Annotated in this window: 55 protein-coding genes (2 of these 55 only partly in view); 29 read left to right on the top strand and 26 right to left on the bottom strand. The window is 68.0% G+C overall.

Annotated features, from left to right (window positions below):
* Both AB4Z32_RS01035 and AB4Z32_RS01040 read right to left on the bottom strand, forming a co-directional pair.
* Positions 1-255 carry the start of an NAD(P)/FAD-dependent oxidoreductase gene (locus tag AB4Z32_RS01035; protein WP_441933507.1) on the bottom strand. Its footprint begins 1,218 nt before the window's first position, so the window shows 255 of its 1,473 coding nt (coding positions 1-255); it begins with the start codon at positions 253-255; its stop codon lies off the left edge, out of view.
* A 100-nt stretch (positions 256-355) separates the two neighbouring features.
* Entirely contained in the window at positions 356-889 is a 534-nt protein-coding gene (locus AB4Z32_RS01040) for a hypothetical protein (RefSeq protein ID WP_441933509.1), read from the bottom strand.
* Positions 890-1,022: 133 nt separating this feature from the next.
* Here AB4Z32_RS01040 and AB4Z32_RS01045 point away from each other — a divergent pair, with 133 nt between their 5' ends.
* The 3 genes from AB4Z32_RS01045 to AB4Z32_RS01055 all read left to right on the top strand — a co-directional run bounded on the left by AB4Z32_RS01045 (position 1,023) and on the right by AB4Z32_RS01055 (position 3,243).
* Entirely contained in the window at positions 1,023-1,697 is a 675-nt protein-coding gene (locus AB4Z32_RS01045; protein ID WP_441933511.1) for a hypothetical protein, read from the top strand.
* 69 nt (positions 1,698-1,766) lie between these two features.
* Positions 1,767-1,895 (top strand): hypothetical protein, encoded by a 129-nt coding sequence (locus AB4Z32_RS01050; RefSeq protein ID WP_441933513.1) that lies wholly within the window; start codon positions 1,767-1,769, stop codon positions 1,893-1,895.
* 82 nt (positions 1,896-1,977) lie between these two features.
* Positions 1,978-3,243, top strand: a complete 1,266-nt coding sequence (locus AB4Z32_RS01055; RefSeq protein ID WP_441933515.1) for a DEAD/DEAH box helicase — start codon at positions 1,978-1,980, stop codon at positions 3,241-3,243.
* An 18-nt stretch (positions 3,244-3,261) separates the two neighbouring features.
* Here AB4Z32_RS01055 and AB4Z32_RS01060 read toward each other — a convergent pair whose 3' ends face one another.
* Entirely contained in the window at positions 3,262-4,602 is a 1,341-nt protein-coding gene (locus AB4Z32_RS01060; protein WP_441933516.1) for an MFS transporter, read from the bottom strand.
* Positions 4,603-4,735: 133 nt separating this feature from the next.
* Here AB4Z32_RS01060 and AB4Z32_RS01065 point away from each other — a divergent pair, with 133 nt between their 5' ends.
* Positions 4,736-6,871, top strand: a complete 2,136-nt coding sequence (locus AB4Z32_RS01065) for a sensor histidine kinase (RefSeq protein WP_441933518.1) — start codon at positions 4,736-4,738, stop codon at positions 6,869-6,871.
* Positions 6,868-7,467, top strand: coding sequence for a response regulator transcription factor (locus tag AB4Z32_RS01070; RefSeq protein ID WP_441933520.1), 600 nt, complete (start codon positions 6,868-6,870; stop codon positions 7,465-7,467). The genes AB4Z32_RS01065 and AB4Z32_RS01070 overlap by 4 nt, the downstream gene beginning before the upstream one ends.
* A gap of 34 nt (positions 7,468-7,501) precedes the next feature.
* Here AB4Z32_RS01070 and AB4Z32_RS01075 read toward each other — a convergent pair whose 3' ends face one another.
* Positions 7,502-8,359 carry an alpha/beta fold hydrolase gene (locus AB4Z32_RS01075; protein ID WP_441933522.1) on the bottom strand — a complete coding sequence of 286 codons (858 nt, stop codon included), beginning with the start codon at positions 8,357-8,359 and terminating at the stop codon, positions 7,502-7,504.
* Positions 8,360-8,448: 89 nt separating this feature from the next.
* Between AB4Z32_RS01075 and AB4Z32_RS01080 the strand changes: the two genes are divergently transcribed.
* Complete coding sequence (locus AB4Z32_RS01080; protein ID WP_441933524.1) at positions 8,449-9,300, top strand: LysR substrate-binding domain-containing protein; 852 nt, start codon at positions 8,449-8,451, stop codon at positions 9,298-9,300.
* Positions 9,301-9,355: 55 nt separating this feature from the next.
* Positions 9,356-10,105: a PLDc N-terminal domain-containing protein gene (locus tag AB4Z32_RS01085; RefSeq protein ID WP_441933525.1), complete on the top strand. Its 750-nt coding sequence runs from the start codon at positions 9,356-9,358 to the stop codon at positions 10,103-10,105.
* Here AB4Z32_RS01085 and AB4Z32_RS01090 read toward each other — a convergent pair whose 3' ends face one another.
* Both AB4Z32_RS01090 and AB4Z32_RS01095 read right to left on the bottom strand, forming a co-directional pair.
* Entirely contained in the window at positions 10,106-10,543 is a 438-nt protein-coding gene (locus AB4Z32_RS01090; RefSeq protein WP_441933527.1) for a hypothetical protein, read from the bottom strand.
* Positions 10,544-10,557: 14 nt separating this feature from the next.
* Positions 10,558-13,236 (bottom strand): bifunctional acetate--CoA ligase family protein/GNAT family N-acetyltransferase, encoded by a 2,679-nt coding sequence (locus AB4Z32_RS01095; protein WP_441933529.1) that lies wholly within the window; start codon positions 13,234-13,236, stop codon positions 10,558-10,560.
* A 95-nt stretch (positions 13,237-13,331) separates the two neighbouring features.
* Between AB4Z32_RS01095 and AB4Z32_RS01100 the strand changes: the two genes are divergently transcribed.
* The 6 genes from AB4Z32_RS01100 to AB4Z32_RS01125 all read left to right on the top strand — a co-directional run bounded on the left by AB4Z32_RS01100 (position 13,332) and on the right by AB4Z32_RS01125 (position 18,921).
* Entirely contained in the window at positions 13,332-14,279 is a 948-nt protein-coding gene (locus AB4Z32_RS01100) for a cation diffusion facilitator family transporter (RefSeq protein WP_441933531.1), read from the top strand.
* A 139-nt stretch (positions 14,280-14,418) separates the two neighbouring features.
* A complete protein-coding gene (locus tag AB4Z32_RS01105) occupies positions 14,419-14,781 on the top strand; it encodes a hypothetical protein (RefSeq protein WP_441933533.1) in 363 nt (120 codons plus the stop codon).
* 60 nt (positions 14,782-14,841) lie between these two features.
* Positions 14,842-15,330: a hypothetical protein gene (locus AB4Z32_RS01110; RefSeq protein WP_441933535.1), complete on the top strand. Its 489-nt coding sequence runs from the start codon at positions 14,842-14,844 to the stop codon at positions 15,328-15,330.
* Positions 15,327-16,709: a TolC family protein gene (locus AB4Z32_RS01115; protein WP_441933536.1), complete on the top strand. Its 1,383-nt coding sequence runs from the start codon at positions 15,327-15,329 to the stop codon at positions 16,707-16,709. Before AB4Z32_RS01110 ends, AB4Z32_RS01115 begins: the two co-directional genes overlap by 4 nt.
* Complete coding sequence (locus AB4Z32_RS01120) at positions 16,706-18,079, top strand: multicopper oxidase family protein (RefSeq protein WP_441933538.1); 1,374 nt, start codon at positions 16,706-16,708, stop codon at positions 18,077-18,079. The genes AB4Z32_RS01115 and AB4Z32_RS01120 overlap by 4 nt, the downstream gene beginning before the upstream one ends.
* A 74-nt stretch (positions 18,080-18,153) precedes the next feature.
* On the top strand, positions 18,154-18,921 hold the full coding sequence (locus tag AB4Z32_RS01125; protein ID WP_441933540.1) for a sulfite exporter TauE/SafE family protein: 768 nt from the start codon (positions 18,154-18,156) through the stop codon (positions 18,919-18,921).
* 138 nt (positions 18,922-19,059) lie between these two features.
* Here AB4Z32_RS01125 and AB4Z32_RS01130 read toward each other — a convergent pair whose 3' ends face one another.
* From AB4Z32_RS01130 to tssF, 5 genes are all read right to left on the bottom strand, one after another.
* Positions 19,060-19,740 (bottom strand): DNA-binding protein, encoded by a 681-nt coding sequence (locus AB4Z32_RS01130; protein WP_441933543.1) that lies wholly within the window; start codon positions 19,738-19,740, stop codon positions 19,060-19,062.
* Between the two features lie 52 nt (positions 19,741-19,792).
* A complete protein-coding gene (locus AB4Z32_RS01135; protein ID WP_441933545.1) occupies positions 19,793-20,122 on the bottom strand; it encodes an H-NS histone family protein in 330 nt (109 codons plus the stop codon).
* A gap of 121 nt (positions 20,123-20,243) precedes the next feature.
* Complete coding sequence (locus AB4Z32_RS01140) at positions 20,244-22,745, bottom strand: heavy metal translocating P-type ATPase (protein WP_441933547.1); 2,502 nt, start codon at positions 22,743-22,745, stop codon at positions 20,244-20,246.
* Between the two features lie 50 nt (positions 22,746-22,795).
* On the bottom strand, positions 22,796-23,908 hold the full coding sequence (tssG, locus tag AB4Z32_RS01145; RefSeq protein ID WP_441933549.1) for a type VI secretion system baseplate subunit TssG: 1,113 nt from the start codon (positions 23,906-23,908) through the stop codon (positions 22,796-22,798).
* Positions 23,872-25,728, bottom strand: coding sequence for a type VI secretion system baseplate subunit TssF (gene tssF, locus AB4Z32_RS01150; RefSeq protein ID WP_441933551.1), 1,857 nt, complete (start codon positions 25,726-25,728; stop codon positions 23,872-23,874). Before tssF ends, tssG begins: the two co-directional genes overlap by 37 nt.
* Positions 25,729-25,806: 78 nt before the next feature.
* Here tssF and AB4Z32_RS01155 point away from each other — a divergent pair, with 78 nt between their 5' ends.
* On the top strand, positions 25,807-26,517 hold the full coding sequence (locus AB4Z32_RS01155; RefSeq protein ID WP_441933552.1) for a glutathione S-transferase N-terminal domain-containing protein: 711 nt from the start codon (positions 25,807-25,809) through the stop codon (positions 26,515-26,517).
* Here AB4Z32_RS01155 and AB4Z32_RS01160 read toward each other — a convergent pair.
* A complete protein-coding gene (locus AB4Z32_RS01160) occupies positions 26,514-27,251 on the bottom strand; it encodes an SDR family oxidoreductase (RefSeq protein WP_441933553.1) in 738 nt (245 codons plus the stop codon). The genes AB4Z32_RS01155 and AB4Z32_RS01160 overlap by 4 nt on opposite strands.
* 162 nt (positions 27,252-27,413) lie before the next feature.
* On the opposite strand from AB4Z32_RS01160, the gene AB4Z32_RS01165 reads away from it, so the two are divergent.
* Positions 27,414-29,291, top strand: coding sequence for a putative bifunctional diguanylate cyclase/phosphodiesterase (locus AB4Z32_RS01165; RefSeq protein ID WP_441933555.1), 1,878 nt, complete (start codon positions 27,414-27,416; stop codon positions 29,289-29,291).
* A 77-nt stretch (positions 29,292-29,368) separates the two neighbouring features.
* Positions 29,369-29,923, top strand: coding sequence for a TetR/AcrR family transcriptional regulator (locus AB4Z32_RS01170; RefSeq protein ID WP_441933556.1), 555 nt, complete (start codon positions 29,369-29,371; stop codon positions 29,921-29,923).
* 36 nt (positions 29,924-29,959) lie between these two features.
* Here the strand turns inward: AB4Z32_RS01170 and AB4Z32_RS01175 are convergent, their stop codons facing one another.
* From AB4Z32_RS01175 to AB4Z32_RS01200, 6 genes are all read right to left on the bottom strand, one after another.
* On the bottom strand, positions 29,960-30,889 hold the full coding sequence (locus tag AB4Z32_RS01175) for a pirin family protein (RefSeq protein ID WP_441933558.1): 930 nt from the start codon (positions 30,887-30,889) through the stop codon (positions 29,960-29,962).
* Positions 30,890-31,273, bottom strand: coding sequence for an OsmC family protein (locus AB4Z32_RS01180; protein ID WP_441933559.1), 384 nt, complete (start codon positions 31,271-31,273; stop codon positions 30,890-30,892).
* A 50-nt stretch (positions 31,274-31,323) separates the two neighbouring features.
* Positions 31,324-31,743 (bottom strand): DoxX family protein, encoded by a 420-nt coding sequence (locus AB4Z32_RS01185; RefSeq protein WP_441933561.1) that lies wholly within the window; start codon positions 31,741-31,743, stop codon positions 31,324-31,326.
* 103 nt (positions 31,744-31,846) lie between these two features.
* A complete protein-coding gene (locus tag AB4Z32_RS01190) occupies positions 31,847-32,356 on the bottom strand; it encodes a DUF6644 family protein (protein ID WP_441933562.1) in 510 nt (169 codons plus the stop codon).
* The gene (locus AB4Z32_RS01195; protein WP_441933563.1) at positions 32,356-32,697 is read right to left on the bottom strand and encodes a DUF6152 family protein; all 342 of its coding nucleotides are present in this window, start codon (positions 32,695-32,697) and stop codon (positions 32,356-32,358) included. The genes AB4Z32_RS01190 and AB4Z32_RS01195 overlap by 1 nt, the downstream gene beginning before the upstream one ends.
* 54 nt (positions 32,698-32,751) lie before the next feature.
* Positions 32,752-33,828 carry an NADH:flavin oxidoreductase gene (locus AB4Z32_RS01200; protein WP_441933565.1) on the bottom strand — a complete coding sequence of 359 codons (1,077 nt, stop codon included), beginning with the start codon at positions 33,826-33,828 and terminating at the stop codon, positions 32,752-32,754.
* A gap of 158 nt (positions 33,829-33,986) precedes the next feature.
* Between AB4Z32_RS01200 and AB4Z32_RS01205 the strand changes: the two genes are divergently transcribed.
* The 3 genes from AB4Z32_RS01205 to AB4Z32_RS01215 are packed head-to-tail and all read left to right on the top strand — an operon-like array spanning position 33,987 to position 36,713.
* Positions 33,987-34,877, top strand: coding sequence for a LysR family transcriptional regulator (locus tag AB4Z32_RS01205; RefSeq protein ID WP_441933567.1), 891 nt, complete (start codon positions 33,987-33,989; stop codon positions 34,875-34,877).
* Positions 34,874-36,025, top strand: coding sequence for an acyltransferase family protein (locus AB4Z32_RS01210; protein WP_441933569.1), 1,152 nt, complete (start codon positions 34,874-34,876; stop codon positions 36,023-36,025). The genes AB4Z32_RS01205 and AB4Z32_RS01210 overlap by 4 nt, the downstream gene beginning before the upstream one ends.
* 19 nt (positions 36,026-36,044) lie before the next feature.
* Positions 36,045-36,713: a TMEM175 family protein gene (locus tag AB4Z32_RS01215; RefSeq protein WP_441933571.1), complete on the top strand. Its 669-nt coding sequence runs from the start codon at positions 36,045-36,047 to the stop codon at positions 36,711-36,713.
* Here the strand turns inward: AB4Z32_RS01215 and AB4Z32_RS01220 are convergent, their stop codons facing one another.
* Complete coding sequence (locus AB4Z32_RS01220; protein ID WP_441933573.1) at positions 36,714-38,537, bottom strand: DUF885 domain-containing protein; 1,824 nt, start codon at positions 38,535-38,537, stop codon at positions 36,714-36,716.
* Positions 38,538-38,651: 114 nt separating this feature from the next.
* On the opposite strand from AB4Z32_RS01220, the gene AB4Z32_RS01225 reads away from it, so the two are divergent.
* Positions 38,652-39,737, top strand: coding sequence for an acyltransferase family protein (locus AB4Z32_RS01225; protein WP_441933575.1), 1,086 nt, complete (start codon positions 38,652-38,654; stop codon positions 39,735-39,737).
* Here the strand turns inward: AB4Z32_RS01225 and AB4Z32_RS01230 are convergent.
* The gene (locus AB4Z32_RS01230; protein WP_441933577.1) at positions 39,727-40,407 is read right to left on the bottom strand and encodes a DUF4336 domain-containing protein; all 681 of its coding nucleotides are present in this window, start codon (positions 40,405-40,407) and stop codon (positions 39,727-39,729) included. The genes AB4Z32_RS01225 and AB4Z32_RS01230 overlap by 11 nt on opposite strands.
* Before the next feature lie 22 nt (positions 40,408-40,429).
* Between AB4Z32_RS01230 and AB4Z32_RS01235 the strand changes: the two genes are divergently transcribed.
* The 3 genes from AB4Z32_RS01235 to AB4Z32_RS01245 all read left to right on the top strand — a co-directional run bounded on the left by AB4Z32_RS01235 (position 40,430) and on the right by AB4Z32_RS01245 (position 44,073).
* Positions 40,430-41,368 (top strand): LysR substrate-binding domain-containing protein, encoded by a 939-nt coding sequence (locus AB4Z32_RS01235; protein WP_441933578.1) that lies wholly within the window; start codon positions 40,430-40,432, stop codon positions 41,366-41,368.
* Between the two features lie 91 nt (positions 41,369-41,459).
* Positions 41,460-43,634: a polyphosphate kinase 1 gene (gene ppk1 / locus AB4Z32_RS01240; RefSeq protein ID WP_441933580.1), complete on the top strand. Its 2,175-nt coding sequence runs from the start codon at positions 41,460-41,462 to the stop codon at positions 43,632-43,634.
* Positions 43,600-44,073: a SixA phosphatase family protein gene (locus tag AB4Z32_RS01245; RefSeq protein ID WP_441933581.1), complete on the top strand. Its 474-nt coding sequence runs from the start codon at positions 43,600-43,602 to the stop codon at positions 44,071-44,073. Before ppk1 ends, AB4Z32_RS01245 begins: the two co-directional genes overlap by 35 nt.
* A 93-nt stretch (positions 44,074-44,166) precedes the next feature.
* On the opposite strand, the gene AB4Z32_RS01250 is transcribed toward AB4Z32_RS01245, so the two are convergent.
* Both AB4Z32_RS01250 and AB4Z32_RS01255 read right to left on the bottom strand, forming a co-directional pair.
* A complete protein-coding gene (locus AB4Z32_RS01250; RefSeq protein WP_441933583.1) occupies positions 44,167-45,144 on the bottom strand; it encodes a TIGR01777 family oxidoreductase in 978 nt (325 codons plus the stop codon).
* Positions 45,141-45,683, bottom strand: a complete 543-nt coding sequence (locus tag AB4Z32_RS01255) for a GbsR/MarR family transcriptional regulator (protein ID WP_441933585.1) — start codon at positions 45,681-45,683, stop codon at positions 45,141-45,143. Before AB4Z32_RS01255 ends, AB4Z32_RS01250 begins: the two co-directional genes overlap by 4 nt.
* A 131-nt stretch (positions 45,684-45,814) precedes the next feature.
* Between AB4Z32_RS01255 and AB4Z32_RS01260 the strand changes: the two genes are divergently transcribed.
* Together AB4Z32_RS01260 and AB4Z32_RS01265 are read left to right on the top strand one after the other, a co-directional pair.
* Positions 45,815-46,771, top strand: coding sequence for a diguanylate cyclase domain-containing protein (locus tag AB4Z32_RS01260; protein WP_441933587.1), 957 nt, complete (start codon positions 45,815-45,817; stop codon positions 46,769-46,771).
* A gap of 118 nt (positions 46,772-46,889) precedes the next feature.
* Positions 46,890-47,162, top strand: coding sequence for a hypothetical protein (locus AB4Z32_RS01265; RefSeq protein WP_441933589.1), 273 nt, complete (start codon positions 46,890-46,892; stop codon positions 47,160-47,162).
* Here AB4Z32_RS01265 and AB4Z32_RS01270 read toward each other — a convergent pair.
* Both AB4Z32_RS01270 and AB4Z32_RS01275 read right to left on the bottom strand, forming a co-directional pair.
* Positions 47,159-48,613 (bottom strand): Ppx/GppA phosphatase family protein, encoded by a 1,455-nt coding sequence (locus tag AB4Z32_RS01270; protein ID WP_441933591.1) that lies wholly within the window; start codon positions 48,611-48,613, stop codon positions 47,159-47,161. The two genes, AB4Z32_RS01265 and AB4Z32_RS01270, sit on opposite strands and share 4 nt — an antisense overlap.
* Positions 48,614-48,683: 70 nt before the next feature.
* Positions 48,684-50,345: an alkaline phosphatase family protein gene (locus AB4Z32_RS01275; protein WP_441933593.1), complete on the bottom strand. Its 1,662-nt coding sequence runs from the start codon at positions 50,343-50,345 to the stop codon at positions 48,684-48,686.
* 180 nt (positions 50,346-50,525) lie between these two features.
* On the opposite strand from AB4Z32_RS01275, the gene AB4Z32_RS01280 reads away from it, so the two are divergent.
* Together AB4Z32_RS01280 and AB4Z32_RS01285 are read left to right on the top strand one after the other, a co-directional pair.
* Complete coding sequence (locus AB4Z32_RS01280; RefSeq protein ID WP_441933595.1) at positions 50,526-50,834, top strand: hypothetical protein; 309 nt, start codon at positions 50,526-50,528, stop codon at positions 50,832-50,834.
* A 44-nt stretch (positions 50,835-50,878) separates the two neighbouring features.
* Positions 50,879-51,502 (top strand): hypothetical protein, encoded by a 624-nt coding sequence (locus AB4Z32_RS01285; protein ID WP_441933597.1) that lies wholly within the window; start codon positions 50,879-50,881, stop codon positions 51,500-51,502.
* A 293-nt stretch (positions 51,503-51,795) separates the two neighbouring features.
* Here the strand turns inward: AB4Z32_RS01285 and AB4Z32_RS01290 are convergent, their stop codons facing one another.
* On the bottom strand, positions 51,796-52,398 hold the full coding sequence (locus tag AB4Z32_RS01290; protein ID WP_441933599.1) for a hypothetical protein: 603 nt from the start codon (positions 52,396-52,398) through the stop codon (positions 51,796-51,798).
* A gap of 101 nt (positions 52,399-52,499) precedes the next feature.
* On the opposite strand from AB4Z32_RS01290, the gene AB4Z32_RS01295 reads away from it, so the two are divergent.
* Positions 52,500-53,057, top strand: coding sequence for a DUF488 domain-containing protein (locus tag AB4Z32_RS01295; RefSeq protein ID WP_441933601.1), 558 nt, complete (start codon positions 52,500-52,502; stop codon positions 53,055-53,057).
* A gap of 160 nt (positions 53,058-53,217) precedes the next feature.
* Positions 53,218-54,048 (top strand): hypothetical protein, encoded by an 831-nt coding sequence (locus AB4Z32_RS01300; protein WP_441933603.1) that lies wholly within the window; start codon positions 53,218-53,220, stop codon positions 54,046-54,048.
* Positions 54,049-54,106: 58 nt separating this feature from the next.
* On the opposite strand, the gene AB4Z32_RS01305 is transcribed toward AB4Z32_RS01300, so the two are convergent.
* Positions 54,107-54,152: the final stretch of a MarR family winged helix-turn-helix transcriptional regulator gene (locus AB4Z32_RS01305; protein ID WP_441933605.1), read on the bottom strand. It continues 428 nt past the right edge of the window; 46 of the gene's 474 nt are visible here — the last part of the coding sequence; its start codon lies off the right edge, out of view; its stop codon occupies positions 54,107-54,109.

Raw genomic sequence — 54,152 nt, forward strand, 5'->3', positions numbered from 1 at the left:
GCGGGCGGAATCGAGCGCCGCCATGGCGCCGTAGACGAAGGTGAAGCCGCGGTCGTGGGCCAGCATCTGGTAGGACAGGCCCTCCTGGTGGATGTCCAGGGTGCCGGCCGCCACCTCGTGCAGCGAGGGCTTCCAGACATGGTAGAGCCGGCTGTCCACCAGCATCACCTTCGTCGGACCCAGCTTGCGCCCCAGTTTGCAGGCCAGCTCCAGCCCGCCCGCGCCACCTCCCACGATCACGATCTCGCTGTGCAAAACTGCCTCCCTCGTAGCACCCGAGCTTGTCGGGCTGACAAGCTCAGTTTACTACGGGGGCGGAAATGGCGCTGGCGAGCGCGTACCGACGATGAGTTCGTCAGTCGTGACCGCGGCCGTGGCCGTGGCCTTCGCCGTGGCCGCGGCCTTCACCGCGACCTTCGCCGTGACCGCGTCCGTGGCCCTCGCCGTGGCCGCGGCCGTGCTCTTCCCAGCGGCCGCCGCCGTGGCCGCGATCGACATCACGGTACTCGACGCGCTCGACCACGCGCACCGGCTGGCGATAGCCACCGCCGCGGTAGTGCTCGCGGTAGCGCGGCACATAGGTGTTGGTGTACCACTCGTCACGCACGAACAGGACCGGACGGCCGCAGGCGTCGTAGCGGCCGCAGAACTTGGCCCAGTGCTTGCGGTGGCCCGGCGGCACGCGCAGGTAGACCGGCTCGGCGACGTAGTGCGGCACCTGGCGGATGATCACCGGCTGCGGCGCGTACAGCACCGGCTGGGGCGCGAAGTCGCCGAGGTCGACGCGGCCGTAGAAGCCGGGCTGGCCGACGCTGATGCTGACATTGGTCTGGGCCAGAGCCGGGAAAGCGGCGGCGCACAGCGCCACGCCGAAGATGATGGATTTCATGTTCACCTCTCTCTGTTTTAGGAATGTGTCCAGTTTATCAAACGAAATGTTGCGTTTCAGTCGGTTGCAACACCTGCTTACATCCGTTACCGATACAATGCCGCTTTCCAATTTCGATTCCTGAGAGTAAGCAATGTTCCTGAAATACGCTCCCCTGGCAGGCGCCCTCCTGTTCGCCGGCGCCGCCCAGGCGCAGGTCGGCATCACCGCCGACCTCGGCACCACCGGCGCCGGTTTCCACCTGGTCGTCCCGATGGAGTCCAACCTGAACGGCCGCTTCGGCGCCAATTACTTCCAGCACGACTTCGACCGGACCACCAACCAGGTCGACTACGCGATCAAGGGCAAGCTGCAGACCTTCGACATCCTGTTCGACTGGTATGTGCGCGACGGCAGCCCCTTCCACCTGACCGGCGGCCTGGTGTACAACGGCAACCGCTTCGACGCCACCGCCCGGACCGACCAGTTCGGCGCCTATTCGCTGAACGGCAACAGCTATTCCGCGGCCGACATCGGCATCGTCAAGGGCCGCATCGAGTACCGCAAGGCCGCGCCCTACCTTGGCATCGGCTGGGGCAATGCGCTCGCCGCCGGCAACGGCAGCCACTGGAGCTTCAACGCCGACCTCGGCGCCTTCTTCCAGGGCAATCCTAACGTCACCCTGGGCAACTGGGGCTGCTCCAGCCTGGCCGCCATCTGCACCCTCGTCGCGAGGGACGTCGCCGCCGAGCGCCTGCGCCTGAAGGATGACGTCGACGGCTTCAAGGTCTATCCGGTCGTGCGCGCCAGCGTCAACTACCGCTTCTGACCGTTTCAGCGGAGCGCCGCTCGCGGCCGCAGCGCGCTAGGATGCCCGCATGAAGGTGAAGGGGGCATTATGCGTAATCACCCGCTGCGCTGGAGCCTGGTACTCCTGGTCTGCCTGATGGCGGTGGCCTGCCAGGACCGCCGCGACCCGGTCAAGCCGACCGTCGACCTGTCGGACACCGTCCGGGTCTCGGCCTGAGCCGGCCATCCGCCGTCCTTTCCTGCCGCCCTCCCCGGCGGCACGGTACACTGTGGCCTTTTCCCTTACCACCAAGAACAATATGTCGTTCGCTTCGCTCGGCCTGATCGACCAGATCGTCCGCACCCTGTCCGCCCTTTCGTACAATTCGCCGACCCCGGTCCAGTCGCAGGCGATTCCCGCCGTGCTGGCCGGCCGCGACGTGATGGCCGCCGCCCAGACCGGCACCGGCAAGACCGCCGGCTTCGCCCTGCCCCTGCTGCAGCGCCTGGTCATGGACGGCATGCAGGTGAACAGCAACTCGGCAAGAGCCCTGGTGCTGGTGCCGACCCGCGAACTGGCCGAACAGGTCCACCAGAGCGTGCGCGCGTATGGCGAAGGCTTGCCGCTGCGGACCATGGTCGCCTACGGCGGCGTCAGCATCAATCCGCAGATGATGCGCCTGCGCAAGGGCGTCGACCTGCTGGTGGCCACGCCGGGCCGCCTGCTCGACCTGCAGCGCCAGAACGCCCTGCGCTTCAACCAGGTGCAGACCCTGGTGCTGGACGAGGCCGACCGCATGCTGGATCTCGGCTTTTCGCGCGACATCGACCAGCTGCTGGCCCTGCTGCCCAAGCGCCGCCAGACCCTGCTGTTCTCGGCCACCTTCTCCGATCCGATCCGCGCCCTCGCCACGAAACTGCTGCGCGATCCGGTCAGCATCGAAGCCAGCCCGCGCAACACGACGGTCAAGGCGATCCGCCAATGGATCGTCCCGGTCGACAAGAAAAGGAAACCCGAGCTCTTCCTGCACCTGCTGAAGCGCCACGCCTGGCCGCAAGCCCTGGTGTTCGTCAAGACCCGCAAGGGCGTCGACCAGCTGGTCGAGCTGCTGGAGGCAAAGGGCTTCAGCGCCGACTCGATCCACGGCGACAAGCCGCAACCGGCGCGCCTGCGTGCGCTGGAGCGTTTCAAGGCCGGCGAGGTGAAGATCCTGGTGGCGACGGACGTCGCCGCGCGCGGCATCGACATCGACGAACTGCCGGTGGTGGTGAACGTCGACCTGCCGATCGTGGCCGAGGATTACGTCCACCGCAGCGGCCGCACGGGCCGCGCCGGCGCCTCGGGCGAGGCGGTGTCACTGGTGTGTGCCGACGAGGTGCAGCAGCTGGCGGCGATCGAGCAGCTGACCAGGCAGACGCTCGAGCGCCGCGAGGAACCCGGCTTCTCCCCCGACCACCGGGTGCCGGAGACGGATGCCGGCGGCCAGATCGTCAAGAAACCGAAGAAGCCGAAGAAGCCGAAGCATGGCGCTTCGGCCAAGGGCGATGCACCGGTCGTGCAGGAAGATGTGCGTTTCCGCCGCTGATGCGCGGCGCCTGGAAGATTACTGGCCGCGGGTCTCGGCGTCGATCTTCGAATGCGCGGCCGTGTCGCGCATGAAGAAGCAGACCACCAGGGTGCAGGCGATGACGGCGGTGGCGTACCAGTAGAAACCGCTTTCCATCTGCTCCGACTTGAACCACAGGGCCAGGTACTCGGCGGTGCCGCCGAACACCGATACCGCGAAGGCATACGGCACGCCGACGCCGGTGGCGCGGATGGTGGCCGGGAACAGCTCGGCCTTCACCAGGGCGTTGATCGAGGTGTAGCCGGTCACAATGATCCAGGCGCAGGCGATCAGGATGAAGGCTTCCCACGGGCCGCTGGCGTTGCGGATGGCGGTCAGCAGCGGCACCGTGAACAGGGTGCCGAGCAGGGCGAAGCCCACCAGCAGCGGACGGCGGCCGATGCGGTCCGACAGCGCGCCGTAGAGCGGCTGCAGGCACATCGCGAACAGCAGAGAGGCGGCCGAGACGGCGGTGGTCTGCGCATCCGTCAGGCCCACCGACAGGCGCAGGAATTTCTGCATATAGGTGGTGTAGACGTAAAAGGCCAGGGTGCCGCCCATGGTCAGGCCGACCACCAGCAGGACTTCGCGCGGATGCTGGGCCAGCTGCTTCAGGCCGCCCATGGCCTTGGATTTCTTGCGCGCGGCTTCGAAGGACGCGGTCTCCGGCATGTCGTGACGCATGCGCAGGGCCAGCAGGGCCAGGCAGGCGCCGGCGAGGAAGGGGATGCGCCAGCCCCAGGCGCGCAGCTGCTCGGCGTCGAGCAGGTAGCGCTGCAGCACCAGCAGGAGCAGCAGGGCCAGCAACTGGCCGCCGATCAGGGTCACGTACTGGAAGCTGCTGTAGAAGCCGCGGTGCCTGGAGTCCGCCATTTCAGACAGATAGGTGGCGCTGGCGCCGTACTCGCCGCCCAGGCTCAGGCCCTGCAGCAGGCGCGCCAGCAGCAGGATGCAGGGCGACAGGATGCCGGCCGTCGCATAGGTGGGTGCGCAGGCGATCAGCAGCGAGCCGAAGCACATCAGCAGCACCGAAGTCATGAGCGCTTTCTTGCGGCCGAGGCGGTCGCCGATGTGGCCGAACAGGATGCCGCCGATCGGACGCACGAAGAAGCCGAGGGCGAAGATGCCCGCCGTCGACATCATCTGCGCGGTCGGGTCCTGCTTCGGGAAGAAGGAACTGGCGAAATAAAGGGCGAAGGCGGAGTAGCAGTAGAAGTCGAACCACTCGACCAGGTTGCCGGCCGAACCGACGAAGATGGCGCGCAGGCGCTTGCCGGAGATGCGCTCGGCGGCATCGCTGCGGCCGTCGAGGGCCGTCTTTGTTGTGACAGTGTTCATTGTTGTCTCCTTTTACAAGGGCTCCACTATCGCGGCCGCCGGCGGCGCACGCATCCGCAATCCCGGCGCCCCCTCCTCCGTAAAACTACGGAGAAGCATTCCAAAGCCCGGCCGCAACTGCTATCGTTCGACGATGTCCATCACACGCCACTGGCGCAGGCTGCTCGCCGCCGCGCTCGCCCTGATCCTGATCGTGGTCTCGGGCAGCCTGGCCGAACAGCACGAGCTGCAGTCCAAGACCGAAGCCCTGCGCCAGGCCGCCGCCGCCAACGCCCTGGGCCTGCGCGGCCTGGTCGAAAAGCACAACTTCCTCCCGCATGCCGCCGCCCGCCATCCGGACGTGCAGCAGCTGCTGCGCACCCCGCGCGACGCGGCCCTGCGGGCGCGCGTCAACGATTACTTCGCCGACCTGCAATCCACCACCGGCGCCGCCGCCCTCTACCTGGTCGACCGCGAAGGACTGACGCTGGCCGCCAGCAACTGGAACCTGCCGTCCAGCTTCGTCGGCGAGTCCTACCGCCGGCGCCCCTATTTCGAGGACGCCGTGCAGGGCCGGCGCGGCCTGTTTTACGGCCTCGGCCTCACCACCGGCCAGTCCGGCCTCTTCATCGCCGAACCGGTGCGGGTGCAGGGCGCGGTGACCGGCGTCATGGTGGTCAAGATCAGCCTGGAGCCGTTGCAGGCCGCCTGGATGCGCGGCGCCGATCCGGTGGTGCTCAGGGACAGCCGCGGCATCGTCTTCCTCAGCGCCGTGCCGGACTGGCTGTTCCGCAGCATCCGGCCGCTGTCCGCTCCAGATACGCGCTGGGTGACGGAACACGGCCAGTACGGCGGCCGCGCGCGCTTCGATGCGCTGCCATGGAAGATCGAGCCGCGGCCCGACACGCCCGGCTTCGTCCTGCGCACCAGCGTCCAGGGACGCCGTGTGAAGCTGCTCGCGCTCGACACCCCGCTGCCGGAACTCGGCTGGACCCTTACCGTCACCACCGACATGAAGGAAGTGACGCAGGCGCGCCAGGGTGCGCTCGCGCTCAGCGCCCTGGCCGTCGCCCTGCTGCTGCTCGGCCTCCTGTACTGGCGCCTGCGCGAAAGGCGCTTCGTCGAGCAGCGTTCGGCCAGGCTCGAGCTGGAGCACCGGGTCGAGGAGCGCACCCGCGACCTTGAAGAAGCCCACGCCTTCCGCAAGGCGATGGAGGACTCGCTGCTGGTCGGCATGCGGGCGCGCGACCCGGAGGGCAAGATCATCTACGTGAATCCGGCGCTGTGCGCGATGGTCGGCTACAGCGCCGGGGAACTGCTGGGACGCCGCCCGCCCTACCCCTACTGGCACCCGGACGACCTGGAAAAGCACGCCAGCGACAGCGACGAGGCCCTGCAGGGACGCGCCGCGCCGCACGGCTTCGAATCGCGCATCCGCCACAAGGATGGCCACGACGTGATCACCATGGTCTACACCGCCCCGCTGGTCGATGCCCAGGGCGTGCACCGCGGCTGGATGAGCTCCGTGGTCGACATCACCGCCCAGAAGCAGGCCGAAGCCCGCCAGCGCGACCAGGAACTGCGCCTGCAGCGCAGCGCGCGCCTGGCGAGCGTCGGCGAGATGGCGTCCACGCTGGCGCATGAACTCAACCAGCCGCTGATGGCGCTGTCGAATTTCGCCGCCGCGGCGCGTGCGCTCGCCGCCCAGCACTCATCGAAGGAGATGCTGGCCGGCGCGCTCGACGAGATCGTCGGCCAGTCGAAGCGCGCCAGCGAGATCGTCAAGCGGGTGCGCGCCTTCATCAATCCGCAGCGCGCGCATTACGAGATCCTGACCATGGAGAGCGTCATCGCCCACGCGGAGATCCTGCTCAGGCCCGAGCTGCAGCGCGATGGCGTCAGCCTGCGCCTGATGCTGGAAGACGCCGACGCCCCGCTGCGCGGCGACCGGGTGCTGCTCGAGCAGGTGCTGGTCAACCTGGTCCACAATGCCCTGCACGCGATGCAGGAGCAGCCGCAACGCCAGCCGCCGGCGCGCCGCAGCATCGAACTCGGCTGCCGGCGCGAGGGCCCGCTCCTGCGCATCACCGTCGCCGACCGCGGGCCGGGGATCCCGCCCGAACAGCTCGAACAGGTGTTCGCGCCCTTCTTCACCACCCGCGCCGACGGTCTCGGCCTCGGCCTGAACATCTGCCGCACCATCGTCGAAGCCCACGGCGGTTCCATGACCGTCGAAAACCGGCCCGGCGGCGGCGCCGCCTTTTCCTTCACGCTGCCCACCGTATCATGAAAGACATGCCTCTCACGCTCTACGTCGTCGACGACGACGAAGCCCTGCGCCGTTCCCTGATCCTGCTGCTGTTTTCCCAGGGACTGGCGGTGCAGGCCTTCGAGTCCGGCGAAGCCTTCCTCGACGCCGTCGACATGCGCCAGCCCGGCTGCGTGATCCTCGACCTGCGCATGACGGGGATGAGCGGACTGGCCGTGTTCGAGCGCCTGCTCGCCGAACACAGCCCGCTGGTGACCCTGTTCCTGTCAGCCCACGGCGACATCCCGACCGCGCTGGAAGCGGTCCGGCGCGGCGCCTACGACTGGGTGGAGAAGCCGGATACCCAGCAGCTATTGGAGAAGCTGCCGGCCGCCATCGCCCAGGCCAGGGCCCGCGCCCAGGCGCTGCGCATGTGGGCGGAGCTGACGCCGCGCGAACGGGAGGTGGCGCGCCTGGTGGGACTGGGCCAGCCGAACAAGGAAATCGCCCGCATCCTGGTGCCGCCCTGCGGCCCGCGCTCGGTGGAGACCCACCGCGCCAACATCTTCAGCAAGCTGCAGTGCGCGAACGACAACGAGCTGGGACGCTGGCTGGCGGCGCATCCGTGGCTGGACTAGGCCTATCGTTGTCGGTCCGCGTGCCCACCATTGTTTAGGCGCTGGCGAATGCGCGGATCAGGCGATTGAAGGACGCCGGATGCGTCACGTTCATCCCATGCGAGGCGCCGGCGATGCTCTGCTTTTCCGCCTGCGGGATCCACTCGACGAGGCTGTCCACGTTATCGCGGTACATGCGCGGGCTGCGTTCTCCGGCGATCAAGAGGGTCCTGCATCGCAGCTCGCCCGCTTCGGCGCGCGTATAGGCGGGCAAGGGGTCGCGGAACTGCTTCGGCAGGGTCGACGCGTTGTCGGCCGCCATGGTGCGGAAGTTCGATGAACTCCGGCGCCAGATGCCGGGCATGCTGACCGAATCCACGAACATCTCCAGGCCGGCCTCGATCTCGCCATGGTTGACCAGGTCCGCGACCTTCTCGCGCAGCTGCAGGGTCGCCAGCGGCATCGCCGCCTCGGGCTTGCCCTCGATTTGCAAGGGACCGCCCGGATCGGCAAGCGTCAGCGTCTTCACCAGTTGCGGATACTCGCGCGCCAGGTGGAAGGCGACGCAGCCGCCGCGCGAATGGCCGACCAGGTGGACCGGGCCGAGATTCATGCCCGCGATGAACTCGGCGACTTCCGCCACATGCCGGCGCCAGCCGAATTCGCCTTCGTTGTCGTCAGCGTCGACGTTGGCCGGCCAGTAGTGGCTCAGGCTGACGGACACGCAGAGGAAGTCCTTGGCCAGCACCGCCGTCTGGGCATTCCAGTAGCGGTAGTCGCACAGCGATCCGTGCACGAACAGCAGCGGCTCTCCGGAACCGCTCGCCACATAGGGCATGCGGATGCCGGAGCGGAGGGTGGCGAAGTACACCTCGGCGATGGAAAGGCTGGGCAGGTCGGTTCGTGCGTTCATGGTCTAACTCCTTTCCAGTACTATGCACCACACGGCAGTCCAAGAAAATCGCATAATACTGATCGTAACGATCAATTTTTCTGATAGCGATGAAAACACTCGACCTCGACGTACTCACCATGATGGTGGCGGTGGCCGATACCGGCAACATCAGCCGCGCGGCGGAAGTCGTGCACCGCTCGCAATCGGCGGTGAGCATGCAGATCCGCTCGCTGGAGACGGCGATCGGCAAGCCGCTGTTCGTGCGCGGGCCGCGCAGCGTCACGCCGACCCAGGACGGCGAGGTCCTGCTGAGCTTCGCGCGGCGCATGCTGGCCCTGCGCGACGAAGCCTGGGCCGCGGTCGTAAGGCCGGACATCACGGGCCGCGTCGTCATCGGCGTGCCCGACGACTACGCGTCCTCGCTGCTGCCGTCCATCCTCAAGAAGTTCTCCGCCACCTATCCGAAGGTGCAGATCCAGGTGGTGGGCCTGCCCAGCGTGGCGCTGGCGCCGATGGTGAAGGACGGCTCGGTCGACCTGGTCTGCGCCACGCGCGTCAAAGGCCTGTCCGGAAAATTCATCCGCTACGAGCCGATGGTGTGGGCGGCCTCGCCCGGCGCGCGCGAGATCTGGAAGGAGGATCCGCTGCCGATCGCCGTCTTCCTGCCCGGCAGCGTGGCGCGCGAGAACGCGGTCCGCAGCCTGGAGCGGGCGAAGATCCCCTACCGCACTTCCTACGAGAGCCCCAGCCTCATGGGCCTGCTCAGCATGGTCGAGGCGGGACTGGCGGTGGCGCCGCTGGCGCGCTGCGCGGTGCCGGCGCATTTGAGCCTGCTCGGCCAGGCCCAGGGGCTGCCGGAAATCGACCCGCTCGAGCTGATCCTGGCGCGCAGCACGACATCGAAGCGTCCGCCCTGCGACTTCCTGGCCGAGAAGATTATGTCGGAGCTGAGCCGCTGAGGATCCGGGCCCGACTTCGGCTATCCTATCGACCTCGTCAACAAATTGCTCAGCCATGCAAATCTTTGGAATCGGCATCCACATCATCGTCGCCATCTTCTTCGCGATCCACGCGGTACGGAATCATCGCGAGATGTACTGGCTGCTCGTGCTCTTCCTCTTCCCCCTGCTGGGCAGCATCGTGTATTTCTTCGCCGTGTTCCTGCCCTCCTCGCGCTTCGACCAGTCGGCGGCGCGCGCCGGCCGCGCCCTGCAGGCCAGCCTGGATCCGGGCCGCGAGGTGCGCGACGCCCAGCGCGCCTTCGAGCTGACCCCGACCGCGCACAACCAGATGCGCCTGGCGCAGGCCCTGCTGGAAACCGGCCAGGCGGCCAAGGCCTCCGAGCAGTACGACGCCTGCCTGCAGGGCCCCTTTGCACGCGACGCCGAACTGCGCCTGGGCGCCGCCCGCGCCCGCCTGGCCGGCGGCAATGTGCAGGGCAGCATCGCCCTGCTGGAAGCGCTGGCGGCCGAGCAGCCGGGCTTCCGCACCGAACAGGTCGGCATCCTGCTGGGCCAGGCCTATGCCGCCGCCGGCCGTCAGGATGAAGCGGGCGCGCAATTCGCCGCCGCCGCCCACCGCTTCGGCAGCCTGGAAGCGCGCGCCGAACTGGCGATCTGGGCGCTCGCCAATGGCAAGCCCCAGGTGGCGGAGCCGGAACTGGAGGAAATCGAGCGCACCCGCAAGCACATGCCGGGCCACTCGCGCAAGCTGAATGCGGAGCTGTTCAGGCGGGTGGATGCGGCGCGGGCGCAGGCGCGCTGATCACCTGCCACCGATCTGGCCGGTCGAGCGCTGGATATCCTCGCGCATTTTCTGGTTGAGCTGCTGGAACTCGCGCACCAGCCGGTCGCAGGGCGCCTTGTCGGCCTCGCACAGCGCGCTCATCTCGACATAGACCCGGCCGTCGGCCTGCTTGATGGCGCGCCGGACAGCGGCCGGGTACGCGTAGTGGCCGGGCGGCGTGAAGGACCACAGTTCATACTCGGGTTCGGGCAGGGTGATGACGGTCCAGCCGTCCGGCTGCGTCACCTGGACAATGGCGCCGGGCCGCGCCTTGAGCCCGGCCAGCGCTTCGGCCACGGTCCTGTAGCCGGATTTCGCGAAAGCGCCCGGGCTCTCCTTCAGGGGCGCGTCGGTTTGCGCCCAACAGGGCTTGGCCAGGGCCAGCGCGGCCGCCAGCAGGCACAGGTATCGCCTCATCCGGGTTTCTCCTTTCATCGCAGCTCCAGCCAGAACTTGCGCACGCCCTCGTCCTCGTCCACCGGTCCCACCGTGAAGCCGAGCTTCTTCACCAGCCCGATCACCGGCGCATTCTGCGGCAGCGCCTCGCCGACGATCTCGCGGGTCCCGCGCGCGCGGCAGTAGGCGATCAGCTTATCCATCAGCATGCGGCCCAGGCCCTTGCCCTTCAGGTCGGAGCGCACCGTCACCGCGAACTCCGCGCTGACATTGTCCGGGTCCGCCACCACCCTGCCCACGCCCAGGGTTTCGTCATGCCCGTCCGGACCGGGGCGGGTGGCGATGAAGGCCATCTCCCGGTCGTAGTCGATCTGCGTGAAGCGCGCCAGCTGGGCGGGCTGCAGCTCGCGCACGCGCACGAACATGCGGTAGCGGACGTCGTCGGGCGTCAGCGCATTGAAGAATTCGACGTGGGCCGGGCCGTCCTCCGGGCGGATCGGGCGCAGCAGGACGGTGCCGCCATCCCATGGCACGACTTCTTCCAGCTCGGCCGGATAGGGGCGGATCGCCAGGCGGTCGAGGGTGGAGCCGGAGCGGTCCGCCATGCCGATCCGCATGCGGGCGTCCAGCACCATCGCGCCGCGGCTGTCGGCCAGCAGCGGGTTGATGTCGAGCTCCACGATCTCCGGCACGTCGGCCACCAGGCGCGAGACCTGGACCAGCACCGCCTCGATCGCCTCCATGTTCGCCTTCGGATGGTTGCGGTAGCCCTCGAGCAGGCGCGCGATCCGGGTGCGCGCCACCAGTTCCTGGGCCAGCACGGTGTTCAGCGGCGGCAGCGCCACCGCGTGGTCGGCCGCCGCCTCCACCGCCATGCCGCCCTGGCCGAACAGGATCACCGGACCGAACACCGGGTCGGTGGCGGCGCCCACGATCAGCTCGTGGGCTTCCGGATTACGCGCCATCGCCTGCACGATGAAGCCTTCCAGGCGCGCGCCCGGCTGCAGCTCCGACAGGCGCCGGCGCATCCGTTCGGCCGCCGCCAGCACCGCCTCGCCGCTGTCGAGGTCGAGGGTGACGCCGCCGACGTCGCTCTTCTGCGCCACGTCCGGCGACAGGATCTTGACCGCCACCGGATAGCCGATCTCGCCGGCGGCGCGCACCGCGTCCGCGGGCGTGGCGGCGGCGCGGGTCGGCACCACCGGGATGCCGTAGGCCGCGAGGATGGCCTTGGTGTCCGGGTCGGCCAGCATGTAGCGGCCCTTGTCGAGCGACTCGCGCACCAGGCGGCGCGCGCGCTCGCGGTCCGGATCGCCGTCGCCGACCGAGGCCGGCACCTGCATCAAGAGGTTCTGGCTCTCGCGGTAGTGCACGATCTGCAGGAAGCCGTTGACCGCGTCCTCGGGCGTGCGGTAGGCCGGCATGCCGGCGTCGGCGGCGATGGTGCGCGCCTCCAGCACCGACTGCACGCCCAGCCAGCAGCCCAGCACATTGCGCGATGAACTCCTGGCCAGCGGCGCCACCGCGCGCGCCACGTCGGCCGGCTCGACCACGGCGTTCGGCGCATGGATCATCAGCACCGCGTTGGCGCCCGGATCGTGCAGCAGCACCTCGATGACGTCGCGGTAGCGCTCGGGCGGGGCGTCGCCGCGCAGGTTCAGCGGACCGCTGCCGCGCCATTCCGGCACCAGCTCGCGCAGCCTGGCCACCGTGGCTTCCGACAGCACGGCGGCATGGCCGCCGCCGTACTGCAGCGCGTCCAGGGCCAGCACCACCGGGCCGGCGCCGTTGCCGATGATGGCGAGGCGGTCGCCGTACAGGGGCTTGGCGCGCGCCAGGGTCTCGACCGCCGCGAACAGCTGCTCGGTGGTGTACACCCGCAGCATGCCGGCGCGGCGGATGGCGGCGCCGTAGACGTCGTCGGGGGTCGCCAGCACGCCGGACAGGCAGGCGCCGGCGCTCGCCGCCTCCAGCGAGCGCCCGGCCTTCAGCACCACGGTCGGCTTGCTGCGCGCCGCCGCCCGCGCCGCCGACATGAACTTGCGTGCATAGCGCAGGCTCTCGATGTGCAGCAGGATGGCGCTGGTGCCGGGGTCGCTGGCCAGGTAGTCCAGCACGTCGCCGAAGTCGACGTCGGCCGACTCGCCCAGCGAGACGAAGCTGGAAAAGCCGATCCCGCGCGTGCGCGCCCAGTCCAGCACCCCGGTCATCAGGGCGCCGGATTCGGAGACGAAGGCGATCCGTCCGGGCGCCGCGCCGCCGGCGGCGATGCTGGCGTTCAGGCCGATGCCCGGCGCCAGCAGGCCGGCGCTGTTGGCGCCGAGGATGCGCAGCAGGTAGGGATTGGCGGCGTCCAGCATGGCCTGCCGCAGGCTGCGTCCGCGGGCATCGCGTCCGGTCGCGACGCCGGCGCTCATGACGATGGCGGCGCGGGTACCGAGTTCGCCCAACGCCTTGACGATGCCGGGCACGGTGTGCGGCGGCGTGCAGACGATGGCGAGGTCGGGCGCCGCGGGCAGGCTGGCCACGTCGGGCCAGGCGCGCAGGCCGGCGATGCTCTCGTACTTCGGATTGACCGGGTACAGGGTGCCCTTGAAGCCGCCCTCCCGCAGGTTGCGCAGCATGGTGGCGCCGACGCTGCCGGGACGCTCGGTGGCGCCGACCAGGGCCACCGATTTCGGTGCGAACAGTTGGCGCAGGTTACGGACGCTCATGCCCCTGCCTCCAGCGGGCGCATGCAGCCGTGCAAGCCGATGCTGCCGGATTGGCTACACTGGCCCCAGGCAAATACAAGGCACAGGACCAGGACATGAGCACCGGGCAGGACGAAGAAGAAAAGAAAAGCGGCTCGCTGAAAGTGATCTACGCGGCCATCGCCGCCAACCTCGGCATCGCCGTCAGCAAGTTCATCGTGGCCGGCATCACCGGCAGCGCGGCGATGCTGGCCGAAGGCATCCACTCGGCGGTGGACACCGGCAACGAGGTGCTGCTGCTGATCGGCGAGCGCAACAGCGCCAAGCCACCCGACGCCAAGCATCCCTTCGGCTACGGCAAGGAGCTGTACTTCTGGGCTCTGATCGTGGCCCTGTCCGTGTTCTCGCTGGGCGGCGGGCTCTCGATCTACCACGGCATCGATGCGCTGCGCCATCCGGAACCGCTGCGGGATCCGACCTGGAACTATGTGGTGCTGGGCGTCTCGGCGCTGTTCGAAGGCTATAGCTGGAACGTCTCGCGCAAGGCCCTCAACAAGCGAAGGAAACCCGGCACCTCGCTGTGGCAGACCATGCGCGCGAGTAAAGACGCTTCCGTGTTCACCGTCTTCATCGAGGATTCGGCAGCCCTGATCGGCCTGGCCATCGCGGCCCTCGGCATCGTGCTCGGCCAGGTCTTCGACAAGCCTTACTTCGATCCGGCCGCCTCGGTGCTGATCGGCCTGCTGCTGGTAGGCGCCGCCTTCACGCTGGCGCGCGAGACCGGGGCGCTGCTGGTCGGCGAAAGCATCGGCGCGGACGCCACCCGCAAGGTGCGCGGCGTGTTCGAGCAGGACCCGGCGATCGAGAGCGTGAGCGCCCTGCAGAGCATGCAGCTGGGGCCGGACGAGGTGCTGCTGACGGCCGCGGTTCAGTTCCGGCGCGGCATGCGGATCGACGAAGTGGAGGCGGCGATCGAGCGCCTGGAAAACGCGGTGACGGCGCTGTATCCCTCGATCCGGCATATCTATTTCGAATCGGGCGCGCTGCGTGCGGCGATGGGCTGACAGGGCCGCTGGACTCATTGGGTTGCCTCCGTCGACGATGGCGTTGGCACAATGCTACCACCTTATCCGGAACGCCCATGGCCTCGCAACGTCAGCCGTGCAGCACCGCGGTGCCAGGCACGCGTGCTAGAATGGCCGCGTGAAATCCATCCTCCGACTGCTGCTCGTGTGTTACCTGCTGCTGGCGCTGCCCTTCCAGGCATTCGCTTCGGCAAGCATGCGCCTGCCCGCCGCGCCGGTGCAGCAGCCGCCCTGCCACCAGCAGCTGGCGCAGGGGTCGATGGATGGCCAGCATCACGACCACAAGGCAGTGGCCGGCCATGAAAAAGGCAAGTGCGGCACTTGCGCCGCCTGCTGCGTGGGCGCCGCGATGGCGCCCAGCCTGCCCGCATCACCGGCGCTGGCCCCACCCAGCACCATGCTGATTCCCTTCCGCGCCTGCCACCTGCCGAGCGTCGATCCGGTCCTCCTCGAACGACCTCCCACTAGCTTCGTCGCCTGATTTCACGCGCCGTCGCCCTGTGGGCCAACGGCTGTCATCACGCATTTCGACGAGGTTCGCATGAAACACCAATCATCCCTGGCAAGCGCTTGCGCCTGCCTGCTGCTGGCCATGGCCGGCGTCCACGCTCACGCCCGGCAGGCCGCGGCCGCCGCTGCCGATCCCCAGGCCGCCGTGCCGGCCACTCAATACCAGTCCGTCCTCGGCCACCAGCCCGAGGCGGCGCCCGAGACCAGCCCGGACCGCAACTGGACCCGCGCCAACGACACCGTGGCCGCCACCAATTCGATGTCGCTGACCATGAAAGGCATGGGTGGCCACGGCGGGCACGACCACGCGGCCATGCAGGGCATGCAGGGCATGCAGGGAATGCAGAGCCCCGCCGCGCCGGCAATGTGCAAGCCGGCCGGCGGCAAGGAAGGCGACGCCATGCAATGCGGTTCCGGGAACAAGTCCGGCGACGGCAAGATGTCCTGCTGCGCATCCTGCCCCTGCATGGACAAAATGGACAAGATGGACAAGATGAAGATGCCGAAGGAGACACCATGAGTTTCAAACTGTTGGGCGCCCCGCTGGCGCTGGCCGTCCTGGCCGGCTGCACGACGGTGGCGCCGGACGGCGGCTTCGGCAGCGTGGCCGGCACCGCGCACAGCCACATCGGGGCCGAACCGCGCCTGGCGCGCGACGATGCCGCCGTCCGCGAACTGGCGCAATCGGTGCAGGCCATGCTGGGCAAGCCGCTCGGCATGGACGATGCCGTCAAGGTGGCCGTGCTGGCCAATCCCGGCCTGCAGGCGAGCTACTGGAAGGTCGGCATCGCCCAGGCCGACCTGGCCCAGGCCGGCCGCCTGCCGAATCCGGTGCTCGACTTCAAGCACGTGTCGAACGCCGGCGATATCGCCATCGAGCGCACCTTCACCGTCAACCTGGTCAGGCTGCTGACCCTGCCGCTGGCCTCCCGCCTTGAGGCGCAGCGCTTCGAGCAGGTCAAGCTGGAAGTGGCGCGCGAGATCGAACGGCATGCGCGCGACACCCGCATCGCCTGGGTCGAGGCGGTGGCGGCGAACCAGGCGCTCGAGTATGCGCGCCAGGTCGATGCGGCGGCCGAGGCCAGCGCAGAACTGGCCGGACGCATGGCCAGGGTGGGCAATATGAGCCAGCTCGACCTGGCGCGCGAACAGCTCTTCCACGCCGAGACCGGCGCCGCCCTGGCACGCGCAGGCAAGACGGCCGTGGCGGCGCGCGAAAAGCTCACCCGCCTGCTCGGCCTGTGGGGCAAGGACGCGCAGTACAGCCTGCCCGCGCACCTGCCCGAACTGCCCGCCGCGCCGGCCAGCCTGGTCGACGTCGAGCGCCTCGCCCTGTCCCAGCGCCTCGACGTGCAGGCCGCCAGGCTGGATGCCGAGGCCACCGCCGCCAATCTCGGGCTGACCAGGACGACCCGCTTCGTCAACGTGCTCGACCTCGGCTTCGTGAACGACACCACGACCGGCGCACCGAGCGCGCGCGGCTACGAGCTCACGCTGGAACTGCCGTTGTTCGACTGGGGCGGCGCACGGGTGGCGCGGGCCGAGGGCGTCTACATGCAGGCGGTGAACCGCGTCGCCCAGACCGCCGTCACGGCGCGCAGCGAAGCCCGCGAGAGCTATCTCGACTACCGCAGCGCCTACGACGTCGCCGCGCATTACCGCGATACCGTGATCCCGCTGCGCAAGCGGATCTCGAAGGAAGTCCTGTTGCGCTACAACGGCATGCTGCTGTCGACCCGCGAGCTGCTGGTCGATTCGCGCGAACAGGCGAACGCGGTCTCGGCCTATATCGAGGCAATGAAGGAGTTCTGGACCGCCCATGCGACGCTCGAAGCCTCGCTCGGCATGCGGCTCGAACAACAGGATCACAAGGATCACGTCAAGGAACACGCAGAATGACATCCCGCAGGAATTTCCTCAGCGGCGCCGGCGCCGCCATGGTCGGCGCATCGCTGGTCAGCAAGGCCGCAGCCGCCGCCATCCCCGAAGCCCCGCAACAGAGTTCGGCCGGCACCGCGCCGCCCCTTAGCCCGCCGAACGGGCGTCCCTACAACCCGGTCGTCACCCTGAACGGCTGGACCCTGCCCTGGCGCATGAAGGACGGCGTCAAGGAGTTCCACCTGGTAGCCGAGCCGGTAGTGCGCGAGATCGCACCCGGCATGAAAGCGAATCTGTGGGGCTACAACGGCCAGAGCCCGGGGCCGACCATCGAAGTGGTCGAGGGCGACCGCGTGCGCATCTTCGTCACCAATAAACTGCCGGAAGCGACCAGCATCCACTGGCACGGCCAGTTCCTGCCGAACGGAATGGACGGCGTGGCGGGCCTGAGCCAGCCTGCCATCGCGCCGGGCAAGACCTATGTGTATGAATTCGTGGCGCGCTATGCCGGCACCTTCATGTACCACCCGCACGCCGACGAGATGGCGCAGATCGGGATGGGCATGATGGGTTCCTGGGTCACGCATCCGAAGGACCCGCGCCAGCACGCGGTGGACCGCGACTTCGTGTTCCTGCTGAACGCCTACGACATCGAGCCGGGCGGCTACACGCCGAACGTGAACACCATGCTCGACTTTAATATCTGGACCATCAACAGCCGCGCCTTCCCCGGCACCGATGCCATGGTGGTTCGACGCGACGACCGCGTGCGCATCCGTATCGGCAATCTGTCGATGACCAACCACCCCTTCCACATCCACGGCCACCGCTTCGAGATCACCGGAACGGACGGCGGCTGGATTCCGCCGGCGGCGCGCTGGCCGGAAGTCACGGTCGACATCGGCGTGGGCCAGATGCGCGCGATCGAGTTCCATGCCGACGCCCCCGGCGACTGGGCCTTCCACTGCCATAAATCCCACCACACCATGAACGCGATGGGCCACCAGGTGCCGAACATGATCGGCGTCGACCACCGCGGCGTGGCCAGGAAGATCAACGACCTGGTGCCCGGCTATATGGTGATGGGCGAGAAAGGCGGCTCGATGGGCGGCATGCGCATGCCGCTGCCGGAGAACACGCTGCCGATGATGGATGGCAAAGGTCCCTTCGGCGAGATCGAAATGGGCGGCATGTTCACCATGATCAAGGTGCGCGAAGGCCTGGCCCGCGGCGACTACCGCGATCCGGGCTGGTACCGGCATCCGGCGGGCACGGTGGCGCGGGAGTGGACGGGGGCGCCGCCGGAGACGGTGCGGGCGCCGGCCACGCCGGCGGCACCGGATGAACCGGTGGCGACCGTCAAGCGCGGCGGAGGCCACAGCGGCCATTAGCCTTCGGATTTTCCGAAGGCTGCCCCTGGTATTGCCAGATTGCGAAGGCGCCGCCCGGCCTCTAAGATCCTTGCATGAATGCGATGATCTTGACCTTTTCCGCGGGAATCGTGGCCGGTGCGATGAATGCGCTGGCCGGCGGCGGCTCCTTCGTCAGCCTGCCGGCGCTGATCGCGGCCGGTGTGCCTCCGGTCCAGGCGAACACGTCGAGCACGGTCGCCCTCTTCCCCGGCGGCCTGGCCAGCGCCTGGGCCTACCGCGACGGCTCGGTATCGGTCGGCCCGGTGCCGCTGCGTTCCCTGCTGCCGGCGACCCTGTGCGGCGGCCTGCTGGGCGCGGTCCTGCTGCTGAAGACCTCGTCCGCGGCCTTCAGCTTCGTGCTGCCCTGGCTGCTGCTGGTGGCCTCGCTGGCGCTGGCCTTCGGGCGGCGCGCCGGCGAAGTCCTGCGGGCGCGCTGGCACATCCACACGCATGCGGTGCTGGCGGTGCAGTTCGCGCTGGGCGTCTACGGCGGGTATTTTGGCGGGGCGGTCGGGATCATGATGATCGCCGTGTGGGGACTGCTCGACAACAGCGACCTGAAGCGCCTGAACGCCCCGCGCACGCTGCTGGTCAGCGCGGCGAACACGGTGGCGGTGCTGGCCTTCATCGCCGCCGGCGCGGTGCGCTGGCCAGAGACGCTGGCGATGCTGGCCGGCGCCGTCATCGGCGGCTACGGCGGCGCCCACGTCGGACGGCGCGCGCCGGCCAGGGTGATACGTGCGATGACCCTATGCGCCACCGCCTGCATCACGCTGGTATTCTTCCTAAAGACATACGCACCCGCCCTTCTGCACCATTGATACGATGCGAGGACGCCATGCTCGAGGCCTTGATGGCAACTATTGGAACCCTGGCGATCCTGGCCAGCATCGCAGCGAAGTTCATCACGCGCTCGGCCGCCACCTCCGGCCAGGCCGCCGGGGAGGCGCCGGAGCCGGTTAGCCCTTCTTGCGCAGCGCCGCGACCTGGGCGCGCAGCTCCGCGTTTTCGGCTTCCAGGCTGTCGCGCGCCGTCTTGGCGCCGACCAGTTCCATCTCCGCAGCCAGGCGGGCATCCGACAGCGTCGCATTCTGCGCCACGCCTTTCTCCAGCTGGGTCCGCAGGTCCGCCAGCTGGGCATCCTTGCCCTCGATCGCCAGCTGGTCCTTGGCCTTGCCGACCAGGGCCTCCATCGCCACCTGCTTTGCATTGCGCAGCTCGGCGTTGAGGCGCTCGATTTCCTCGTCGCGCTCGGCCACCGAGACCAGGGCGTCGTCGCGGGCAGCCGTGAGCTCGCCCAGCTGCTGCTGCAGCTCGCCGCGCTCGGTCTCGAGGGCATCGCCGGCTTCGCGCAGGGCTTCCAGTTCTTCCTCGTGACGGGCCAGCGCGGCGCGCGTGCCGGTGCCCGCCTCTTCGGCGAACTGCTGGGCCCAGCGCGCCAGTTCGGCGACCAGGTTCTGCGGCAGCTCGGCTTTCGGCGGCTCGGGCGGGGTTTCGTTGGCCGCGCGCCAGTCGGCCAGATGGCGGGAGATGGCGCTGGCGGAGCCGCCGCCGATGGCGTCGCGCACCGCGTCGATGGTCACCGGCGTGCCGCCGGCCTGGAGCTTACCGGCCGCCGCCGCTACGTCTTCGAAGTTCATAAATACCTATCCATTGTCGAAGGCCGTATGATACGACAGGCTCGTCCTCAAATTAAGCCCGGAAATCGTCCAGCGACTTGCCGCCGGCCAGGGCCTCGGCAATCCACTTCGGCTGGCGGCCGCGGCCGGTCCAGGTCTGCGACTTGTCGGCCGGGTTGCGGAAGCGCGCCTCGCCCTGCTGGCCATTGCCGCCTTTCCTGGCGCCGCCGGCTTTCGCGATCAGGTCCGACACCGGCACGCCGACGTCCTGGGCAATCGCCAGGATCTGCTCGCGCGCCTTGCGCACCTCATCCTTCTGGCGGGACTTGATCTCTTTCTCGATATCGAATTGCAGACCCTTGAGCTCGGCAAGGTTGTAGTTCGACAGGTCGGTCTTGGCCATGTGCGCGCCTTTCGTGTGCTGGTTGGGAAATTTGCATTCTCGCCAATTTTACATAACTGGCAATTTTCTGCCGCACTGGTCGATCGGGCGACATTCGCTCAAGGGCCAGCGCCGGCAAGCATCAGGAGCGCGCGCTCACCGGATAGCCGGCCGCGTCGATCGCCTGCGCAATCCGGTCCAGATCGGCCCTGCTGTCGATCTTCACCTTCTTGGTCGGCAAGTCGATGTCGACCTTGGCGTCCTGGTCGACTTCCTGGACGGCCTTGGTCACGCGGCCCACGCAGTGCTTGCAGCTCATGTCTTCTACAGTCAGTTGATACATCGTCGGTTCTCCTTGGGTTGAAACGGTTGAAACGTTTGAAACACTTGAAACGGGTGCTACGGCTACTTCACGCTGCTCCGGCGTCCAGCGCCGCAGCAGCAAGGCATTGGTGACCACACTGACCGAGCTGAGGGCCATCGCCGCCCCAGCCAATATCGGATTGAGCAGGCCCAGCGCCGCGACCGGGATCCCGACCACGTTGTAGACGAAGGCCCAGCCCAGGTTCTGGCGGATCTTGCGGTAGGTCGCGGACGAGATCGCGATGGCGTCCGCCACCAGCAGCGGGTCGCCGCGCATCAGGGTGATGCCGGCCGTGTGCATGGCGACGTCGGTGCCGCCGGCCATCGCGATGCCGACGTCGGCCGCGGCCAGGGCCGGGGCGTCGTTGATGCCGTCGCCGACCATCGCCACCTTGCCGCCCCGTTTATCGCCACCGCCACCGCCACCATTACCGGCCATCAGCGCGCGCACGGTGGCAGCCTTGTCGGCCGGCAGCACCTCGGCCACGTAGCGGCTCAGGCCCAGCTCGCGCGCCACCAGCGCCGCCGCGCCCTGGTTGTCGCCGGTGAGCATGACGGCATCCACGCCCATCGCCTTCAGGCGGGCGATGGCGGCTGCGCTGGTCGGCTTCAGGCGGTCGCCGAAGGCCAGCAGGCCGCGCACATCCACCTTTCCACCCTCTTCCACGGCCAGCCAGGACACGGTACGGCCATCCGCTTCGTGGCGGCGCGCGGCAGCTTCCCAGAGGCCGATGCCGGCGCCGGTCTCCTGCATCAGGCGGCGGTTGCCGAGATAAACCTTCGCGGCGCCGACCCGCGCCCGCACGCCGCGCCCCGGCAAGGCGCCGGCGTCAAAGGCGGCCGGCAGACGCAGTCCGCGTTCCTCGGCCGCCTGCGCCACCGCCTTCGCCAGCGGGTGCTCGCTGTACTGCTGGACGGCCCAGGCCAGCTCCAGCAGCGCATCGCCGCCTTCGACCGCCACCACCCGCGGCTTGCCTTCGGTGAGGGTGCCGGTCTTGTCGAACACCACGGTGCGCACCGCGTGGGCCGTCTCCAGCGCCTGGGCGTCCTTGATCAGGATGCCGTGGCGCGCCGCCACGCCGGTGCCGACCATGATCCCGGTCGGCGTCGCCAGGCCCAGCGCGCAGGGACAGGCGATCACCTGCACCGCCACCGCGTTCAGCAGGGCCTGCTGCCAGTCGCCCGTGGCCAGGCCCCAGCCGAGCAAGGTGACCAGGGAGATCAGCAGCACCGCCGGCACGAACACGGCGCTGACGCGGTCGACCAGGCGCTGGATCGGCGCCTTGACCGCCTGCGCATCCTCGACCATGCGGATGATGTGGGCCAGCATGGCGTCGGTACCGATCTTGGTCGCCTCGACCAGCAGCAGTCCTTCGCCATTGACGGCGCCGCCCAGCACGGGCTCGCCCGTGGTCCGCGCCACCGGCAGGCTCTCGCCGGTAAGCAGGGATTCGTCCAGGTGGCTGCCGCCTTCGAGCACGCGGCCGTCGGCTGGCACGCGCTCGCCGGGCCGCACCACCATCACGTCGCCGGCGTGCAGCGCTTCCAGCGGGATCTCTAGGTCCTGGCCGCCGCGCCGCACCAGGGCGGACTCCGGGCGCAGCGATTCCAGTGCGCGGATCGCCTCGACGGTCTGGCGCCTGGCCCGGCCTTCCAGCCACTTCCCGAGCAGCACCAGGGTGATCACCACCGCCGAGGATTCGAAATACAGGTGGGGCATGCGCTCGCCGGCCGGGACGGTGACCAGCTGATAGACCGACAGCGCATAGGCCGCCGAAGTGCCGATCGCCACCAGCAAATCCATATTGCCGGAACCGGCCCGCAGCGCCTTCCAGCCGGCGCGGTAGAAGCGCGCGCCCAGCCAGAACTGGACCGGAGTCGCCAGCAGCAGCTGGATCCAGCCCGGCAGCATCCAGCCGTGGGCGGTGTCGGTGCCGAACAGCTGGCCGAACATCGGCAGCACCAGCGGCAGGCTGAGGATGGCGGCGGCGGCCACCGGCCACCAGGACGGCAGGCCCGTCTTGCCCTCGTCTTCCGGCACATGGCGCTGGCCGCGCCGCAGCGGCGCCGCTTCGTAGCCGGCCTGCGCAACGGCGGCGACGATGGCGTCGGCATCCAGGGCCGCGCCGTGCACGGTCGCCTGCTCGGTGGCCAGGTTGACGCTGGCGTCGTCGACGCCGGGGACTTTCTTCAATGCCTTCTCGACGCGCGCCACGCAGGACGCGCAGGTCATGCCGCGTACCGCGAGCTGCAGCTCGGCCGGCGATTCCATCGTTTCCATGATTGCTCCTGTCATTTAACGACAGGATAATCCTTCCCACGATGGGAAGGTCAAGCCCCGTCCGCCATGTCCTCGAAAGGGAATGCCGCGGGCGTATCCGGCAGCGGCGCCATCGGCCGCATGCCGTAGACCATGTCGGCGCGGTCCCGGGCCGGCGGCCTGGTGATCAGGAAGCTGTCCCGGCCCAGGCGCTGCGGGCAGCCGGCCAGTTGCACGGGACGCGGTTCGCTGCGCGCCAGCACCAGCACCACCTCGTAGCCGAGGGTCGGCGCGGCGAACAGGCCGAGCATGGTGCGCAGGGCCATGGCGCCCGGCGCGTGCGGCAGGAAGCGCTCGAACTCGGCGCGCCGCAAGGGGCCGATACGCACCCGTACGCGCAGGTCGGGACGCCAGCAGCGCCGGCCCAGCACCGCGGCCTGGCCCAGCACCGCGCCCGGCCTGCCCGCCGCGCTGCCCACCTCGCCGCCCAGCACGCTCTGCTCGTCCGGGGCCAGCGCATCCCAGTGGCCGATCCCCTCCTGCAGCCGGAGCGGCACCCCGAAGTGGTGGGACAGCACCCTGGCCAGCACCACGCCGGAGGCCGGGCGCTGCCGGAGCACGCCGGCATAGCGCGCCAGGGTGGCGTCCTCCACCTGTTGGTGCGGCTCGCCGGGTGCGAAGCCGGCCAGCGCCAGCAGCAGCGGCAGGAAGCCGTCTCCGGCCTCCGGCCCGGACACGGCATGCTCGATCCGGTATTTGCGCCAGGCGCCGTAGAACAGGGCAAGCATGCGGGTGGTGAAGATGTCGAGGAAGGCGCGCGGCGCTTCCGCCAGCTGGACCTCCGCCTGGCTCGATTCCCAGGCCGCGATGCGCTCGGTGACGTGGCTCGGCAGCGCACCGTGGGCGCCCAGCAGGCCCATGAAAGTCGGGATCAGGTAGAATTGCGGCGGCAGGCCGGGCGCCAGTCCCGCCGGCGCGATCGCCTCGACCTGGCCGGCCGGGAAGCCGAGCGCCAGGCTGTTGCGGAAGCGCAGGTGGCGTTCCAGCGCCCGCCGCGGCGGCACGCCCTGCTCGCCCAGCCACAGCAGCAGCAGCCGCACCGCCTGGAAGAATTCGAAGCGCTGCGGCTCGGCCAGCAGGCGTTCGATCAGCCCAGCGGCTGGCTGCTGTGGCGGGGTTCGCATGCAAGGATTTCCTGGCCGGTCTGGCGCGACACCACCTGCAGCCGGGTGAAGCAGTTGAGCTGCCCGTTGAGGGCGAAATAATGGTCGAGCACCCTGGCGAACACGAACAGGCTGCTGCCGGTGAAGGCTTCCTCGTCCACTGTCATGCGGATGCCGATGCCCGGCATCAGGGTCGAGACCGGCGCGGTACGGACCCAGGCGCGCACGGCGCCGTGCTCGAGGCCCTGGATGCCGGCGATCAGGCGCTGCGCGGCCGGCGAGCGCGGCAGGTCGTACAGGGCCAGCATCTTGCGGAAGTCGTCCAGGCCGGCCATCGTCAGGCTCGCGTGGTTGAGGGACAGGTGGGAGATCAGGCGCCAGTGCGCGCCCTTGGTGGTGCCGAAGCGGTAGCTGGGACTGGGTTTGCGCAGCATGCGGATCGGCGCCACGCTGGACAGCTCGTCGGTGCGCAGGTCGCCCTGGGAATCGCCGTAGCGCAACCGGGCCGGCAGGTCGCGGTTGGTGCAGGTCAGCATGGTGGAGAGCGTGGTCCGGCACCCCGGCGCACCTTCCGTTTGGGTGGTGCGGAAGTCGGCGTCGATCAGGGCGATGCGCATCTCGTGGCCGGGGCTGACGGCGGCCACCGCATGGTCGCGCCGCGTGATCCAGTAATGGGTCCGGCTCTCCTGGTCCTCGGCGCCGTTGGCCGCGTACAGGGGCGCGAAATGGGTCACGCTGCCGGGGCCGGCGCCTTCGCGCACCAGGCGCACCGCGTCGACGCTGTGGATCTCGTAGTCGGCCGCATGGAAACCGTCGGCCAGCAGCGGGTAGTCGGCGCTGGTATAGGACAGCTGCAGCGGCACGCCGGCCTTCGGGAACAGGTTGATGACCGGGGTGCAGGCCGGCAGCAGGTTGCCGGGCCCGATCCCGGCCAGCAGGCGCGCGGCGTCCGAATCGGCGGCCAGGCCATTCAGCACCACGTGCAGCGTAAACCCGGTGCAGCGCGGCGGCAGCAGCGTGCGCAGGGCCGTGGTGTCGAGGTCGAGGAAGCTGAACTTCTCGGGATAGCAGAAGTATTCGCTCAGCAGGCGCAGCGCCGGATGCGAGCGCGCCGGGAAGGGAATCATGGCGTCGGCCTCGTCGAAGCCGGCCAGCGCCAGCGGCACTGCCGGCAAGGGCAGCCAGGCAGCCTCGCCGCCGGCCTGGACGAAGGCGCAGCTGGCCTTCAGGAACAGCGCGTCGATCAGGGCCGCGCGCGTGGACGCTTCGCCGTCGACGAACAGGCGCAGACGCGGCGGCAGGATATCCGCCAGCGGGCGCGGTCCCGGGGTGTCGATGACGATGCCGATCGCACTGGCGGCGCCGCGCGGCAGGCGCAACGAGCGCGGGCTCGTCGCCAGCGGCGCAAAGCCCAGCTGCGCCACCCGCAGCGGCGCCAGCAGGACGTCGTAGACGGTGCGGAACTGGCACACGCTGTCGTCGCGGGCGCTGGTGCGCAGCATGGTCGCGCGCGGCAGCAGGAGCGGGGCATCGGGCCGTTCGGCATCGCCGCGGCCGCCCACCTGGACGATGGTATGCGAAGGCATGGGCCGCAGGTAGTGCGGATACAGGCTTTCCAGCAGCGATTCGGTAAACTTGGGATAGTCGTCGTCGAGGCGTTTGCGGATCCGCGCGCTCATCAGGGCCACCGACTGGATCAGCCGGGCGACGCTGGGGTCTTCGTAGGTCTCGCCGGCCAGGTGCAGCTCGCTGGCCGGTTTCGGATAGCGGGCGCGGAATTCGCGCGCGAACTGTCCGAACAGGCCCAACTCTTCTTCGTAATAGCGCAGGAGCTCATCCATTCATGGATAGTCCCACCCACGCCGCAGACGTATCTTGAGTACAATCAATACCGACCAATCACCCCGAGGGAGACGACAATGACCGACCTGAGCAAGTTCCCAATCACCCGCAAATGGCCCGCCCGGCATCCCGAGCGCCTGCAGCTGTATTCGCTGCCGACGCCGAACGGGGTGAAGGCCGCGATCATGCTGGAGGAGATCGGCCTGCCCTATGAGGTGCATCGCGTCGCCTTCGACAAGAACGACCAGCTGTCGCCGGAATTCCTGTCGCTGAACCCGAACAACAAGATTCCCGCCATCCTCGATCCCGACGGTCCGGGCGGCCAGCCGCTGCCGCTGTGGGAATCCGGCGCCATCCTGCTCTACCTGGCCGAAAAGACCGGCAAGCTGCTCCCAAGCGATCCGGCGCTGCGTTACCAGACCATCCAGTGGCTGATGTTCCAGATGGGCGGCATCGGCCCGATGTTCGGCCAGGTCGGCTTCTTCCACAAGTTCGCCGGCAAGGACTACGAGGACAAGCGCCCGCGCGACCGCTACGCGGCCGAATCGAAGCGCCTGCTCGGCGTGCTGGACCGGCACCTGGAGGGCCGCAGCTGGATCATGGGCGACGAGTACACGATCGCCGACATCGCCACCTTCCCGTGGGTGAACAACCTGATCGGTTTCTACGGCGCGCGCGAGCTGGTGGGCTTCGACGAGTTCAGGAACGTCGCGCGGGTGCTGGCCGCCTTCGTGGCGCGGCCGGCGGTGGCGCGCGGCCTGCAGATTCCGCCGGCGCCGGCGGCCTAGGCTTTGACGGCGACCGTACGCAGGTCGGCCACGACCTCGTCGCCGAAGCTTTTGCCGAGCAGGTAGTCGACCAGCTGCTCGGCGCATTCGTCGGGGTCGAGCAGGGTCCCGGTCTCCTTGAGGTCGACGAAGCGCTGGCGCATCGGGAAGCGGTCTTCGGGGGTGCCGCGGATCTCGGCCTGCATGCCGGTGTCGATCACGCCCGGCGCCAGGCTGCAGATCTGGACGTCCTGCTCGGCGTCCATCAGCACCGCGCGCGCATGGTGGTCGAGGGCCGCCTTGGTGGCGCAATACACGCTCCAGCCGGGATAGGCATGGCGCCCGGCGCCGCTGGAGATGTGCATGATGCGCTTCTGGCCGCCGTCGCTGGCGCGCACCACCGCCGCCGCCAGCGCCATCGGCGCGGCCACGTTCAGGGTCACCGCGCGCAGCACCGCGCGCGGATCCTGGGCTTCGAGAGGGCCGACCGGACTCACCATTCCCGCATTGTTGAGGAGCAGTACGGCGCCGGTGCCGTCCAGGTAATCGCTCAGGTCCTTGCGGTCGAGCCAGTCGACCAGCGCGGGGCCGTCGGCGAGGTCGAGTTCGACCTCCTCGAACAGCTCGGGCCAGTTTTGCGCCAGTTCGTCGGAGCGGGTGCGGGCCAGGCCCAGCACCGGTACGCCGCGCGCCAGCAGGTTGCGCGCCAGTGCCGCGCCTAGGCCTTTCGTATGGCCGGTAACGATCGCTTTCATCTCAGTCTCCATCTCCGCGTGCGGGGCACCGTTATGGATGTTATCGCAAGCAGGCCCGTAAGATAAAGTCAATCGTGTAGATGGCGCACCCTTGCCTCTGCTCCAGTTCGGTTCGCATGGCAGAATGGCCTCGACAGCACCCGATTCACCAAGCGAGGCCGAATGCAAATTCCAGACATCCCCGTCGACGAAGCGCGCCGCCTGACCGCCCTGCACGCCACCCGCCTGCTGGGCAGCGCGCCCGAAGAAGCCTTCGACCGCATCACACGCATGGCGGCGCGCCTGCTGAATGCGCCGACCGCGCTGGTGTCGCTGGTCGACAAGGATGTCCAGTGGTTCAAGTCCCGCTGCGGCTTCGAAGCCACCGAGACCGCGCGCGACATCTCCTTCTGCGGCCACACCATCCTCGAACACGAGCCGCTGGTGGTGGGCGACGCGACCAAAGACCCGCGCTTTCGCGACAATCCGCTGGTGACCGGCGAGCCGCACGTGCGCTTCTACGTCGGGGTACCGCTGTACTCGGTCGAGCGCATGCCGATCGGCACCCTGTGCGTGCTCGACACCAAACCGCGCCGGCTGAACGCCGGCGATCTCGACGTGCTGCGCGATCTCGCGCGCATGGTCGAGCAGCTGATCCACCACCGCCAGCTCGCCAGCGCGGCCCAGGCCCTGTACGCGCACGTGCCGCAGGACGGCGCCGACCCCGAGCTGAGCGCGGCCGCCGGCCAGGTCGAATTCCTGCTCAATCACGACCAGCTGACCGGGCTGTCGAACCGCCAGGCGCTGGCGCGCATCATCGCCCAGGGCCTCGACGACTGGCGCAGCCAGGGCACGCAGACCCTGGTGGCCTCGATCAACCTCGACAAGTTCAAGCGCCTGAACGAAGCCCTCGGCCACCATGCCGGCGACCAGGCGCTGGTGTCGGTTACCTGGAGCCTGCAGGGCGTGCTGCGGCCCGGCGACCTGCTGGCGCGGGTCGGCAACGACGAATTCGTGGTGCTGCTGCCCGGCCTCGGCGACGACAGCGTGGCGCGCGACCGCCTGCGCCAGCTGGCCCAGGCGGTGCACCACGAGTTCAAGAACCCGGGCGGCGGCGCGATTCCCCTCACCTGCAGCATCGGCTACGCGATCTTCCCCCACGACGGCGACCATGCCGACGCCCTGCTCGGCAACGCCGCCCTCGCCATGCGCCGCGCCAAGCTGCTGGGCGGCGGCCAGATCCAGCACTTCTCGGAAGAGCTCAAGCAGGCCTTCAACCGCAAGCTGACGCTGGAAAGCCAGCTGCGCGCCGCCCTCGACCACAAGGAGCTGTTCCTGCTGTACCAGCCGAAGATCGCGCTGAAGGACGGCTCGGTGGCCGGACTGGAAGTGCTGCTGCGCTGGCGCCACCCGACCCACGGCTTGATCTCGCCGGTCGAATTCATTCCGGTGGCCGAAGAGGCCGGGCTGATCGTCGAGATCGGCGAATGGGTGCTGAAAAGCGCCGCCGACCAGTGCCGGGCCTGGCGCGCAGCCGGCCTGCCCGGGGTGCCGGTGGCGGTCAACCTGTCGGCGCGCCAGTTCCACCGCACCGACATCGTCGGCTGTGTCGACACCGTGGTGCGCGATGCCGAACTGCAGCCGGGCGACCTGGAACTGGAACTCACCGAGAGCACCTCGGTGCAGAACCCGGAACGCAGCGCCGACCTGATGGCGCGTCTGCGCGGACTCGGCGTGAGCCTCAGCATCGACGACTTCGGCACCGGCTATTCGAGCCTCAGCTACCTGAAGCGCCTGCCGGTCGACAAGCTGAAGATCGACCGCTCCTTCGTCCAGGACATGCACGAGAGCGTGGAATCGATGGCGATGGTGAAGGCCATCATCGCCATGGCCCACAGCCTGCACCTGGAAGTGATCGCCGAGGGCGTCGAGCTGCAGGAACAGCTCGATGGCCTGCGCGCCGCCGGCTGCGACCAGATCCAGGGTTTTTATTACAGCAAACCGCTGAGCGCCGAGGACTGCGCCGCCTATCTGCGGGAACATGCCGTGCGGCGCCACTGACGCTGATGGACGAATGTTTGCCTGATGCTGTCAAAAGTTTTACAATTTCAGTACGGCAACTAATCCAAACCACACGCATGCGCTATTCGCAGAACCACAAGGCCGAGACGCGCCGGCGCATCCTCGACGAAGCCGCGCGCCGCTTCCGCCGCGACGGTATCGACGGCACCGGCCTGGTGCCCCTGATGAAGGCGCTGGGCATGACCCATGGCGGCTTCTATGCCCACTTCGCGTCGAAGGAAGCGCTGGTCGAGGCCTCGCTCGAAGCGGCGGTCGAGCAGGCCAGGGAAACGTGGCGGGATCCGCCGTCGCCGGAGGGGTTGCGCGCCTTCCTGGCGAGCTACCTGTCGCCGCGCCACCGCGACGATCCGGGCGCCGGCTGCCCCCTGCCCAGCCTGTGCGCCGAACTCGGCCTGCGCGGCCAGCCCAGCGCCACCACCGACGGCCTGGCCCTGAACATGGCGCAGCGCCTGGAGGACTGCAAGCTCGGCCCCGCGGTCGACGACCAGGGCCTGGTGGCGCTGGCCGCACTGGTCGGCGCGCTGACGCTGTCGCGCGCGGTGGCGGATCCGGCGCTGTCGGAACGCATTCTTGGTGCCGTGCAGGCCGCGCTCAAGCCGCCGCTGTCGTAAGGTCATCCCCGCCTGCGCGGGCACGACGGCGACTGATCACGGATAGCGCACCGGCCGCCCGGGCAGATCCGGCAGCGGAATGAACTCGGTCTCGCCCGGCACCTTCGGGAAGCGCATCTCGCGCCAGTCTTCCTTGGCCTGCTCGATGCGGTCGGCCGAGCTGGAGACGAAGTTCCAGGTCAGGTAACGCGGACCATCCATCGGCTCGCCGCCCAGCAGCATCACGCGCGCACCGGCGCCATTGCCGGCGGCGAGGGTCACCGCCGCACCAGGCTTCAGCACCAGCAGCTGGCCGGGACCGAAGCTGCCGTCGCGGCCGAGGTCGAGCGTCCCTTCCACCACGTACAGCGCCTGTTCCGCATATTCGGCCGGCATGCCGATGCGGGCGCCGGGCTGCAGGGCCAGGTCGACGTAGAACAGCGGCGATTCGACCGGCACCGGGGCGCGCTTGCCGAAGTATTCGCCGGCGATGATGCGGGCACTGGCGCCGTCGCCGTCGATGATCGGCAGTTCGCCGGCGCCGATGTGCGAAAAGCTCGGATCGTTCTCTTCCTTCGCCTTCGGCAGCGCGACCCAGCACTGCAGGCCATGCAGGGTCGAGCCCTGGGCGCGCACCAGCGGACCGGTGCGCTCGGAGTGGACGATGCCCTTCCCGGCCGTCATCCAGTTCACCGCCCCGGGCCGGATGTCCTGCACCGTGCCGAGGCTGTCGCGGTGCGAGATCTCGCCTTCCAGCAGATAGGTCACGGTGGACAGGCCGATGTGCGGGTGCGGACGGACGTCGATGCCGGTGCCGGCGTCGAACACGTGGGGGCCCATCTGGTCGAGGAAGACGAAGGGGCCGACCATGCGGCGGTCGCGGTGCGGCAGCGCGCGCCTGACTTCGAAACCGCCGCCCAGGTCGTGGGTGCGCGGCACCACGATGGTTTCCAGCATGCTGTCAGCGTCATGTTGGTCGAGTTCCATTTAGATTGCCTCCGTGGTGATCTGGATCTGCCCGGACAGGGTCTTGTGGACCGGGCACTTGTTGGCGATGTCCGTCAGGCGCTGCTTTTCTTCCTCGCTCAAGGCGCCGACGTAATGGATGCTGCGGTGCAGGGTATAGGCCTCGCCTTCCTGGCCGTGCCTGATGCTGACCCGCACCTCGTCCAGTGCGTAGCCTTTGCGCTTGGCGTACAGGCTGACGGTCAGGGTGGTGCAGGCCGCCAGCGCCGCGGCCAGCAGGTCGTGCGGTTCCGGGCCGCTGTCTTCGCCGCCGAGTGCCGGCGGCAGGTCCGTCAGGAGCCGGTGCGGCCCGATCTCGATGACCTGCTGCAGCGGTCCCTGGCCGCGGTGCGTCGTCACTTCCATGATGATCCCCTTCGTGTTTTCGATCGATTGTACGCGATGCGCGGACCTGATCAGGCCGCGTGGGTGCGCAGGATGCCGACGCCGGCCTTCGCCTGCACGCGCTGGCGTTCAATATCGAAGATCACCAGCATCGCGCCCAGGATCGCCACGTTCTTCAGGAAGTGGTTCAGCTGGTTCTGGAACTCGGCCGCGCCGGCGCCCCAGAAAGCGTGGAAGATCAAGGTGACCGGCACCAGGAACAGGGCCAGTCCGAGGCTGGCCCAGCGCGCCTGGAAGCCCGTCACCAGGGCCAGGCCGCCGCCGACTTCGAGGGCGACGGTGGCGGCCAGCAGCAGGCTGGCGAACGGCAGGCCCATGCTGGCCATCCAGCCGGCCACGCCCGCAAAGCCGAGGATCTTGCCGATGCCTGACACGACGAACAGGGAGCCGACGAGGGCGCGGCCGACGGGGTAGAGTTTGCTAGTTTCCATGATGTTCTCCTTCTGTGCGGGTTGTCGATGGAAGCCATTATGGACACCCGGCCGGCGGAAAAAAAACGAGTTATTTCACCGCCTATCATCGATATTTTCGATGCTACACATAGGCCAGCAGCCGGCCGCAGGCAATCACCGCCAGCCACAGCAGCAGCGACAGCGCCGCGTGCAGGCGCGCGCGCAGCGGCGCCCCGCCGGGCCAGCCGTCGCCCACGCGCCAGGGACCGAGGTGGAAGGCCAGCGCGTTCAGGCCGGCCACGGCGATCAGCACCAGCTTCAGCAGGAACACCCGGTTGGCGGCCAGGTCGGGCGCCTCGGCGGCGAACAGCAGCAGGCCGCTCGGCAGCACCACCAGCATGCCGCCCGCCGACCACGGCAGCAGGTAGCGCGCCAGCGCGCGCAGCGGCAGCTCGCGGCCGAGGCCGAGCACGCGCAGATCGAACATCGCCAGCGCGCCGACCAGCACGGTAAAGCCGATGATGTGAAGGATTTCGATGCCGGGATACAGCCAGGCGCTGGCGCGCATCGCCGCCGCCGGCGGCGTGGCGGCCAGCCAGACGGTCCAGGCCGCAGCACCGGCCGGAATGTCGAGCCCGGCGCCGGGCGGCATCAGCGCAGCTCGGTGGTCTTGCCGCCGATGGTGATGCGTTCGGCGCGCATCTCATCAAGCCTGGTGCGGTGCGGATACCCGTAGACGCTGGCGCTGGCGCCGGCGGCCAGCCTGTCCTTGGGCAATCCGTGGCTTTCCATGCGGCCCGGCGGCGCCAGCACCACCAGCCAGGTCTTGCCGGCGCTCTTGAGACGGATCCAGCCGTGCGGCTGCACATAGCCCGCTTCCTGGATGATGCCGTTGAGCTGCAGCGGTTTGTCGGTGTCGTACTCGCTCCAGCCGTGGTGGGCCGAAGCGGTGGCGGCCGCGGCGAAGGCGGCGAGCAGGAACCAGCGTTTCATGTGGCGGACTCCTTCGRGAAGGTGTCGATTCTACGCCTGTCCCGCTCAATTCCGTCAAGCGCCGGCGCCGAAAGCGAGCTCGGAGTCCTTGATGTCGGCGATCGGCCCCAGGATGGCGCCGTCGAAGGACCGCGGCGCATGCCCTTGCTCGAAGACGCGGGGCATGTCCGGGTTCGCCAGCGCGCCCCGGCCCAGTGCAACGACGTCCGCGCCCAGCCCCAGCACGTGTTCCGCGCGCTCGATGCCGTGCAGGGAACCGTTGGCGATGATGGTCACGCCCGGTGCGAAGCGGCGCGCCAGGGCGACCAGGCTCTCGCCGCCGCCTTCGAACGCCGGCTGCCAGGCCTCGAATTCGGTCACATGGATGAAATCGGCGCCGGCACGGGCCAGCGTGCCGAAGATGACCTCGGCATCGGCGTCGCGGCCCGGCCACTTGGCCGTGAAGTCGTTGACCTTGCCCTGCGAGAGTCGGATGCCCACGGGAACCTCGCCGCCGACCGCGTCCTTCACCGCTTTCACGATCTCTTCCAGCAGGCGCACCCTGCCCTCCACGCTGCCGCCCCAGCGGTCCGTACGCAAGTTGGTGTGGGCCGTCAGGAACTGGTCCAGCAGGTAGCCGTTCGCGCCATGGATCTCGATGCCGTCGAAGCCGGACACGCGCACCGCGCGGATCGCCGACTGGACGAAGCCATCGATGGCCTCGGCGATCTCCTGTTCGCCGATTTCGGCCGGCACCGGGTAGCGCCCCTCGCCAAAGTAGAAGGCCATCTGCTCTCCGGCGGGCTGCACCGCGGACGGCGCGACGGTATGGCTGCGGAAGGGATTGCCCTGGCTGAGGGCGCCCGCATGCATCAGCTGCGCGAACACCAGCGCACCATGCCGCTGGATTTCGCTCGTGATCGATGCCCAGGCCTGGGCCTGGACGTCGTCGGCAATGCCGGGCTGGTTCCGGTAGCCCTGCGCGAATGCCTTGTCGGTGTACAACCCTTCGGTGATCACCAGGCCGAAGCCGCCCCTGGCAAACCTGGCGTAGTAGTCGCGCATCGCCGGGGTCGGGACGCCGGCCCCGGTCGCCGTCACCCTGGTCATCGGCGCCACGGCCAGCCTGTTCCTCAAAGTCCGGCCTTTCATAACGTAATTCGATAGAATCTCGGTCTGATGATTATTCATGTCTGTTCGCTTTCGAAGAAGGCATGCCACGACTGCGGCATCACAGTCGCATGATATGAACGGGAACGCGATTCGAACAGCCTGGCGCGCGTGAAGGCGCCTTATCGAAAAAGGTTAAGATGCAGATACCGGATATTCGAATTTTTCTCGCCGCCGTGAGCGCCGGCAGCTTGTCCGCCGCGGGACGGCAACTCGGCATCGGCCCGATGCAGGTGTCGCGCCGCCTTGCCGTGCTCGAAGACGAGCTGGGCGTCAGGCTGCTGCACCGCACGACCCGCGCCATTTCGCTGACCGCCGAGGGCGAGGCCTTTTTGCCGTTTGCAAACACGATGGCGGATGCCGAAGAGAGCGCCCGCTGCGAACTGCGCCCCTCGTCGGCCGCCGTCTCGGGCGTACTCAGGCTGACCGCCCCGAGCGTCTTCGGCCAGACGATCGTGCTGCCCGTGCTGGCGGCGCTGCTGGAGCGGCATCCCGAACTGCGCGTCGACCTCGACCTGTCCGACCGCGTCGTCGACATCGTCGGCCAGGGCCTCGACCTCGCGCTGCGCGTGGCGACGCTGGAGGACTCGGAACTCGTGGCCAGGCGCATCGTCGGCAACCCGCGCGTGATCTGCGCCTCGCCGCGTTACCTGCAGCGCCACGGCATGCCCGTCCGGCTTGCCGACCTGGACGCGCATCAATGCATCGTCCTGCATGCCATTCCGCGCTGGCCGCTGATCGTCGACGGCGGGCTGCAGCGCAGGCGGGTGAATGCGCGCGTCACGACCAGCAATGTGGATGCCGCGCGGACTGCCGCCATGCAGGGGCTGGGCCTGGCAATGCTCGCCTACTGGGACGTGCACCGGCAACTCAGCGAGGGCGAACTGCTCAGCGTGACGCTGGAAGATGCTAGGATGGAAGACCTGTCGGTGTGGGCCGTGATGCCGACCCGGCGCTACCTGCCTACCCGGGTCAAGGTCTTCCTCGACGCCCTGGAACAGGAGCTCGCAGCCATCCCAAGGACCGTATGACACCGCAATCCACTCCTGGCCTCCAGGCCCGCAACTTCGGCATCGACTGCCTGCGCGGCCTCGCCATCCTGCTCGTGATCGTGCACCACCTGGCCCTGCCCTTCCGCCTGCCGCTGGGCCCGAGCCTGCTGAAGGACTACCTGCCCAAGCGCCTGCTGAACGCCGTCAGCTTCAACGGCTACGAAGCGGTGTTCATCTTCTTCGTCATCTCCGGCTTCCTGATTACAGGCCGCATCCTCGAGCGCGACGGGAGCCTCGGCCGGGTCGACCTGCGGCGCTTCTACCGCGCCCGCGCGCTGCGCATCCTGCCGCTGCTGTTCCTGACCCTGGCCGTGCTGGCGGCGCTGGCCCTGGCCGGCGTGACCGGCTTCGCCCCCGACGAAGGCAGGCAGAGCGTGGGCGGCCTGCTCGGATCGAGCCTGAGCTTCACCTTCAACTGGTACGAAGGCCGCACCGGTTGGGCGCCGGCCGGCTGGGACGTGTTGTGGTCGCTGTCGATCGAGGAAGTGTTCTATCTCGGCTTTCCGCTGCTGTGCCTGTGGCTGCCGCGGCGCCTGCTGGTCGGCTTGCTGCTGGCTTGGGCGCTGCTCTTGAACCCGTTGCGCTCCCTGGTGCCGGTCGCGGACGAAGTCTGGCGGGAGAAGGCCTACCTGCCCGGGATGGCGGCGATCGCCTGGGGCGTGCTGGCGGCCCTGCTGACCCGGCGCTGGCGGCCGACGCCGCGCGAGGCCCGCGCGCTGGCCCTGTTCGGCGGCTTCTGCATCCTGATGGTCCTGGGCTGGGGCGAGCTGGTGCACCGTCACCTGTTCAAGTCCGGTATGGTCGGACTGGTGCTGGGCGCGGCGGCGCTGCTGCTGGCCTTCCACGCGCATCCGCCGGCCCCGCGCCTTGGCCTGGGCTGGCTGGCGCGCATGGGCAGCCTGAGCTACGAGCTCTACCTGTCCCACATGTTCGTCGTGCTGGCCGCGGTCGGGCTGTACCGTACGATGCTGGGCAAGGAGCAGGCCTGGACCTTCAGCGTCTACCTGCCGGTGCTGCTGCTCTGCTTCGGCCTGGCCCTGGTGCTGGACAAGTTCACCGGCCGCTTCGTCCGCAAGGGGGCTTGCGTCGACGAGGCGGCCAAGCGAGAATTGGCGGTTCAACAATAACAATCCTCGGGGACAGTACATGGACCACGCCACGCCGGGCGCCACCCTCCAGCTCAGCAAGCACCGCATCGAAGCCCTGGTCGACGGTATCTTCGCCGTCGCCATGACCCTGCTCGTGATCGACCTGCGCCTGCCCGAGCACCTGCGGGTGACGAGCGACGCCCAGTTGCGCGAGGCCCTGGTCGAGCTGCTGCCGAACCTGTATTCCTGGCTGGTCAGCTTCATCGTGCTGGGGATCTTCTGGGTCGCCAACCACCGCGTCTACAGCCATGTGCGGCATGTCGACGGCGGCCTGGTGTGGCGCACCATCCTGATGCTGGGCGGCGCCAGCCTGCTGCCCTTCGCGTCGGCCGTCAACGGCCATTTCTTCTCGCAGCTGGCGCAGGGCGTCTACTCCGGTGTGATGATCCTGATCGCCTGCGGCTCGCTGCTGGTGGCGCGCCACATCCACCGCAATCCGCAGCTGTGCGCCCACCCGATGGATGAAGCCACCTATGTGGCCATCTGCACCCGGCTGGCCGCCCTCGGCGTGATCGCCCTGCTGGCGGTGGCGCTGGCCGGCCTGTTCCCGGGCTCGGCCAACTGCGCCTTCGTGCTGGGCTTTACGCTGCGCCCGCTGGGCAATGCGGTGGCGCGCCGGGTCGCTCCACAAGCCGAACAGGCCGCGCCGGCGGACGCGGCGTCCTGATCACCTGGCGCTGTCGATCCAGCGCTGCACCTGGGCTTCGAGGATGGGCAGCGGCAGGGTGCCGTCGCCCAGCACGACCTCGTGGAACTTCGCATAGCTGAACTTCGGCCCCAGCGCCTGCTGCGCCCGCGCGCGCAGCTCCAGGATCTTCAGCGCGCCGATCTTGTAGGCCAGGGCCTGGCCCGGCCAGACCATGTAGCGCTCGATCTGGTTGGCGGCCTGGGCCTCGTTGTAGCCGAGGTTTTCCATCGCATAGGCGATCGCCTTTTCGCGCGACCAGCCCTGGGCGTGCATGCCGGTGTCGACCACCAGGCGCACCGCGCGCAGTAGTTCGTCGTTCAGGTGGCCGTAGTAATAGGCGGGATCGTCGTAGAAGCCGAACTCGCGGCCTAAAGTCTCGCAGTACAGCGCCCAGCCCTCGGCATAGGCGGCCGCGCTCGGATGCTCGGTAAAGAACTTGCGGAAGTCCGGCAGCGGCAATTCCTTCAGCAGCGCGGCGTGGAAGTGGTGGCCAGGCACGCCTTCGTGAAGCAGCAAGGTGGCCATGCCCACCGTGTCGTAGTCCTTCGGATCGTTCACCACGGCCCAGAACACGCCCGGATGCGAGCCGTCCGCCGCCACCGGCGTGTAATGGTCGGAGGCGGTGGCGCGGGTCAGCTCGGGTTCGAGCTGGATGTCGAGCCTGGCCTTCGGCAGCAGGGTGAAGTACTGCGGCAGCCTGGCCTCGACCTGGCCGTAGATCTGGCGGTAGCGCTCCAGCACCTGCTGCTCGCTGGTAAAGGGTTTGAATTTCGCCTGCGCCGCCACCCATTGCGGGAAGTCCTTCAGCGGGCCCTGGTAGCCGAGCTTCGGCGCGACCTTCGCCATCTCGCCCTGGATGCGCGCGACTTCTTTCAGGCCCAGCTCATGGATCCGGGCCGGCGGCAGGTCGAGGTTGGTGTTGTTCCTGATGCGGGCCTGGTACCAGGCGGCGCCGTCCGGCAGCGCGCCATAGCCGGCCGTGCTGCGGCCAGCCGGCAGGTAGTCCTTCTCGAGGAAGGCGCACAGGCGCTCGAGCGCCTGGCCGATCCTGACGGCAGCCTGGCGGTAGCCGGCGCCCAGCTCGCGCTTGTCCTTGTCCGCAAAAGCGCCCGGGAAGCGCGTGGCCGGCGAGTAGAACACGCTGGTCTCCGGCGTCTTGCTGCGCAGCTGCTGGAACTGCGGCAGCATGCGGGTCGTGACGATCTTCGGCTGCACCACACCGTTACGGATGCCCTCCTTCATGTTGACGATCGCCTGGTCGATCCAGGCCGGCAGCTGCTCGAGGCGGCGCAGGTAGGCGCGGTATTGCGCCGGCGTCTCCAGAGGCTGCGAACCGGTACCGCTCGCGTAGTTGGCCAGGTTGCTGGGCAGGTTGTCGAAGTGGTTCAGCGGCAGCAGGTGTTCCGGGAAGCGTTCGAGGTCGAGCTGGGCCTGGATCTCGGCGGCCAGGATGTCGTAGTTCAGCCTGGCCTTGTCCGACAGGCGCGTGCGGTCGATGGCCTTCAACTGCGTCAGGTAGCCGTGGTTCGCGGCCTGGTAGCGCTTGATCACCTTCGGATCGATCGCCATGCCGAGCTGGTCGTCGTAGCGGCTGTCGCCGTTGGCGGTGGCATACAGCATCGGATCGAAGCGCGCGCGGGTGTCGTAGAACTTCGCGGCGATGCTGTCGACCTTGCGCGCGGCCGCCTGCTCACCCGCGGAGGCCGGCGCGGCCGCGGCATGGACGAGGGTGGCGGGAGCGCCGGCGGCGAGGATGGCGGCGGCCAGGCTGGCAGCGCGCAGGGATCGGGAGGATGGGTACATGGCTTTTGCTTGAATAAAAAATAATAATTATTTGACAAAACCGGTGATTTTGTTCAATGTATTTACATGCAAATAGAGGATTCCGGAAGCTCTTTAACCGAGAGAGAGTGAAGCATGTTCAAGCATTGGTTTCGCCGCCGCAAGTCGCCAGCGCCCGGATCCTCAGCCGCAGCTTCGCCTGAAAAAATTCCGCATGCATTTTCTGTCTATCTCGATATGGTCAGATTGATTGCGGCCGTCAACGTGGTCCTGTTCCACACCTGGCCTCGGTTTTATCCTGATAGCTCCATCAGGTTTCCTGGTCACGAAGCCGTTGTCGTCTTTTTTGTGCTCTCCGGTTACGTTATCGCCTACGCCGCTTCGCGTCCCGGCATCACGCTTTCCATCTATCTGCAACACCGTATCGCCCGTATCGTACCAGTCGCCTGGGCAGCGCTGGCGCTTGGGCTCGCGCTGTCGCTTGAAAAGGGAGAGCCTGCGTTCTGGCCCACGCTAAGGAACATGGTCTTCCTCGGGCAGTCCGGCCTGTGGTGGACGGAAGCGCCACTGAATCCTCCATTCTGGTCGCTGAATTACGAAGTCTGGTATTACGTGATTTTTGCAGCCTGGCTTTATTCTCCGAAGCGCTATCGCAACTGGCTGGTGGCTGCGGCCATGTTGATCGCGGGTCCGAAAATCCTGCTCCTGTTTCCGATATGGCTGATGGGCGTCCGGCTTTACCGCCGCATGCCGGCGCTGAGTCAGCGGCGGGCATGGACATGGTATGTCGCGAGCCTGTGCATGGCCGGACTGCTATTCTGGTTCAATATGGCCGATTTGCTTCGCGCCTGGCTTTACGCCGTTTGCCCGCCAGCGTGGCGCTTGCATTACTCCACCAAATTCGTTTATGACATCCTGCTTGGCCTGCTTGTCACCGTCCATTTTGCGGCCGCCGCCGCAATTGCCCCGGCATTCGGCTGGATGAAAAAGATGGAGAAACCGATCCGCTACCTCGCCGGATTCTCGTTCTCGATCTACGTCTTTCACGAACCACTTGGCGACCGTTTATCTCCAGGCATGCCCCCGGTACTTTTTTATGCGGAACTGGCCGCCTGCCTTTTCATACTCGGACAGTTGACCGAGCGCCGCGTCGGCTTCTTCCGCCGCCTGGGCATGCGGTTCAGCCAGCAATTTACCGGCGTCATACGCCTCAGGCCTTGAACCGGCGGAAGGCGCGCGCCACGGCGGCGTGGGCGTCCTGCTCGACGACGCTGTTGTGCGCCGTGATGACGCGGGTGAAGGGCCACTGCAGGATCACGCGGGCGCTGCCGGCGGCGAGCATGCGGTCGCGCGTGACCAGGCGCACCGTGCGCGGCACGTCGAGGTGGCCGCGGACCCCGGTCAGGCGCGCATACAGCGCCGTCCGCCAATCCAGTTCGCCGCACCAGCACTGCAGGACGTCGGTCATGATCAGCGTGGCCGAGGCCTTGTGGAACCACACCACCTCGTTCACGAAGGGCATGCCGCGGATGCAGACCTGGTCGAGATCCTGCTGCCACTCCGGCTCGACCGTGTCTTTCAGCTCGATCATGCCCGCCAGGTCGGGGCGCTTGGCGGCCAGGCCGGGCGCGCCGTACAGGGCCGCCTGCGGGAACATCCTTTGGGCGTGCCTGGCGAACAGGTGATGCGCGCGGTTCGGGGCGACGATGAAGGCGACCGTGCCGAGACTGCGCAACTGCCCGGCCACGGCCTCGTCGAAGCGGACCGGCGAATGGAGCCACAGGCGGCCGTCCCTGAAGCGGACCACCGTCATGCGGGACGAGACCGGCAGGCCGGCGGCGCTGAAGCCGCGTTCCATATGCCAGAGATCGGGGGCGATTTGTTTGAGCATGGCCCTATTGTAAAATAGTTACATGCTAAGAATCAGCCTCGACGCCCTCCTCACCGTGGACACCATCGCCCGCCGCGGCAGCTTTTCCGCCGCCGCCAAGGAATTGTTCCGCGTACCTTCGACGATCTCCTATACCGTATCCAAGCTCGAGGAAGACCTCGGCGTGCAGCTGTTCGAGCGCTTCGGCCCACGCGTGGTGCTGACGGCCGCCGGCGCGGAACTGCTGAAGGAAGGCCGCTACCTGCTGAAGGCGGCCGGCGACCTGGAGAGCCGGGTGCGCCGCGTCGCCTCCGGCTGGGAGACCGAATTCACGATCGGCATCGACTCGGCGCTGTCGCCGCTCGGCCTGAACGAGGATATCCGCGCCTTCTATGAAGTGGCGGACCAGACCCGGCTGCGCATCGTCAAGGAAGCCCTGTCCGGCACCTGGGAAAGCCTGCTCGACCGCCGCGTCGACTTCCTGGCCGGCGCCGCCGGCGAAGGGCCGTCCGGCGGCGGCTACACGGCCGAGCCGATCGGCAGGCTCTCCTTCGTGTTCGCGGTGGCGCCCTCGCATCCGCTGGCCGCCGTGCGCCACCGCCTGGGCAAGGCCGAGCTGAGCGAGCACCGCGCGGTATCGGTGGCGGACTCGGTACGCCTGCTGCAGGCACGCACCGTGGGCCTGCTGTTCGGCCAGGACACCCTGACCGTGCCGGACATGCAAACCAAATACGACTTCCAGCTGGCCGGCCTCGGCTTCGGCTTCCTGCCCGAAGCCTGGGCCAGGCCGGCGATCGAGGCCGGCCGCCTGGTCGAGAAGGAGGTCGAGGAGCCGCGGCCGGACGAGACCCTGTTCATGGCCTGGCGCACCGGCGAGGAAGGCGCGGCCCTGAAATGGTGGCGCGAGCGCCTGCGCGACGCATCGCCGGTGCAGCGCATGCTGGCCATGAACTGTCCAGTGGAACGCCCACTGCCCGGCTGATACCGCTCGGCAGGGCGCGCGCCGCGCAGGTCACGGTCCTGTCATAATCGGACTCTACACTTCGTTGCCACGAGTGAAATATTCGAGCCCAATGGACATGAAGTCAAAACCGGATGAGGCGCTGGTCGCGCCCATCGCCGACAGCCCGGCCCTGTTCCTGAACCGGGAGATATCGCTGCTGGAATTCAACCGGCGCGTGCTGGCACAGGCCGAGGATCCTTCGGTGCCCCTGCTCGAGCGCCTGCGCTTCCTGTGCATCGTCAGCAGCAACCTCGACGAATTCTTCGAAGTACGGGTCGCCAGCCTGCTGGCCCAGCACCGCCACCAGGCCGGCATCGACGACAGCGGCAGCGTCAACCTGGACGGCGTCAGCGAGGAATGCCGCAAGATCATCGCGCGCCAATACGCGCTGCTGAACGACGAGATCCTGCCGCGCCTGTCCGAGAACGGCATCCACCTGCTGCGCCGCTCCGACCGCAACGCCGCCCAGAAAGCCTGGGTCAAGCAGTACTTCGACAATGAAGTGCGTCCGCTGCTGACGCCGATCGGACTGGATCCGGCCCACCCCTTCCCGCGCGTGATCAACAAGAGCCTGAACTTCATTGTCGAACTGGCCGGCAAGGACGCCTTCGGGCGCGGCACCGGTATCGCGATCATGAAGGCGCCGCGCGTGCTGCCGCGCGTGATCCGCCTGCCGGACGAGCTGTCCGACAAGCCGGGCGCATCCTACTGCCTGCTGTCCTCGGTGATCCAGGCCCACATGGCCGACCTGTTCACCGGGCGCGAAGTGGTCTCGTATTCGCAGTTCCGCGTCACCCGCAACAGCGACCTGTGGGTCGACGAGGAAGAGGTCAAGAACCTGCGCCAGGCCCTGCAGAGCGAGCTACACAGCCGCAACTACGGCTTCGCGGTGCGCCTGGAAGTGGGCCGCGGCTGTCCGCCGCACCTGGCCGACTTCCTGCTCGACCAGTTCTCGATCGACCGTTCGCGCCTGTTCGCCGTCGACGGCCCGGTCAACATGGGCCGCCTGCTGGAGATCGTCAACACCAATGCGCGGCCCGAACTGAAATTCACGCCCTTCGTGCCGGGCTTTCCGGCCAAGCTGGTCAACCGCCAGGACATCTTCAACGTGCTGGGCCGCCAGGACGTGCTGCTGCACCACCCCTTCCAGTCCTTCGAACCGGTGATCGACTTCATCCGCTGCGCGGCCGCCGACCCCAACGTGGTGGCGATCAAGCAGACCATCTACCGCGCCGGGGAAAATTCCGAGCTGATGGACGCGCTGATCGCAGCCACGCTGCGCGGCAAGGAAGTCACCGTCATCGTCGAGCTGATGGCGCGCTTCGACGAGGAAGCCAACATCAACTGGGCCGAGCGCCTGGAAGAAGCCGGCGCCCAGGTCGTCTACGGCGTGGTCGGCCTGAAGACCCACGCCAAGCTGGCCCTGGTGCTGCGCCGCGAACCGCAGGGCCTGCGCCGCTACGCCCACCTCGGCACCGGCAACTACAACCCGACCACGGCCAAGCACTACACCGACTTCGGCCTGCTGACGTCGAGCGAGGACATCACCGCCGACGTCAACGAGGTCTTCATCCACCTCACCAGCATGACGCGCCCGACCCAGCTCTCAAGCATCTGGCTGGCGCCCTTCTCGCTGCAGAAAGAAATCGTGAAGGCGATCCGCCAGGAAGCCGCGATCGCGCGCGAAGGCAAGCCGGCGCGCATCATCGCCAAGATGAATTCCCTGACCGACGAGTCGGTGATCCGCGCCTTGTATGACGCCTCGAACGACGGCGTGCGCATCGACCTGATCGTGCGCGGCGCCTGCTCGCTGCGGCCCGGCGTGCCCGGCCTGTCGGAGAACATCCGGGTGCGTTCGATCGTCGGCCGCTTCCTCGAGCACAGCCGGATTTTCTACTTCCGCAACAAGCTGCAGCACGACGTCTACCTGAGCAGCGCCGACTGGATGAACCGCAACCTGTTCCGCCGTGTCGAAATCGCCTTCCCGGTCCGCTCGCCGGCCCTCAAGAAACGGGTGATCCGCGAAGGCCTGCAGGTCTACCTGAAGGACAACGTCAACACCTGGGAACTCGGAAGCGACGGCCACTACCGCCGCCGCAAGCCGCGCGGCAGCCAGGCGGCGTACAGCGCCCAGCAGCAGCTGATGGAGACCCTGGGCATGGGCACGGCCGACCAGCACGACAAGGAACTCAACCTGGAGATGACAGAACATGGAACTGATCCTGTGGCGGCACGCCGAGGCTGAAGCGCACAAGCCGGACGAGGCGGCCGACCAGCTGCGCGTGCTGACGCCCAAGGGCGCGCGCCACGCCTCGCGCGTCGGCGCCTGGCTCGACCGCCAGCTGCCGGCCCAGTGCCGCATCCTGTCCAGCCCCGCCACCCGCTGCGTGCAGACCGCCGAGGGACTGGGCCGCAAGTTCCAGACCGTCGACGCCCTCAACACCGACTCGACGCCGCAAACCATCCTGGAAGCGAGCGGCTGGCCGAATGCGCGCCTGCCGGTGGTCATCGTCGGCCACAGTCCGCTGCTGGGCCAGGTGGCCTCGCTGATCTTTTGCGGCGAGCCGCACGAGTGGAAGATCCGCAAGGCCAGCGTGTTCTGGATTGCGCACAAGGGCGAGGCGGATCCGGCGCCTTTCGTGCGGCTGGCAGTGGGGCCGGACCTGGTCGGGAAGCTGCGCTGAGCACCTTGCTTGCCGGCGGGGCCGTTCAGGCCCCGGCTTGCCGTGGGTCTTGATTGCACTGTCGGTTAGTTGCAGATCTTTCGCCCACCGCTCTCACTTCAGGCTTTGCAGCGCCCGCGCCAGGCCGGGATAGCGGAACACGAAACCTTCCCGCTCCAGCCGCGCCGGCACCACCCGCTGCCCCTCCAGCAGCAGGTCGGCCTGCTCGCCCAGCGCGAGCCGCATCGGCCAGCCCGGCGTCGGCATCAGCGCGGGGCGGTGCCAGATGCGCGCCGCGATGCGGCTGAACTCCGCCTGGCTCACGCACTCGGGCGCCGTGAAATTGGTGGCGCCGCGCCGCCCCTCCCCGCCGCCGGCCTTGGCGGCCTGCCGCCAGCGATGCGCGATGGCCCGCACCAGGTCGTCCACATGGATCCACGAAAGCCACTGGCGCCCGCCGCCCAGGCTGCCGCCCAGCCCCAGCCGGATCGGCAGCAGCAGCATCGGCAGCGCCCCGCCCTTGCCCAGCACCAGGCCGAAGCGCATGCACTCGACCTGCACGCCATACCGCGCGGCTTCACCCGCCGCCTCTTCCCATTCGCGGCACAGGTCCGACATGAACATCGGCTGCGGCGGCGCGCTCTCGTCGAGGGCGGTCTGGTCGCCGATCTTCTGGATGCCGTAGTAGCCGATCGCGGACGCCGACAGGAACACGAAAGGCTTGTGCTCCGCTCGCGCGATCCAGTCGACCACGCCCCGGGTGAGCCCGATGCGGCTGCGGCGCAGCGCTTCCTTGCGCTTGCCGCTCCAGCGCGGCCCGAGGATGCGGGCGCCGGCCAGGTTGACGACCACCTCGACCCTGGTCGCCGGGTCCAGCCCGTCCATCGAGGCGATGCAGCGCACCCTGCCGCCGAAGAGGCGCACGGCCTGCTCCGGCTGCCGGGTCAGGGCGATCACCTGGTGGCCGTCGCGCAGCAGCGCATCCACCAGGTGCCGGCCGACGAAGCCGGTGGCGCCGGTCACCACCACGGTGCGCTTGGTCTCGTCGAACGCGATGATCGGCGATGCCTGGATGTCGGTGGCGGCTTTCATGTGCTCTCCTTGTCGTTGGGGCCGAGGAAGCGGGCGACCTTGCCGCCCATTTTCAGCATGCGCTGCAGGGTCTGCGGCGACAGGTGCCTGTAATCGTCGAAGCCGGCGCTGAGCATCTCGAGGAAGTCGAGCGTGGTCTGCATGCGGGCCAGGGCGGCGGCGTCGAGTTCGCGGTCCTGCGTGCCTTCGATCGAGCACTCTCGCAGCACGCTCAGGGTCGGGTCGATCTCGCGGCGCTTGCGCTCCTCGACGATGATCCGAAAGATTTCCCAGACGTCCTGCAGGGCCGTGAAGTGGTCGCGGCGGTCGCCCAGCACGTGGGACACGCGCACCAGCTTCCAGCTCTGCAGCTCCTTCAGGCTGTTGCTGACGTTCGAGCGCGCCACGCCCAGGGTGTCGACGATGTCGTCGGCGGTCAGCGGCCGCCCCGCCAGGAACAGCAGCGCGTGGATCTGGGCGACGGTGCGGTTGACGCCCCAGCGGGTGCCCATCTCGCCCCAGTGGAGGATGAATTTCTGCGCGGTCGGGCTGTTCAGCATGGTTTTCTCTTGTTTCTGCTAATACAGAAATTAAAGAACACACTGAAACCGTTGTCAAACTGTTTTTGCAAATAGTGTCGGGCCGGCACGTAAATAGTGCACAATGCTTTACCTGCCAAGCGTATTTACCGATGACATCTACCCTCCCGACTTTCCAGGCGCTTGCCTGCGACGATCCCGGCGTCTATCGCACGCTCCTGGAATCGACCAAGGCCATCCCGTGGCGCATCGACTGGACCACGATGCGCTTCACCTACATAGGCCCCCAGATCGAGGAACTGCTGGGCTGGAGCCCGTCGAGCTGGCTGACCGTGAACGATTGGGCCGATCGCATCCACGAGGAGGATCGCGAAAAGACAGTCGCTTTCTGTGTGGCGCAGTCGCAGCGGGGCGTGGACCACGAGGCCGACTACCGGGCCCTGACGCGTCATGGCGACCATGTCTGGATCCGCGACGTGGTGCACGTGGTACGCCGGCCGGACGGCAGCGTCGATTCCCTGGTCGGCTTCATGTTCGACATCACCGCACGCAAGCAGGCCGAGGACAAGATCCTTCAACTACAGCGTGAGCTGGAGGTCCTGTCCTACCGCGACAGCCTGACCGGCATCGCCAACCGGCGCATGTTCGACACCGTCTATGCCGTCGAATGGGCAAAAGCCTGCGAAACCGGCGAAGCGCTGTCGCTCGTCATCATCGACATCGATTATTTCAAGCAATACAACGATCACTATGGCCACGTGCATGGCGATGAATGCCTGCGGCGCGTGGCCCAGGCAATGGAAGCCGGCGCCTCGCTTCCGGGCGAATTGTGCGCCCGCCTCGGCGGCGAAGAATTCGTGCTGCTGCTGCCGGCGACCGGCCAGCAAGCCGCCCTCGACAAGGCGGAACGCTGCCGCAAACTGCTGAAGCAGAAGGAAATTCCACATGCCCGCTCGGGTGTCGGGCGGCTGGTGACCGTCAGCATGGGCGTCGGCACCATCGTTCCCGGCCCCAAGGACGACCCGAACGTATTCCTCGACCGCATCGACCGGCGCCTCTATCAGGCGAAGTCCGCGGGGCGCGACCGGATCTGCGACGCCGAGGCCTGATCGCCGCGCGATGCGTTTCCCATAGAACCTTACAACATCGAAAAGGAATTAACCGGTGAACGTTGACGTTCGCCGTCGTGCCACCGTTGGTGCGCGGGAAGCCGAGAGGAGGTTTGACATGCGTACGACATTGGCATTGACGCTGGCGCTGCTGCTGGGTGGCTGCACAACGCAAGCGGACCGGGCCGCGCAACAGCAGCGCGAAGTGGACGAGATGATCGCGGTGTACGGTCCGGCGTGCGAAAGACTGGGAAATACGCGCGACTCCGAGCAGTGGCGCTCATGTATCCTCACGATGGACACCAAGCACGCCATCGAGCGCTACCGGACTTCGCCGACGACAACGACCTGCTTCGGCCATCGCGGCTTCTTTAACTGTTCGACCTTCTAGACCTGCGCCACCTGGAAGCCGACCCCGACCTCGCCCCAGGCCACGACTTCCTTCTCGAACCAGGCCGCCACCGTCGGATGCTGCTTCAGCCAGCCGCGCGGCGTATCGATCTCGATGCGGTTCTTCATGCGCAGCTTCAGGCCGTCGACGTCGGCGTCCACGCGCGCGTGCATGAACACGGCCGCCAGCCGGATCGCCAGCACCGCGCGCGCCAGGTCGGGTGTGCCCAGCGCCTCCCTCACCTTGCGCAGATTGCCCTTCTGGGCCAGCACGATGGTGCTCAGCAGGCGCTGCTCGCGGTTGGTGAAGCCCGGCAGGTCGGCATGCTCGACGATGTAGGCGGCGTGCTTGTGGGCGCCGGTGTGGGAGATCGCCAGCCCCACTTCGTGCAGCATGCAGCTCCACAGCAGCTGGCGGCGCGTGGCATCGTCGGCCGGACCCAGCCTGTCGTAAAGCTGGCGCGCGATCGAGGCGGTGCGCAGGGCGCGCTGCTCGTCGACGCCGAAGCGGCGCATGCAGTCCTGGATCGCGCTGTCGCGGCGGTCGCTACGGCGGGCGCGCAGGTCGAGGTCGGACAGCACGCCCAGGCGCAGGCCGGCATTGATGGCGTTCATCGCGCGCACCCCGAATTCCTCCATCGCGCCCAGCAGCACGCTGAGGCCGCCGGCCATCACGATCACGCGCTCGCGCTTGATGCCGGGCAGGTCGAAGGCGTCGGCGTGGCCGGCTTCGATCAGCCGGTCGCGCAGCACCAGCATGCTGTCGAAGGACATGCTGCCGTCGCCGAGGCGGTTGCGGGTGATGACCTCGTTGATCGCGCGGATCGTGCCGGACGAGCCGTGCACGGCTTGCCAGCCGTGGGCGCGGTACTGGGCGGCGGCGTCCTCGAAGCGCGCACGGGCACCGTTGACGGCGGCTTCGAAGGAGGCGGCGTCGATGCGCCCGCCGGGGAAATAGGTGGCGCTCTGCGGATGGGTGCCGATGCTGAAGGATTCGACCAGCTGGATCTCGTCGCCGCGGCCGGCGATCACCTCGGTCGAGCCGCCGCCGACGTCGATTACCAGGCGCTGCTCGCCCGGCCGGCCGAGCGCGCAGGACACGCCCATGTAGATCAGCCGGCCCTCCTCCTCGCCCGAGATCACTTCGATCGGATGGCCGATCGCCGCTTCCAGGCGCGGCAGCAGGGCCTCGGCATTGGTGGCCACGCGCATGGTGTTGGTGGCAACCACCCGCACCGCGTCCAGCTTGTGCTGACGCAGGATGGCGCCGAGGCCGTGCAGGCTGCGCACCGCCGTTTCCATGGCCTCGCTGCTCAGCGCCCCGTCGGGCTGCAGGCCGGCCGCCAGGCGGATCGGGTCGCGCGCGGTGCGCACGATGTGCATCTGGCCGGCGATCGGTTCGCCGATGTGAAGGCGGAAGCTGTTGGAGCCCAGGTCGACGGCTGCGTACATGAAATTGAGATAGGTCCGGGGTGGCGTTGTGTGCAGTATAGCCGCCATGGACGCCGGACCCGTTTCCATCTCACTTCAGTGCTTCGTCCAGCACCCTGCCCTCGGCGCCGGCCGGGGCACGCAGGCGCAGCAGGTGGGCCAGGGTCGGCGCGATGTCGACCACCTCGGCATACTGCGGCGCGGCGCCGCTGCGGATCCAGGGGCGGCCCATCAGCACCAGCGGCACCTGGGTGTCATAGGCGTAGGGCGTGCCATGGGTGGCGCCGCTGTCGCCGCTGCCGAACGACGAGTAGGCGGTCGGCACCAGCACCAGGTCGCCGGACAGCTCGCGGTTCCAGGCCCGCTGCATCAGAAGCGCCAGCCGCGACTTGCCTGCCACGCCCTGCTCCAGCTGGCTGCGGGTGAAGACTTCGGCGATGCCGGGCTGGCCCAGCAGCCAGCGGGCGGCGGCGTCCTCGACCTCCCGGCGCGGCAGCTTGTGGCGCTCGATCGCGTCATAGTCGAGGTAGACCTCGGGCGCGTAGGCATGCTTCACCAGGCCGGCGATGCCGAAGCGCTTGCCCAGCTCGGCCTCGAGACCGGCGACGAGCGGCTTCTGGTCGATGCGGCGGGCGTCGATGTGGCGGCTCCTGGAGAACTCGGCGGTATTCGCGAAACCGTGGTCGGCGGTCAGCACCACCAGCACCTGGTCCTTGCCGACGCGCTGGTCGAGGTAGCGGAAGAACTTGCCGAGCATGCGGTCGAGCTGCTGCAGGTGGTCGTGCGACATCCGGCTTTCCGGGCCATAGGCGTGGTTCACGTAGTCGTGGCCGGACAGGCTGACGCCCAGCAGGTCGGTGGCGCCGCTGGCATTGCCGCCGAGCTGCTCGCCCTCGATCGCGGCCTGGGCGAATTCCAGGGTCAGCTCGTCGATGGCCGGGCTGGCCTTCAGGCGCGTGTAGTAATCGGCGCCCGGTTCGCCGCTCTCGCTGTAGAAGGTGAAGGGAAAGCGGTTCGGGCTCTTCAGGCTCGGCTCGGGGTCCGGCGCATCGTCGACGTAGGCGCCGGCGGGAAGCAGCGGCTTCCAGGACTTCGCGTAATAGCGGTCCTGGGGCTTGGCCTGGTTGAAGCGTTCGGCCCAGGCCGGGTGCTGCTGCATGTAATAGGTGCTGGACGCGAAGTCGCCGGTCTTGTCCATGAACATATAGGCGGTGCCGGTCTTGCCGGCCAGGAGGATGGCGCCGCGGTCCTTGCCGGACACCGCCACCACCTTGCTGCGATTGCCCGAGGCGTAGCGCAGCTGGTCGCCGAGGGTGTCCACGCGCAGCCTGGCCGGCGAGGTGCCGTCATGCTCGCCGGTCTCTTCGCCGATGTATTTGTAATTCGCATCCTCGGTGCAGTAGACCAGGCGGCCGCTGGCGTCGATCCAGCTGTTGCCGATGATGCCGTGGTGGTAGGGATAGGCGCCGCTCAATACCGCCGAGTGGCCGACCGCCGTCACCGTCACGCCGTGGGCCTGGTGGGCGTTGGTGAATTGGGTGCCCTGCTCCAGCAGGCGGCGCAGGCCGCCGTCCGGCGCGAACTGGGCGCGGTAGCGCTGCAGCTGCTCGGCAGGCAGGCCGTCGATCACCATTACCAGCACCAGTTTGGGCGGCGGGGTGTCGCGGACCGGGGCGGCGGCGGCATCGAAGGAAGCGCCAGCCAGTGCGGCGGCGCAGGAAACGAGTAGGGAGAAGCGCTTGATGGATGGCATGCGCGCATTGTAGGAAGCCAATGTGTCAATTTGATGACATTCCCATCACACCAGCGGCGACACGGCGCTGCCGCCGAGTTGCTTGTTCGCCGCATACCGGGGTGATGCTCAGCTCCAGCGCCCAGGCCAGCGGCAGCGTCACCGACATCGACCTGCACGAGTACGCGCGCCCGGAGCGAGATGAAGGTCAAGCTGGCGTTCGCGGACGGCAGGGTGAGCTACTGGTCGAACGGTCTGACTTCGGAGGCGTCCACCAGCGACCCAAGTCAGCCGCTTCGCTTCGACGGCCAGCAAAACTTCGACATCAGCTTCCGCAACGACAGCGACGCCACCGCCTCCGGCTATCTGGTTGCCGATGCCTTCGTCTGGACCTCGACGCCCGCCCTGCCCGTGCCCGAACCGTCGATGGCCTGGATGCTGGGGCCTGGCCTGCTGGTGCCGGGCTGGCGTGGACGCGGTAAAGGTCCGGGGCCGGTCCCGGCGCTGTGACAGTCCGCGCATTTTGCGCGGTCCCATGCCGCTAGAATGGCCGGATGAGCATTCCACTTCCACGACGGACGGCCTACGGCCTGGGCCTCAGCCTGCTGGCGCATGCCGCGGTGCTGGCCTGGCTCGTGCAGATGGCGCCGCGGGTGCCGCCCGACGATGCGCCGGTGGCGAGCATGCAGCTCACCCTGCTGCGCTTGGCGCCGCCGCGCACCGAGGCCTTGCCGCCGCCGGTCCAGCCGGCGCAGCCGCCGCAGCCGCCGCAATCGTCCCGCGCGAGGACCGCGAGTCCTGCCGCCGCCCAGGCAAAACGCGCGGCGCCGGCGTCTGAAGCAGCCAAGGCCGCCGAGCCGCCGCCCGTCATCATGCTGGCGCCGCAGGATGAAGCCGTGGCCGCGGAGAGCGCCCCGGCGCAAAGCGCCGCCGCCGTCAGCTTCGACCTGCAGGCCGCACGCGGCGCCGCCCGCGCCTATGTGAAGGGCGAAGGCGCCGGCAGCGGCGGCGCCGACGGCCGCGGACGTCCGATGCGCGCCACCCGCGACGAAAAGCTGGGCGAGGCGATCGAGCGCGCCAAGCCGGCCGACTGCCGCAACGCCTACGCCGGCCTGGGCGTGCTGGCCGTGATCCCGCTGGCCGCCAGCGCCGTCACCGGCAAGGGCTGCAAGTGGTGAGCGCGTAGCGATCGCCTAACCGCGGTGCACGTCGCGCCAGGCCAGCATCTCCGGCAGGCGCTCCTCTTTCTCGGGGTCGAAGCCGCAACGGTCCTCGAAGCGGGCAGGGTTCTCGTAGGTCCCGAACGGGCCAGGCGGGCCCCGCAGGGGGGCAGGTCGTTGGCGGCGAAGATGCTGGAGGAAGGCCTATGTGAGCCATTTCGAATTCGTGATGGTCGCCACGATTCCGTCTTTCCTGGCCTGCTGGCTCGCACCCGTCCACCACGACGACGGCAGCGGCTCCGCGGAGGGATTCAGATCGGATCCGTCGCCAGCTTCGAGCGCCGCACCGGCGCCCTGATGCCGTAAAACCGCGCCGACTGGCGCATCAGCTGTTCGAACCAGGGCGGTGCGTCGGGCGCCATCACGATGCTGCGCAGCAGCCTGGACGGGTCGATAGGTACTACGATTCCGGAGTTAAATGACTCCGGAATCGGATCGCGCCCCGTACGATCGATAATGACCCGCACTTCCTTTTCGTACTCGTAAGCCTTGGTCTTGTAGGCGAAGATGCGCGCATAGGCGGGCGAGACATCCAGCTTGGGATCGCGCCAGTGCTTGACGTACTCGACCCGCTCGATCGCGATATCGTGTTCGTTGTCCACGCCGCGCAGGGTGTCCGCCAGCTGGCCGACCGTGCTGGTCAGCGCCACCGCGCATCCCGACTTGCCGTACAGCGCCCACATGGCGGCGCTGTCGTCCTGGTTGCGGTGCCAGCAATTGATGAAAACGGACTCGCGCATGCGCCGCTTGAACAGGGTCGCATTCTCGAAAAAATCGAAGAGTTTGGCGGCGTCCAGATAGCGGGCAATGGCAAGGACAGGGGCAAGGACCAGGCGCCGGATGAAGGTAGGCATGCAGGCCATATGGGGCCGGGCGGCCGGATTCCCAGCGGTGCGGGCGCCGCCTGCCGGATGCCTGTGCAAGAATGAAAGGCCCAACATCGATACATACGGTGATGACTCAGACCGTTTCCACCATCGGCCACTCGAACCGCTCGATCGAGGAATTCGTCGAGCTGCTGAAGCGCAACCATATCGCCTGCGTGCTCGATATCCGCACGGTGCCGAAGTCGCGCCATAACCCGCAGTTCGGCCAGGACCAGTTGCCCGGATCGCTGGCCGCGGCCGGCATCGAATACCGCTACCTGGCCGGGCTGGGCGGGCTGAGGCGGCCGCGTCCTGATTCGCCGAATGCCGGCTGGCGCAACACCTCCTTTCGCGGCTACGCCGACTACATGCAGACCGAGGAGTTCGCGCGCAACCTCGATAGCGTCATCGAACTGGCACAAGACCGGCGTTGCGCCCTGATGTGCGCCGAAGCCGTGCCGTGGCGCTGCCACCGCTCGCTGGTGGCCGACGCGCTGTTGGTGCGCGGCATTCCGGTCGAGGAAATCATCGGTCCGCAAACGCCGCGCCCGCACAAGCTCACGCCCTTCGCCCACGTGGATGGCCTGCACATCACCTACCCGTCCGACACCCAGCGCCAGGAGGAGCCGCAGGGCGATCTTTTCTAAAAGGGTGTAGACAACATTTCCCGTCCAGGTCGGCGGCGATGGCAGAGCGGCTGCGATTCGGCGCGGCATCCCGGCCGAGCTCGACTAATTGAACTTTTGAACACGCCTTACGTTCTAAGCACGGAAACGCTCAGTTCAACGAACGGCAGGAGGAATGCAAATGGCAAACACCATCAAGCTGAACGTCAATGACAGCGCTCAGGTTCAGTTGCCCCAAAAGGTCTCGGTCCTGACCGCCGAGCCCAATGTCTGGTTGCTCATCTATTCCGGCATCGCTGTGCAAAGGCAACGCGCCGAGGGAAGCTCCGGTTTCCTGGGCATAGGCGCACACACGTCGGAGACCGACGCTGTCGTTGAGGTGACGATCGATCGGATCTCTGGCGTTCTGCTACAGGCAGCGACGAGCGCAAGCATGGCCAACATCCTCGAGGAGGAGACCTGGGGACAGTGGATCATCTCGTCGACCGGCCTTTCCATTCGCGACAACGGTGATCTCGTCCTCACGGTGAACACCTCGGTGACAGGCGAAGGCGATGCCGAGTTCTGGTCCTTCTACTACAACGTGAGCGCCAAGCTTGTCCTGGATGAAGCTAGCATCAGCGGGAACATCCGGTGGTCCAAGAACCTGGCCACGCCACACGCCTCGACGCACTTTTCAATCAGCGCCGATACCAAGGTGACGGTCGCGATCCCCGGGCAGTTCCCGTTCGACAAAGTCACCGTAGAGGCCGTCGGCCTCGAAGGAAGCGTCAACGCAGCCGACCCCAACTTCTATATTGTCCCGTATACGATTAAAGGCGCGCTGCTCGGCAAGAGCTTGACCGTTGCCGTGTCGCCGATACCTGCTGCCTTCACCCCGGGCCCGGCGTTTGGGTTCGGCGAGCTCGTGGTGACCCAGACAGGTGGCGCCAGCCCGATCCAACTCACCCCAGCGAATCGCCACATAAGCGGCGTAGACTTCGAGATGCAATTCCTGCCCGCGCCGAAATAGCAAGGAGAAAGAATGGGAGGTTCAGGCGGGCATTGCTTTCATTTACACCCTCTAATGCTCAGTCCGGCATCGCCCGCAGGTTGGCGCGCACCCGCGCCAGCAGG

Origin of the sequence: Massilia sp. 2TAF26 (assembly GCF_052115005.1) — a bacterium.
Classification (GTDB): Bacteria; Pseudomonadota; Gammaproteobacteria; order Burkholderiales; family Burkholderiaceae_D; genus Telluria.

Bases quoted from the DNA above. Each gene is read 5' to 3' on its own strand.
- AB4Z32_RS01170 (WP_441933556.1), top strand. From the start codon at position 29,369: ATGCGCTATTCGCAGAACCACAAGGCCGAGACGCGCCGGCGCATCCTC.
- AB4Z32_RS01230 (WP_441933577.1), bottom strand. From the start codon at position 40,407: ATGCTCAAACAAATCGCCCCCGATCTCTGGCATATGGAACGCGGCTTC.
- AB4Z32_RS01260 (WP_441933587.1), top strand. From the start codon at position 45,815: ATGACATCTACCCTCCCGACTTTCCAGGCGCTTGCCTGCGACGATCCC.
- tssF (WP_441933551.1), bottom strand. From the start codon at position 25,728: ATGGATGAGCTCCTGCGCTATTACGAAGAAGAGTTGGGCCTGTTCGGA.
- AB4Z32_RS01090 (WP_441933527.1), bottom strand. From the start codon at position 10,543: ATGAGGCGATACCTGTGCCTGCTGGCGGCCGCGCTGGCCCTGGCCAAG.
- AB4Z32_RS01095 (WP_441933529.1), bottom strand. From the start codon at position 13,236: ATGAGCGTCCGTAACCTGCGCCAACTGTTCGCACCGAAATCGGTGGCC.
- AB4Z32_RS01070 (WP_441933520.1), top strand. From the start codon at position 6,868: ATGAAAGACATGCCTCTCACGCTCTACGTCGTCGACGACGACGAAGCC.
- AB4Z32_RS01205 (WP_441933567.1), top strand. From the start codon at position 33,987: ATGCAGATACCGGATATTCGAATTTTTCTCGCCGCCGTGAGCGCCGGC.
- AB4Z32_RS01055 (WP_441933515.1), top strand. From the start codon at position 1,978: ATGTCGTTCGCTTCGCTCGGCCTGATCGACCAGATCGTCCGCACCCTG.
- AB4Z32_RS01180 (WP_441933559.1), bottom strand. From the start codon at position 31,273: ATGGAAGTGACGACGCACCGCGGCCAGGGACCGCTGCAGCAGGTCATC.
- AB4Z32_RS01120 (WP_441933538.1), top strand. From the start codon at position 16,706: ATGACATCCCGCAGGAATTTCCTCAGCGGCGCCGGCGCCGCCATGGTC.
- AB4Z32_RS01280 (WP_441933595.1), top strand. From the start codon at position 50,526: ATGAAGGTCAAGCTGGCGTTCGCGGACGGCAGGGTGAGCTACTGGTCG.
- AB4Z32_RS01155 (WP_441933552.1), top strand. From the start codon at position 25,807: ATGACCGACCTGAGCAAGTTCCCAATCACCCGCAAATGGCCCGCCCGG.
- AB4Z32_RS01085 (WP_441933525.1), top strand. From the start codon at position 9,356: ATGCAAATCTTTGGAATCGGCATCCACATCATCGTCGCCATCTTCTTC.
- AB4Z32_RS01040 (WP_441933509.1), bottom strand. From the start codon at position 889: ATGAAATCCATCATCTTCGGCGTGGCGCTGTGCGCCGCCGCTTTCCCG.
- AB4Z32_RS01190 (WP_441933562.1), bottom strand. From the start codon at position 32,356: ATGCCGCCCGGCGCCGGGCTCGACATTCCGGCCGGTGCTGCGGCCTGG.
- AB4Z32_RS01160 (WP_441933553.1), bottom strand. From the start codon at position 27,251: ATGAAAGCGATCGTTACCGGCCATACGAAAGGCCTAGGCGCGGCACTG.
- AB4Z32_RS01165 (WP_441933555.1), top strand. From the start codon at position 27,414: ATGCAAATTCCAGACATCCCCGTCGACGAAGCGCGCCGCCTGACCGCC.
- AB4Z32_RS01110 (WP_441933535.1), top strand. From the start codon at position 14,842: ATGAAACACCAATCATCCCTGGCAAGCGCTTGCGCCTGCCTGCTGCTG.
- AB4Z32_RS01270 (WP_441933591.1), bottom strand. From the start codon at position 48,613: ATGTACGCAGCCGTCGACCTGGGCTCCAACAGCTTCCGCCTTCACATC.
- AB4Z32_RS01275 (WP_441933593.1), bottom strand. From the start codon at position 50,345: ATGCCATCCATCAAGCGCTTCTCCCTACTCGTTTCCTGCGCCGCCGCA.
- tssG (WP_441933549.1), bottom strand. From the start codon at position 23,908: ATGCGAACCCCGCCACAGCAGCCAGCCGCTGGGCTGATCGAACGCCTG.
- AB4Z32_RS01200 (WP_441933565.1), bottom strand. From the start codon at position 33,828: ATGAAAGGCCGGACTTTGAGGAACAGGCTGGCCGTGGCGCCGATGACC.
- AB4Z32_RS01050 (WP_441933513.1), top strand. From the start codon at position 1,767: ATGCGTAATCACCCGCTGCGCTGGAGCCTGGTACTCCTGGTCTGCCTG.
- AB4Z32_RS01175 (WP_441933558.1), bottom strand. From the start codon at position 30,889: ATGGAACTCGACCAACATGACGCTGACAGCATGCTGGAAACCATCGTG.
- AB4Z32_RS01250 (WP_441933583.1), bottom strand. From the start codon at position 45,144: ATGAAAGCCGCCACCGACATCCAGGCATCGCCGATCATCGCGTTCGAC.
- AB4Z32_RS01245 (WP_441933581.1), top strand. From the start codon at position 43,600: ATGGAACTGATCCTGTGGCGGCACGCCGAGGCTGAAGCGCACAAGCCG.
- AB4Z32_RS01075 (WP_441933522.1), bottom strand. From the start codon at position 8,359: ATGAACGCACGAACCGACCTGCCCAGCCTTTCCATCGCCGAGGTGTAC.
- AB4Z32_RS01290 (WP_441933599.1), bottom strand. From the start codon at position 52,398: ATGCCTACCTTCATCCGGCGCCTGGTCCTTGCCCCTGTCCTTGCCATT.
- AB4Z32_RS01220 (WP_441933573.1), bottom strand. From the start codon at position 38,537: ATGTACCCATCCTCCCGATCCCTGCGCGCTGCCAGCCTGGCCGCCGCC.
- ppk1 (WP_441933580.1), top strand. From the start codon at position 41,460: ATGGACATGAAGTCAAAACCGGATGAGGCGCTGGTCGCGCCCATCGCC.
- AB4Z32_RS01295 (WP_441933601.1), top strand. From the start codon at position 52,500: ATGACTCAGACCGTTTCCACCATCGGCCACTCGAACCGCTCGATCGAG.
- AB4Z32_RS01065 (WP_441933518.1), top strand. From the start codon at position 4,736: ATGTCCATCACACGCCACTGGCGCAGGCTGCTCGCCGCCGCGCTCGCC.
- AB4Z32_RS01300 (WP_441933603.1), top strand. From the start codon at position 53,218: ATGGCAAACACCATCAAGCTGAACGTCAATGACAGCGCTCAGGTTCAG.
- AB4Z32_RS01225 (WP_441933575.1), top strand. From the start codon at position 38,652: ATGTTCAAGCATTGGTTTCGCCGCCGCAAGTCGCCAGCGCCCGGATCC.
- AB4Z32_RS01265 (WP_441933589.1), top strand. From the start codon at position 46,890: ATGCGTACGACATTGGCATTGACGCTGGCGCTGCTGCTGGGTGGCTGC.
- AB4Z32_RS01210 (WP_441933569.1), top strand. From the start codon at position 34,874: ATGACACCGCAATCCACTCCTGGCCTCCAGGCCCGCAACTTCGGCATC.
- AB4Z32_RS01255 (WP_441933585.1), bottom strand. From the start codon at position 45,683: ATGCTGAACAGCCCGACCGCGCAGAAATTCATCCTCCACTGGGGCGAG.
- AB4Z32_RS01080 (WP_441933524.1), top strand. From the start codon at position 8,449: ATGAAAACACTCGACCTCGACGTACTCACCATGATGGTGGCGGTGGCC.
- AB4Z32_RS01235 (WP_441933578.1), top strand. From the start codon at position 40,430: ATGCTAAGAATCAGCCTCGACGCCCTCCTCACCGTGGACACCATCGCC.
- AB4Z32_RS01195 (WP_441933563.1), bottom strand. From the start codon at position 32,697: ATGAAACGCTGGTTCCTGCTCGCCGCCTTCGCCGCGGCCGCCACCGCT.
- AB4Z32_RS01125 (WP_441933540.1), top strand. From the start codon at position 18,154: ATGAATGCGATGATCTTGACCTTTTCCGCGGGAATCGTGGCCGGTGCG.
- AB4Z32_RS01060 (WP_441933516.1), bottom strand. From the start codon at position 4,602: ATGAACACTGTCACAACAAAGACGGCCCTCGACGGCCGCAGCGATGCC.
- AB4Z32_RS01285 (WP_441933597.1), top strand. From the start codon at position 50,879: ATGAGCATTCCACTTCCACGACGGACGGCCTACGGCCTGGGCCTCAGC.
- AB4Z32_RS01185 (WP_441933561.1), bottom strand. From the start codon at position 31,743: ATGGAAACTAGCAAACTCTACCCCGTCGGCCGCGCCCTCGTCGGCTCC.
- AB4Z32_RS01215 (WP_441933571.1), top strand. From the start codon at position 36,045: ATGGACCACGCCACGCCGGGCGCCACCCTCCAGCTCAGCAAGCACCGC.
- AB4Z32_RS01100 (WP_441933531.1), top strand. From the start codon at position 13,332: ATGAGCACCGGGCAGGACGAAGAAGAAAAGAAAAGCGGCTCGCTGAAA.
- AB4Z32_RS01115 (WP_441933536.1), top strand. From the start codon at position 15,327: ATGAGTTTCAAACTGTTGGGCGCCCCGCTGGCGCTGGCCGTCCTGGCC.
- AB4Z32_RS01135 (WP_441933545.1), bottom strand. From the start codon at position 20,122: ATGGCCAAGACCGACCTGTCGAACTACAACCTTGCCGAGCTCAAGGGT.
- AB4Z32_RS01140 (WP_441933547.1), bottom strand. From the start codon at position 22,745: ATGGAAACGATGGAATCGCCGGCCGAGCTGCAGCTCGCGGTACGCGGC.
- AB4Z32_RS01045 (WP_441933511.1), top strand. From the start codon at position 1,023: ATGTTCCTGAAATACGCTCCCCTGGCAGGCGCCCTCCTGTTCGCCGGC.
- AB4Z32_RS01130 (WP_441933543.1), bottom strand. From the start codon at position 19,740: ATGAACTTCGAAGACGTAGCGGCGGCGGCCGGTAAGCTCCAGGCCGGC.